This window comes from uncultured Thiothrix sp., from assembly GCF_937876535.1.
Taxonomy (GTDB): Bacteria; Pseudomonadota; Gammaproteobacteria; order Thiotrichales; family Thiotrichaceae; genus Thiolinea.
The window spans coordinates 1-57671 of sequence record NZ_CALFHZ010000026.1; the positions used below are offsets into that span (position 1 = coordinate 1).

51 protein-coding genes and 1 pseudogene (1 of these 52 running past the window's edge) are annotated in these 57671 nt (G+C 45.9%); 34 read left to right on the top strand and 18 right to left on the bottom strand.

From position 1 onward, the window contains the following. From Q0230_RS19715 to Q0230_RS18715, 7 genes and pseudogenes are all read left to right on the top strand, one after another. Window positions 1-167, top strand: a pseudogene (locus tag Q0230_RS19715) (methylmalonate-semialdehyde dehydrogenase (CoA acylating)); the annotation flags it as partial. Window positions 168-170: 3 nt separating this feature from the next. After that, window positions 171-1079 (top strand): LysR family transcriptional regulator, encoded by a 909-nt coding sequence (locus Q0230_RS18690; RefSeq protein ID WP_367274152.1) that lies wholly within the window; start codon window positions 171-173, stop codon window positions 1077-1079. Between the two features lie 97 nt (window positions 1080-1176). Then, on the top strand, window positions 1177-2031 hold the full coding sequence (locus Q0230_RS18695; RefSeq protein WP_298613027.1) for an SDR family oxidoreductase: 855 nt from the start codon (window positions 1177-1179) through the stop codon (window positions 2029-2031). Between the two features lie 3 nt (window positions 2032-2034). After that, a complete protein-coding gene (locus tag Q0230_RS18700; RefSeq protein ID WP_298613030.1) occupies window positions 2035-3171 on the top strand; it encodes a phytanoyl-CoA dioxygenase family protein in 1137 nt (378 codons plus the stop codon). Window positions 3172-3180: 9 nt separating this feature from the next. After that, window positions 3181-4347, top strand: a complete 1167-nt coding sequence (locus Q0230_RS18705) for a Gfo/Idh/MocA family oxidoreductase (protein WP_298613033.1) — start codon at window positions 3181-3183, stop codon at window positions 4345-4347. Between the two features lie 86 nt (window positions 4348-4433). Beyond that, window positions 4434-5291: a phosphotransferase gene (locus Q0230_RS18710; protein ID WP_298613036.1), complete on the top strand. Its 858-nt coding sequence runs from the start codon at window positions 4434-4436 to the stop codon at window positions 5289-5291. Window positions 5292-5365: 74 nt separating this feature from the next. After that, window positions 5366-6433 (top strand): hypothetical protein, encoded by a 1068-nt coding sequence (locus Q0230_RS18715; RefSeq protein WP_298613039.1) that lies wholly within the window; start codon window positions 5366-5368, stop codon window positions 6431-6433. Here Q0230_RS18715 and Q0230_RS18720 read toward each other — a convergent pair. Continuing rightward, window positions 6399-7484, bottom strand: a complete 1086-nt coding sequence (locus Q0230_RS18720; protein ID WP_298613042.1) for an AraC family transcriptional regulator — start codon at window positions 7482-7484, stop codon at window positions 6399-6401. The two genes, Q0230_RS18715 and Q0230_RS18720, sit on opposite strands and share 35 nt — an antisense overlap. Before the next feature lie 137 nt (window positions 7485-7621). Between Q0230_RS18720 and Q0230_RS18725 the strand changes: the two genes are divergently transcribed. Both Q0230_RS18725 and Q0230_RS18730 read left to right on the top strand, forming a co-directional pair. Next, window positions 7622-8200, top strand: a complete 579-nt coding sequence (locus tag Q0230_RS18725; protein ID WP_298613045.1) for a hypothetical protein — start codon at window positions 7622-7624, stop codon at window positions 8198-8200. A gap of 126 nt (window positions 8201-8326) precedes the next feature. Continuing rightward, complete coding sequence (locus Q0230_RS18730; RefSeq protein ID WP_298613048.1) at window positions 8327-9550, top strand: ATP-binding protein; 1224 nt, start codon at window positions 8327-8329, stop codon at window positions 9548-9550. Between the two features lie 393 nt (window positions 9551-9943). Here the strand turns inward: Q0230_RS18730 and urtE are convergent, their stop codons facing one another. The 6 genes from urtE to Q0230_RS18760 form a co-directional block, all read right to left on the bottom strand. Then, window positions 9944-10639 (bottom strand): urea ABC transporter ATP-binding subunit UrtE, encoded by a 696-nt coding sequence (gene urtE, locus Q0230_RS18735; protein WP_298613051.1) that lies wholly within the window; start codon window positions 10637-10639, stop codon window positions 9944-9946. Then, a complete protein-coding gene (urtD, locus tag Q0230_RS18740; protein ID WP_298613055.1) occupies window positions 10640-11431 on the bottom strand; it encodes an urea ABC transporter ATP-binding protein UrtD in 792 nt (263 codons plus the stop codon). Continuing rightward, window positions 11428-12540: an urea ABC transporter permease subunit UrtC gene (gene urtC / locus Q0230_RS18745; RefSeq protein WP_298613058.1), complete on the bottom strand. Its 1113-nt coding sequence runs from the start codon at window positions 12538-12540 to the stop codon at window positions 11428-11430. The genes urtD and urtC overlap by 4 nt, the downstream gene beginning before the upstream one ends. A 3-nt stretch (window positions 12541-12543) precedes the next feature. Continuing rightward, window positions 12544-14142, bottom strand: coding sequence for an urea ABC transporter permease subunit UrtB (gene urtB, locus Q0230_RS18750; RefSeq protein ID WP_298613062.1), 1599 nt, complete (start codon window positions 14140-14142; stop codon window positions 12544-12546). A gap of 99 nt (window positions 14143-14241) precedes the next feature. After that, window positions 14242-15552 carry an urea ABC transporter substrate-binding protein gene (gene urtA, locus Q0230_RS18755; RefSeq protein WP_298613066.1) on the bottom strand — a complete coding sequence of 437 codons (1311 nt, stop codon included), beginning with the start codon at window positions 15550-15552 and terminating at the stop codon, window positions 14242-14244. A 210-nt stretch (window positions 15553-15762) separates the two neighbouring features. Continuing rightward, the gene (locus tag Q0230_RS18760) at window positions 15763-16281 is read right to left on the bottom strand and encodes a hypothetical protein (RefSeq protein ID WP_298613069.1); all 519 of its coding nucleotides are present in this window, start codon (window positions 16279-16281) and stop codon (window positions 15763-15765) included. A gap of 105 nt (window positions 16282-16386) precedes the next feature. Here Q0230_RS18760 and Q0230_RS18765 point away from each other — a divergent pair, with 105 nt between their 5' ends. The 6 genes from Q0230_RS18765 to Q0230_RS18790 all read left to right on the top strand — a co-directional run bounded on the left by Q0230_RS18765 (window position 16387) and on the right by Q0230_RS18790 (window position 21735). Continuing rightward, window positions 16387-17394 (top strand): phosphotransferase, encoded by a 1008-nt coding sequence (locus tag Q0230_RS18765; RefSeq protein ID WP_298613072.1) that lies wholly within the window; start codon window positions 16387-16389, stop codon window positions 17392-17394. A gap of 13 nt (window positions 17395-17407) precedes the next feature. Then, window positions 17408-18103: an N-acetylmuramate alpha-1-phosphate uridylyltransferase MurU gene (gene murU, locus Q0230_RS18770; protein ID WP_298613232.1), complete on the top strand. Its 696-nt coding sequence runs from the start codon at window positions 17408-17410 to the stop codon at window positions 18101-18103. Between the two features lie 169 nt (window positions 18104-18272). Further along, window positions 18273-18689, top strand: coding sequence for a FixH family protein (locus tag Q0230_RS18775; protein WP_298613075.1), 417 nt, complete (start codon window positions 18273-18275; stop codon window positions 18687-18689). Then, window positions 18690-20051: a cytochrome c peroxidase gene (locus Q0230_RS18780; RefSeq protein WP_298613121.1), complete on the top strand. Its 1362-nt coding sequence runs from the start codon at window positions 18690-18692 to the stop codon at window positions 20049-20051. A gap of 4 nt (window positions 20052-20055) precedes the next feature. Next, window positions 20056-21135 (top strand): hypothetical protein, encoded by a 1080-nt coding sequence (locus Q0230_RS18785; RefSeq protein WP_298613125.1) that lies wholly within the window; start codon window positions 20056-20058, stop codon window positions 21133-21135. A 327-nt stretch (window positions 21136-21462) separates the two neighbouring features. After that, window positions 21463-21735: a hypothetical protein gene (locus Q0230_RS18790; RefSeq protein ID WP_298613128.1), complete on the top strand. Its 273-nt coding sequence runs from the start codon at window positions 21463-21465 to the stop codon at window positions 21733-21735. Here the strand turns inward: Q0230_RS18790 and Q0230_RS18795 are convergent. Beyond that, entirely contained in the window at window positions 21680-22858 is a 1179-nt protein-coding gene (locus Q0230_RS18795; protein ID WP_298613131.1) for a YbfB/YjiJ family MFS transporter, read from the bottom strand. The two genes, Q0230_RS18790 and Q0230_RS18795, sit on opposite strands and share 56 nt — an antisense overlap. Before the next feature lie 139 nt (window positions 22859-22997). Here Q0230_RS18795 and Q0230_RS18800 point away from each other — a divergent pair, with 139 nt between their 5' ends. Further along, the gene (locus Q0230_RS18800; RefSeq protein WP_298613134.1) at window positions 22998-23510 is read left to right on the top strand and encodes a DapH/DapD/GlmU-related protein; all 513 of its coding nucleotides are present in this window, start codon (window positions 22998-23000) and stop codon (window positions 23508-23510) included. Here the strand turns inward: Q0230_RS18800 and Q0230_RS18805 are convergent. Continuing rightward, window positions 23507-24649, bottom strand: a complete 1143-nt coding sequence (locus Q0230_RS18805; RefSeq protein WP_298613137.1) for an aspartyl protease family protein — start codon at window positions 24647-24649, stop codon at window positions 23507-23509. The two genes, Q0230_RS18800 and Q0230_RS18805, sit on opposite strands and share 4 nt — an antisense overlap. 327 nt (window positions 24650-24976) lie before the next feature. Between Q0230_RS18805 and Q0230_RS18810 the strand changes: the two genes are divergently transcribed. The 4 genes from Q0230_RS18810 to Q0230_RS18825 all read left to right on the top strand — a co-directional run bounded on the left by Q0230_RS18810 (window position 24977) and on the right by Q0230_RS18825 (window position 26644). Continuing rightward, window positions 24977-25387 carry a GFA family protein gene (locus tag Q0230_RS18810; RefSeq protein WP_298613140.1) on the top strand — a complete coding sequence of 137 codons (411 nt, stop codon included), beginning with the start codon at window positions 24977-24979 and terminating at the stop codon, window positions 25385-25387. A 48-nt stretch (window positions 25388-25435) separates the two neighbouring features. Continuing rightward, a complete protein-coding gene (locus tag Q0230_RS18815) occupies window positions 25436-25858 on the top strand; it encodes a thioesterase family protein (RefSeq protein WP_298613143.1) in 423 nt (140 codons plus the stop codon). A 149-nt stretch (window positions 25859-26007) separates the two neighbouring features. Next, entirely contained in the window at window positions 26008-26262 is a 255-nt protein-coding gene (locus Q0230_RS18820) for an AbrB/MazE/SpoVT family DNA-binding domain-containing protein (protein ID WP_298613145.1), read from the top strand. Then, window positions 26255-26644, top strand: a complete 390-nt coding sequence (locus Q0230_RS18825) for a type II toxin-antitoxin system VapC family toxin (RefSeq protein WP_298613148.1) — start codon at window positions 26255-26257, stop codon at window positions 26642-26644. The genes Q0230_RS18820 and Q0230_RS18825 overlap by 8 nt, the downstream gene beginning before the upstream one ends. A 13-nt stretch (window positions 26645-26657) precedes the next feature. Here the strand turns inward: Q0230_RS18825 and Q0230_RS18830 are convergent, their stop codons facing one another. Both Q0230_RS18830 and Q0230_RS18835 read right to left on the bottom strand, forming a co-directional pair. Beyond that, a complete protein-coding gene (locus Q0230_RS18830; RefSeq protein WP_298613151.1) occupies window positions 26658-27152 on the bottom strand; it encodes a hypothetical protein in 495 nt (164 codons plus the stop codon). Further along, window positions 27152-29962: an FAD-binding and (Fe-S)-binding domain-containing protein gene (locus Q0230_RS18835; protein ID WP_298613154.1), complete on the bottom strand. Its 2811-nt coding sequence runs from the start codon at window positions 29960-29962 to the stop codon at window positions 27152-27154. Before Q0230_RS18835 ends, Q0230_RS18830 begins: the two co-directional genes overlap by 1 nt. Before the next feature lie 191 nt (window positions 29963-30153). On the opposite strand from Q0230_RS18835, the gene lldP reads away from it, so the two are divergent. The 3 genes from lldP to Q0230_RS18850 are packed head-to-tail and all read left to right on the top strand — an operon-like array spanning window position 30154 to window position 33147. Next, window positions 30154-31806 carry an L-lactate permease gene (lldP, locus tag Q0230_RS18840; RefSeq protein ID WP_298613157.1) on the top strand — a complete coding sequence of 551 codons (1653 nt, stop codon included), beginning with the start codon at window positions 30154-30156 and terminating at the stop codon, window positions 31804-31806. A 60-nt stretch (window positions 31807-31866) separates the two neighbouring features. Next, window positions 31867-32607, top strand: coding sequence for an FCD domain-containing protein (locus Q0230_RS18845; RefSeq protein WP_298613160.1), 741 nt, complete (start codon window positions 31867-31869; stop codon window positions 32605-32607). 12 nt (window positions 32608-32619) lie between these two features. Beyond that, window positions 32620-33147 (top strand): thioesterase family protein, encoded by a 528-nt coding sequence (locus Q0230_RS18850; protein WP_298613163.1) that lies wholly within the window; start codon window positions 32620-32622, stop codon window positions 33145-33147. On the opposite strand, the gene Q0230_RS18855 is transcribed toward Q0230_RS18850, so the two are convergent. Next, window positions 33144-34061: a pseudouridine-5'-phosphate glycosidase gene (locus Q0230_RS18855; RefSeq protein WP_298613166.1), complete on the bottom strand. Its 918-nt coding sequence runs from the start codon at window positions 34059-34061 to the stop codon at window positions 33144-33146. The genes Q0230_RS18850 and Q0230_RS18855 overlap by 4 nt on opposite strands. Next, the gene (locus Q0230_RS18860; RefSeq protein ID WP_298613169.1) at window positions 34058-35002 is read right to left on the bottom strand and encodes a PfkB family carbohydrate kinase; all 945 of its coding nucleotides are present in this window, start codon (window positions 35000-35002) and stop codon (window positions 34058-34060) included. Before Q0230_RS18860 ends, Q0230_RS18855 begins: the two co-directional genes overlap by 4 nt. Before the next feature lie 271 nt (window positions 35003-35273). On the opposite strand from Q0230_RS18860, the gene Q0230_RS18865 reads away from it, so the two are divergent. From Q0230_RS18865 to Q0230_RS18875, 3 genes are read left to right on the top strand one after another with little or no spacing between them, the layout of a single operon-like run. Beyond that, window positions 35274-36137: a (Fe-S)-binding protein gene (locus Q0230_RS18865; RefSeq protein WP_298613172.1), complete on the top strand. Its 864-nt coding sequence runs from the start codon at window positions 35274-35276 to the stop codon at window positions 36135-36137. After that, on the top strand, window positions 36134-37549 hold the full coding sequence (locus Q0230_RS18870) for a LutB/LldF family L-lactate oxidation iron-sulfur protein (RefSeq protein ID WP_298613173.1): 1416 nt from the start codon (window positions 36134-36136) through the stop codon (window positions 37547-37549). The genes Q0230_RS18865 and Q0230_RS18870 overlap by 4 nt, the downstream gene beginning before the upstream one ends. Next, window positions 37542-38189 carry a lactate utilization protein gene (locus Q0230_RS18875; RefSeq protein WP_298613175.1) on the top strand — a complete coding sequence of 216 codons (648 nt, stop codon included), beginning with the start codon at window positions 37542-37544 and terminating at the stop codon, window positions 38187-38189. Before Q0230_RS18870 ends, Q0230_RS18875 begins: the two co-directional genes overlap by 8 nt. Here the strand turns inward: Q0230_RS18875 and Q0230_RS18880 are convergent. The 3 genes from Q0230_RS18880 to Q0230_RS18890 all read right to left on the bottom strand — a co-directional run bounded on the left by Q0230_RS18880 (window position 38181) and on the right by Q0230_RS18890 (window position 40773). Continuing rightward, the gene (locus Q0230_RS18880) at window positions 38181-39047 is read right to left on the bottom strand and encodes a GIY-YIG nuclease family protein (RefSeq protein WP_298613176.1); all 867 of its coding nucleotides are present in this window, start codon (window positions 39045-39047) and stop codon (window positions 38181-38183) included. The two genes, Q0230_RS18875 and Q0230_RS18880, sit on opposite strands and share 9 nt — an antisense overlap. 134 nt (window positions 39048-39181) lie before the next feature. Continuing rightward, the gene (locus Q0230_RS18885) at window positions 39182-39886 is read right to left on the bottom strand and encodes a DUF6174 domain-containing protein (protein ID WP_298613178.1); all 705 of its coding nucleotides are present in this window, start codon (window positions 39884-39886) and stop codon (window positions 39182-39184) included. Between the two features lie 68 nt (window positions 39887-39954). Then, window positions 39955-40773 (bottom strand): DUF6174 domain-containing protein, encoded by an 819-nt coding sequence (locus Q0230_RS18890; protein ID WP_298613180.1) that lies wholly within the window; start codon window positions 40771-40773, stop codon window positions 39955-39957. A gap of 273 nt (window positions 40774-41046) precedes the next feature. Here Q0230_RS18890 and Q0230_RS18895 point away from each other — a divergent pair, with 273 nt between their 5' ends. Further along, the gene (locus Q0230_RS18895) at window positions 41047-46989 is read left to right on the top strand and encodes a CHAT domain-containing protein (RefSeq protein ID WP_298613183.1); all 5943 of its coding nucleotides are present in this window, start codon (window positions 41047-41049) and stop codon (window positions 46987-46989) included. On the opposite strand, the gene Q0230_RS18900 is transcribed toward Q0230_RS18895, so the two are convergent. Next, on the bottom strand, window positions 46986-47762 hold the full coding sequence (locus Q0230_RS18900) for a methyltransferase domain-containing protein (RefSeq protein WP_298613186.1): 777 nt from the start codon (window positions 47760-47762) through the stop codon (window positions 46986-46988). The genes Q0230_RS18895 and Q0230_RS18900 overlap by 4 nt on opposite strands. 61 nt (window positions 47763-47823) lie before the next feature. Between Q0230_RS18900 and Q0230_RS18905 the strand changes: the two genes are divergently transcribed. Next, a complete protein-coding gene (locus Q0230_RS18905) occupies window positions 47824-49524 on the top strand; it encodes a hypothetical protein (protein ID WP_298613189.1) in 1701 nt (566 codons plus the stop codon). Here Q0230_RS18905 and Q0230_RS18910 read toward each other — a convergent pair. Next, window positions 49466-50794 carry an AI-2E family transporter gene (locus tag Q0230_RS18910; protein ID WP_298613192.1) on the bottom strand — a complete coding sequence of 443 codons (1329 nt, stop codon included), beginning with the start codon at window positions 50792-50794 and terminating at the stop codon, window positions 49466-49468. The two genes, Q0230_RS18905 and Q0230_RS18910, sit on opposite strands and share 59 nt — an antisense overlap. A 342-nt stretch (window positions 50795-51136) precedes the next feature. Here Q0230_RS18910 and Q0230_RS18915 point away from each other — a divergent pair, with 342 nt between their 5' ends. From Q0230_RS18915 to rssA, 6 genes are all read left to right on the top strand, one after another. After that, complete coding sequence (locus Q0230_RS18915; protein ID WP_298613195.1) at window positions 51137-51754, top strand: hypothetical protein; 618 nt, start codon at window positions 51137-51139, stop codon at window positions 51752-51754. Window positions 51755-51767: 13 nt separating this feature from the next. Then, window positions 51768-52928 (top strand): hypothetical protein, encoded by a 1161-nt coding sequence (locus Q0230_RS18920; RefSeq protein ID WP_298613198.1) that lies wholly within the window; start codon window positions 51768-51770, stop codon window positions 52926-52928. A gap of 42 nt (window positions 52929-52970) precedes the next feature. Continuing rightward, a complete protein-coding gene (locus tag Q0230_RS18925) occupies window positions 52971-55316 on the top strand; it encodes a hypothetical protein (protein WP_298613201.1) in 2346 nt (781 codons plus the stop codon). Between the two features lie 17 nt (window positions 55317-55333). Further along, window positions 55334-55864 carry a FixH family protein gene (locus Q0230_RS18930; RefSeq protein ID WP_298613204.1) on the top strand — a complete coding sequence of 177 codons (531 nt, stop codon included), beginning with the start codon at window positions 55334-55336 and terminating at the stop codon, window positions 55862-55864. Beyond that, window positions 55831-57051, top strand: coding sequence for a cytochrome c peroxidase (locus tag Q0230_RS18935; protein ID WP_298613207.1), 1221 nt, complete (start codon window positions 55831-55833; stop codon window positions 57049-57051). The genes Q0230_RS18930 and Q0230_RS18935 overlap by 34 nt, the downstream gene beginning before the upstream one ends. Window positions 57052-57115: 64 nt before the next feature. Beyond that, window positions 57116-57671: the 5' portion of a patatin-like phospholipase RssA gene (gene rssA, locus Q0230_RS18940; RefSeq protein WP_298613211.1), read on the top strand. It continues 401 nt past the right edge of the window; only the first 556 of its 957 coding nucleotides appear in the window; the start codon lies at window positions 57116-57118; its stop codon lies off the right edge, out of view.

A 57671-nucleotide genomic window follows, 5' to 3' on the forward strand; every position in this document is an offset into this window, starting at 1 on the left:
TACCGGTGTCCTACCACAGCTTTGGTGGTTGGAAGCGCTCCTTGTTTGGCGACCTATCGGCGTATGGTCCGGATAGTATACGCTTCTACACCCGTCGCAAGACCATTACTCAGCGCTGGCCGTCCTCCGCTGTGCGCGAAAAAGTTCAGTTCGCTTTCCCATCCTAAACTATGCTCAAAGGCCAGCTCAGTGATAGTAGTTTAAGGCTGTTGCGCATCTACAAAACCGTTGTCGAATGCGGCGGTTTTGCAGCAGCAGAGGCGGAATTAAATATCAGTCGCTCGGCGATTAGTTTGGCGATGTCTGATCTGGAACAGCGTTTAGGTTTGCGGCTTTGCCAGCGTGGACGTACTGGCTTTGCGCTCACCGATGAAGGCGCGAAAGTCTATGATTCGACTTTGCAGCTTTTGGGTTCGATGGAAACGTTTCGCACCCAAGTCAATGAACTGCATAATCATTTGCGTGGCGAGCTGAATATCGGTATCACCGACAACCTTGTCACTATCCCTTATATGCGGGTCACAGATGCTCTAAAAAGCCTGCACACGCTCGGCCCTTCCGTCAAGATCAATATCCGCATGATTCCACCCAAAGATATTGAATTGGAAGTCTTGGACGGTCGTTTGCATATTGGTGCAGTGCCTGAGCTACGCCCGCTGACGGGTCTAAACTATCTGCCTCTGTATGATGAATTATCTTGCTTATATTGCAGCACTGAGCACCCCCTGTTTGACTTCGATCAGCAGCAATTAGATCGCAAAATCCTCAGCCAACAAGCAGCTGTATTGCCTGCTTATGCGCAAACCGTAGCGGTCAAAGAGCTAATGCGCGATTTAAAACCGGCTGCCACTTCCACCGACCGCGAAGGGATTGCCTTCCTAATTCTCACCGGTCAGTACATTGGCTATTTACCCACCCATTATGCCCAGCGTTGGGTGAACGAAGGCCGGATGCGGGCACTGCTACCAGACGAACTGTATTACAGTACGGCTTATGCAATTATTACCCGCAAAGGTGCACGCTCGAATCTGGTGGTGAAGACCTTTATTGAGCAATTTCTAAAGACCTCTATTGCCTAAATGGAATATAAATTCCAATTTAAAATTTAATGTAAAAAATATTACAAATTCTTGCAACTAGCCTATACTGCCCTTATCAACGATGAGGAGCGTAGTCATGAGCACGACTGAATATGGCCTAGATTTCACACGCCAACTTTCCAGCAAAAACTTTCTAATCACGGGTGGAACCCAAGGCTTAGGCGAGACCACCGCACGTTTATTTATCCAACGTGGGGCAGCAGGATTAGCCTTAATTGGACGCAATGCCGAACGCGGACAAGCTTTAGCGAAAGAACTTTCCAGCACTACTTGTAAAGTGATTTTCGTCCAAGCGGATCTCACCCAACGCGCACAAGCCATTCAATGTGTAAACGACACGATTGCTGCATTTGGGCAATTGCATGGCGTAGTACATTGTGCAGGTTGCACAGATCGCGGATCGATTTTGAACACTGATTTTGCCACCTATGATCGTTTGTTTGCGGTGAATACCGAAGCGCCGTTTTTCATTATGCAAACCGCCGCACGGCATATGGTGGAGCATAAAATCGAGGGAACGCTAGTGAATGTCTGCACTATGTCATCCCACGGTGGGCAATCGTTCTTGACTGCTTACTCTTCCTCCAAAGCCGCTTTGGTTGCCATGACCAAAAACGTCGCCTTTTCCCTAATGCGCAATAAAATCCGTGCCAATGTATTGAATATTGGTTGGATGGATAGTCCCGGCGAACATGCGATTCAAAGTAATTTCCATCATGCCCCCGTCGATTGGTTGGATGCAGTTGAGGCTAAAGAGCCGAATGGACGTTTGATTAAACCGGAAGAAGTGGCGCGTGCCGCCGCATTTTTGGCCTCGGCTGAATCCGGTTTAATGACTGGTGCGGTGATTGATTTTGACCAAGGTGTACTCGGTTGTGGAGATGGGCGTACGCCACAACCGGATAAAGCTATGACTTGGCCTGAGGTATAAACCATGCAAGCCCCACTCTTAGAGCTTGGCGCTTTTGCCGAATTATGCAGCCAGACCTTAAAAGCCAGTGCTTATCCGCTCGCGCATCGAGTGGAAAAAAATGTGCTGCTTTACGATAGCGATGAAATCCGCTCTGGCCTCAGCTCGGCTAGCTTTCAACAGGCTTTAAAGCAGGAATTAGCTCATGTTTTGCAGCAGGGCTCAGGCGTGTTTGTGCTGCAAAATGCTTTTGCTGATCAGGCCGTGATTGCGCGCATGAATGAGGTATTTGAAGCGATTTTTGTGCAAGAAGCCGACAAAGCCTCGGGCGATCATTTCGCCAAAGCAGGCGCGAATGGGCGGATTTGGAATGCTTTGCAAAAATCTGCACTAATTGATCCCGCCGCCTTCGTTGAATACTACAAAAATCCGTTACTGCTCTTAGCATCGGAAGCGTGGCTTGGGCCACACTATCAAATGACTACCCAAGTAAACGTGGTGCGCCCAGGTGGACAGGCACAAGCGCCGCACCGTGATTATCATTTAGGCTTTCAGGAGCAAAATGAGTTAGCACGTTACCCACTACATACGCATCTAATGTCCACACAATTGACCTTGCAAGGCGCGGTGGCCCATACCGATATGCCGCTAGAGTCTGGCCCCACTTTATTGCTGCCCTTTTCTCAGCAATATGCCCTCGGTTATTTCGCGTGGCGCGACCCTGCTTTTAAGGCTTATTTTGATGAACACGCCATTCAATTAGCACTTAAACAAGGTGATGCGTTGTTTTTTAATCCCGCGTTATTTCATGCAGCAGGCAATAATTACACCCAAGATTTTCACCGTAGCGCAAATTTACTGCAAGTCTCCTCGGCCTTTGGTCGTTCGATGGAACAAATTGATCGCTATGCCATGACACATGCTTTGTATCCGGCTTTGCAGAAAGAGTGGGCGCATTTGAATGAATGGGAGCGTGATGCGGTTTTGTCGAGTGCCTGTGAGGGTTACTCCTTCCCGACTAATTTGGACAGCGACCCACCTTTGTCTGGCTTAGCCCCCCAAACCATGAAGCAACTAACAGCACAAGCTTTACAGGATGGCTTAGCGGTTGAAACGTTTAAGCAGCAATTACAACAACATGCGCAGCAGCGCCTAGCCTGAGGATAATTTATGTTTAATGAAGAACGCCATTTAGCAGCTCCGCTGCGCTGGGGTATGGTCGGTGGTGGACGTGGCAGCGAAATTGGTTATGCGCATCGCGCGAGTGCGGCACGCGACCGTTTTTTCCAACTCAAGGCAGGTGCGTTTGACATTGATGCCGCACGTGGGCGCGAATTTGGCAGCAATGTAGGTGTTGATCCTGAACGCTGTTATGCCGATTACCAAAGTTTGTTTGCAGGTGAAGCGCAACGCGCAGATGGCATTCAAGCCGTGAGTATTGCTACCCCGAATGGCACGCACTATGCCATTAGCAAGGCAGCTCTCGAAGCCGGTTTGCATGTGATTTGCGAAAAGCCACTTACCTTCACCAGCGCCGAAGCACAGGAACTGGCCGATTTAGCCAAAGCTAAGCGCAAGCTATTCGCGGTGATGTATGGCTATTCCGGCTATCCGATGCTGCATCAAGCCCGTGAAATGATTCGGCAAGGCGCACTTGGTGAGATTCGTATTGTCACCATGCAATTTGCCCACGGCTTTCATAACACCGCGATTGAGGAGCAAAGTGCAGGCGCGAAATGGCGCATGAATCCGGCTATTTCAGGGCCGACTTATGTGCTCGGTGATTTGGGCACACACACCTATTATTTAATGGAAATGTTGACTGGTCTTGAGGTCGACGAGCTATGTTGTATGCGCCAAAGCTTTATTCCAAGCCGTGCACCGCTCGAAGACAATGCGCATGTGATGTTCAAATTCAAAGGCGGCGCAGTCGGTACTTTGTGGGCAAGCTCAGTCAATGCAGGCTCGATGCACCAGCAAAAAATCCGCGTCGTCGGCTCTAAAGCCAGTGTGGAATGGTGGGACGAACACCCCAACCAACTGCGCTACGAAATTCAAGGCCAACCCGCGCAATTACTGGATCGCGGCATGAACTATTTAGGCCAAGCTGATGGCATTTGCTCACGTATTGGCGGCGGCCATCCCGAAGGCTTTTTTGAATCGTGGGCGAATCTATATCACCGTTTTGCATTGGCGATTGATGCACTTGAACGCAATGATCAGGCGTTTTTAGAGCAGCTTTGGTATCCCGATGTGCAGGCGGGGATTAGTGGTGTTAAGTGGTTAGAGGCTTGTGTGAAGTCGGCAGATAATGGGGCAAGTTGGGTGAAAACTTAAGCTAACTCATAAGTCTGAAGTTTAAAACCAATCTACTTGAGCTTTATGATGACGTGAATTTCAACTTAGCTTAATAACACACACCAATGCATCCACAACAACAAGCTGAAAACTGGCTCAGTCAACACGGTATTCATAATTCCATACTTACCCCACTGGCGGGTTACACTAATGCTGTCTTTCTGGTCGAATCCACAAGCTCTCCAAACCGCTCGATTATTCGCATCGCCAATCACGAGTTAGCGGCTGGACTTTGCCCACTCGCGCAACACCCTAAGCAGGTGATTCGCCTACATCAAGACGCGGTGGACTTAGGTTTAGCGCCGGAGCTATTAGGTTTTGATGATCAAATCGGGATTATGTGGCTAGCCTATGCGGGTCAACAGCGTCATTTGCAAACTACCGATTTTGCTGAGATACGCAACCTATTAGAGCGCTTGCACACCAGTCATTTGCATTGGCGCTCACCGGATCAAACCGATTTAGATGTGGCGAGTTTGCAATTATTGCAGCGCTTAGCAAGCTCCAGCCATGTGCAAGTCAGTTCAACGGCTGAAAAGTTACTCAAAATGGCGGCTGAGCGTGGTTATGCGCAATACGCGCTTAAGCCCGTGCACAGTGATCTGAATCCGGGTAATTGGTTGCATGATGGCACTCGTTGGTGGTTGATCGATTGGGATTATGCGCGCTTGATGGTAGCGGAATGGGATTATGCCAGCCTGATTGTGGAGCATGGTTGGGATAAAGATAAAGCTCAGTTACTTGCGCCACAAATTCCTTTACCTGATTTGGCGTGGTTTTGTGCAGCGTTTGCGCTCTTAAGTTGGGATTGGCATGTACAGCGCGGCACAGACCAAGTGGCAAAAAAGCAGGCAACAACAGCCTATTGGTTGAACTTGTCAAACAAGCTAGATTCTGTTTTAGCACTCACAAACACGACCTAAATCCTGTTCTAGGTCGCACACCGCTAATAATCAGGCTTATCGTGCAGCTACCTTAAACCACAACAGAGTAGCTCATGAACCTCTATTTCAAGATCCGTTTCCCTACACTAGGGCAAAACTTAGCATTCTCTATTTTATGCGCGACCAGCTCAACTTATGCAGCGGACATCGATTTACCTGCGTACAAAAGCCTTACCTTCTCCGCTACCCATCGCCCTAAGCCTATTAATGCTTCACTTTGGTATCCCGCAGCTGCTAAAACCTCCACAATGGTCATCGGTGAGAATGCGATTTTTTACGGCCGATCCGCGTATAAAGGAGCTGGTATAGCCGCTGGTAAGTATCCGCTGGTGATTATTTCGCACGGTTCGGGCGGCAATATGGATGGCTTAGCATGGTTATCTTCCGGTTTGGCGCAGGCAGGGGCGATAGTTTTACTGATGAATCATCAAGGCACCATGACGGGGGATAGTTCGCCACAGCGCACGATACTATTTGAAGAGCGGGTAGCGGATCTACGCGCAGCCTTAGATCAAATTCTCCAAAATCCACAGTTTGCGCCGCATATTGATACTCAACAGATTAGCGCTTTAGGTTTTTCTTTAGGTGGAGCGGCGGTGTTGCAACTGGCTGGTGTGAATTTTGATCGCAAGGCTTATGCCGACTATTGTGAGCGCTTAGGCAAAGCAGCGGTAGATTGCCTATTTTTAAGTAAAGGTGGAGTCGATGTTAGGAAACTACCAGACACTTGGGAGCAGAGTTTTCACGAACCGCGGATTGGTAAAATCATTGCCGTTGAACCCGGCTTTAGTTATGCCATGACGGAAAAAAGCTTAAAAAGCATTCAAAATCCTGTGCTACTCATTAGCTTGGGCAATGAAACCCAGCGCTGGAAAGCCGCTGACCTAAGCGAAACAGGCAGCAATATTATTAATCTGATCCCCCAATCTGAACACGCAACCTTTGCTCCCGCACACCACTTCACTTTTTTACCCGAATGCAAACCGAAGGGTGAGCAGATATTAGCGGAAGAGAATGACGATCCGATTTGCACCGATCCCGCCGGAACGAATCGTGCGCAAATTCACCAGCAAATTATTGCCAAAGTCAGTCAGTTCTTGGGCTTGCCAAAGCTGAACTGATTGCAAATGGCGTCTTCAATGCGCGCTTCCGCCACTCACTGGGATTCATTCCCGTGAGGCGGCGAAACTCGCGATTAAAATTCGATTTAGTCTGAAAGCCGCAGTTACCCATAATCTCGGTGATGGTCTGCTCACTTTGATCCAACTGCTGCGTAACACATTCGACACGATACGCATTAATCAACTGCGAGACATTGCAATTCAATATGCTATTCACGGCGGCTGAAACGTTGCGCGCTGGCGTGCCTAGTTTGCGGGCTAAGCGATTGAGGCTTAAATCGGGGTCGCAATAAAGCGTTTGGACGCGTAATAGTTGATCGAGCGCTTGGACTATCAGTTGATATTCAGCAGCTTGCTCTGGGTTATCGGTAGGATCGGTTTTGCTGGAAGTTTCTGGTGTTAGGCTTGACTCCTCAGGCAGAGGCGGCATAGTAGTTGCCTGACCCAGCCAAGCAATCAAACCACCGATGACTAAAATTAGTAAAGAGTGCAATACAGCCAACACCTGTGGCGCGTGTTGGCCTTGATACCAAACGAAATCAAAGGCCACCGCTGTATCCACCACGGCGGACACGACCAAGGCTACACCCACCCAAAAAGCTGTTTTTGCTAAAAAGCGCGTATCATCGAAACGCGAAAATACCCATTGATCGGGTGTTTTAAGGGCTAGTGCCATGAGAGCCGTGCCATAGGCCAAGTGAATGAGAACCAGAATTAGATCAATGCCATCGCGCCAAAAGAACAAGGCTAAGAAAACCAGCAAAGACGGTAGACTATGAACCCACCAACCAGTCTGATTGTGCTGCCGCAAAACACTGAAACAATACCAAGTCACACTTGGCAGCAAGGCTGCTAATAAGGGTTGGAGATAGCGCAATAACAGACTATCGGTGCTCCACCGCAAGCCCACTACTACACTCATCACTGCGCACAACAGCAGGAAGCTATAAAACGGCCAATAAAGGCGCTGCAGGCCATGTGTTTTGCCAAAACGCAGCAGCAGGATGATGAGCAAGCAGGTGACGATAAAGGGTAAAGGTAGGGCGGGCATCGTTATTTTAGTGTCTTGTTAGCTTCGCAAATAGTAACTGAAGACGGCACAGAGTGTTAGCCACTATTCCTGATTGTTTTGTTTAACCTGTTAGTTGGCTAAAATTAAAAGCATTTAGATTTAATAATTTCCAAAAAATGCTACGCCTACTCCTTGCTGTCTCCATCATGTTGGTCTTGCTCATCCCAATCACCTTTGGGGTACTCGCTTTAGGGCTGCCCCATTGGTTGAGCCTTAGTTTGCTTGCTGGCTTTTTTCTCTTACCTTTCTTATTGGATGGGAGCTTATTTAATCGCCGGAAAACGCTAGCTCAACAGTTAATTGAATTAGAAACAAAAGGTTTGCTAGAGCAAAAAAGATTTCAAATCAAACGAGTGTTTGGCATTCAAGCTGTGGAAAGAAAAGGTGCGCAGTATTATTTAGAATTAGAGGATGATCGGGTTTTATATTTGGCTGGAGCACTGCTTGATGCTTACGAACCAACCCATACTTTAAGACGACGCTTTCCTTGTAGCGAATTTATAGTTTATTACCACAAAATCGATCAGACGGTTTTATCTTTAGAGCCGCAAGGAACTGTGCTTGAGCCTGAGCTCTACTTACCACCACTGATGCTAATTTGTGAATACCCACCACCGCGTTTAAAGAGTGGTGCTATTTTGCAAAAAAGCTATGAGGTGATTAAACAGGAGCAAATTAAAAGAACTGGGGTTTAGGCTTAGTTTTTTAACCTTCCATGTGCACTGCCCATCAGTTATTACACCACTTAATTAATCTCAGTAACTAACAAAAACCTAAAAATTCGACTAAAATGGAATTCAACTCCTGATTAGTCAAAATTTATGTATCCACGTACCTTACAAACTACGATTCAACAAGCTTCCAAGGGATTTCCTGTGCTCTTATTGACTGGAGCGCGACAGGTTGGCAAAACTACTGTACTGGAAACTTGTGCGGAGCCAGAACGCCATTATGTCACCTTAGATGACCCTCAAGAAGCCGCTTTGGCGCGCAGTGATCCTGCTCTATTTTTCCAGCGCCACGCGCCTCCAGTTATTGTGGATGAAATTCAATATGCACCGGAATTATTCCGTACTATTAAACTCATCGTTGATCGTGAAAAAAAGGCTGGTTTATTCTGGCTGACTGGTTCGCAAAAATTTCATCTTATGCAAGGCATTACCGAAACCTTAGCAGGTCGAGTCGCAGTGTTGGATTTACTAGGTTTGTCGCAAGCAGAATTAAATCAACAGGCTAACGAAGCTCAGCCTTTCTTACCTACCACTGCTTGGATTGAGCATGCACGCTCCTTAGAACGCCCTGCTTTAAAATTAATGGATGTATATCAGCGTATTTGGCTAGGCTCTTTCCCGCGATTAGCCTTAGAACCTACTATGCCTCGCGATTTATTTTACAGCGCTTATTTGCAGACTTATTTACAACGTGATGTGCGTGATTTAACTCGTGTAGGCGATGAACGAAGTTTTCTACAATTTTTACGGGCTTGTGCCGCTCGCGTTGGGCAATTATTAAACTATGCTGATTTGGCACGCGATATAGATATTGATCCCAAAACGGTAAAAGCTTGGCTGTCGATTTTAGAGACATCCGGCATTATATATTTACTTCAGCCTTATCATAATAATGTCAGTAAGCGCCTATTAAAAACACCTAAGCTTTATTTTCTGGATACGGGTTTGTGTGCCTATCTCACCCAATGGTCATCGCCTGCTACTTTGGAGGCTGGCGCTATGGCTGGTGCTATTTTAGAGAATTGGATGCTGGTAGAAATTCTTAAAAGTTGGTGGCACAACGGCAAAACACCTTATGTGTATTTCTACCGCGACAAAGAACAGCGCGAAATAGATTTATTACTGGAGCAGGATAATACACTTTATCCGATTGAGTTTAAGAAAACGGCTAGTCCTAATTTGAGTATGGTTAAGCATTTCAAAGTTTTGGAGGCTTTGGATAAGCAGACTGGGCATGGTGCAATTGTATGCTTAAGAGAAAGTGATATTCCTTTATCAAAAGAGGTGGATGTGATTCCGGCAAGGTATATATAAAAAACTCAGATACCAACTCAACAAATCCATGCATACCCTATTCAACCAAAGTCCCATCCTCACTCTAGCAACTTACGCCTGAAAAAGACATTTAGTGAAAAAGAGCAAGACGATTTTCTAGAAGACTCGTTTGAATACATGATCAAATTCTTTGAAAACTCACTTCAAGAGCTTGAGAAAAGAAACAAAAACATTAACTGTAAACTTAGATGAATTGATACCAATCACTTCACAACTTTCATTTATGACAACGGTAAAAAGATTGCTGAATGCTAACGGCGCGGCTGAATATTATTGGGACATTCTTATCGGCAATCTACAATAAAATGAAATTGCAACCCTGCTAAAGTTTAAGTCAAAACAGGGTTATTAAAACGCTTTAAGAATGACACATCAAACCGTCAAATACCTCTGAATCAACTCCTCATCCAGTTTCCCCATCTCTCCCTGTGCCACCTGCCGCCCTCGGTCTAAAAGACAAAAACGATCGCCAACCCTTCGAGCAAAGGGTAATTTCTGCTCTACCAGCAAGACGGTTAAGCCAATCTCTTGATTGAGTTTGCGGATAATGTCGCCAATTTCTTGCACGATATTGGGTTGAATGCCTTCGGTGGGTTCATCAAGGATTAGAAGTTTTGGATCGAGTACCAACGCGCGCCCAATAGCTAATTGCTGTTGCTGACCACCGGATAAATTGCCACCCCGCCGCTTGAGCATTTGTTTCAATACGGGAAATAATTCAAAAATAAACGGGGGAATACTACGCACTTTGTCGCGGCGTGCAGGCAAGCCAATGAGCAGATTCTCTTCTACCGTCAGCAGCGGGAAAATCTGCCGACCCTGTGGTACATAACCAATGCCAAGATTAGCACGCTTTTCGGCATCGACATTAACTAGATTCTGATCTTGGTAAGCAATCGCACCGTCACGCACTTTGAGCAAACCCATAATACATTGCAGCAGAGTAGTTTTCCCCACACCATTCCGCCCCATGAGCACCGTGACTTGGCCTTCGGGCACATGCAAATTCAAATCCCAAAGCGTATGACTTTCGCCGTAAAACTGGTTGAGTTGATCGACCTTGAGCATTTATTCCCCCAAATACACTTCAACCACACGTGGGTTCTGTTGCACTTCATCCATTGAGCCTTCTGCCAGTACACTGCCTTGGTGTAGCACTGTCACCTTATTCGCAATCGAGCGCACAAATTCCATATCGTGCTCGACCACCACCACGGAATGCTTGCCTGCTAAGGACTTTAGTAGCTCCGCGGTGCGATCCATTTCTTGGTGGGTCATGCCTGCTACGGGTTCGTCGACCAGCAGCAAATAAGGTTTTTGCACTAAGAGCATACCGATTTCCAGCCACTGCTTTTGCCCATGCGACAAAGCACCCGCCTGTTTATGGTAATGCTCCGTTAAACCAATGGTTTGTAGGGTTTCATCAATTAGTGCTTGTTGCTCAGCATTCAATTTAGCCCGCAAACTAAACCACACGCGCTTATCGCCCTTCATCGCGAGTTCGAGATTTTCCGCGACACTATGCGATTCAAACACGGTAGGCTTTTGAAACTTGCGCCCAATGCCTGCATTCGCTATTTCGGGTTCGCTTAGCTTCAATAAATCAATGGTTTGACCAAAGAAAGCTTTGCCACTATCCGGTTTAGTTTTACCCGTGATAATGTCCATCATGGTGGTTTTGCCTGCACCATTCGGGCCAATAATGCAGCGCAATTCGCCCGCATCGATATACAAATTCAGATCATTAATCGCCTTAAAACCATCAAAGCTCACGTTTAAGCCTTCCAAATACAGAATGGCTTTGTGACTGGTATCTAATGCCCCTTCGCGATAAAAATGCGCGCCTTCGCCCTCACTCATGCTGCTACCTCGCGTTTACGCCCAAAACTTATTTTTAAGCCAGCCCATACACCCGCTAAACCGCGTGGTAAATACAAAGTCACTAACACAAATAAAGCTCCGAGCATAAAGAGCCATGACTCAGGCATTAGGCCGGTGAACAGCGTTTTGGCATAATTGACTAAAATCGCGCCCAAGACTGCACCATATAAGGTCGCACGCCCGCCCATCGCGACCCAAATCACAATTTCAATGGAGTTTAACGGTGAGAACTCGCTCGGATTAATAATCCCCACTTGCGGCACATACAGAGCACCTGCAACCCCCGCAAGCATGGCGGAAAAGGTGAATATCCAGACTTTATAGTTTTCGACTTTGTACCCGACAAAGCGGGTACGACTTTCGGCATCACGAATCGCGACGGTAATGCGCCCGAGTTTGGAGTTGATCACATAACGACAGAGCAAATAGCCGATAGCAAGCGCTAGGCCAGAACCGATAAATAAAGCCACACGCGTGTAATCGGACTGTAGGCTAAAGCCGAGTAGATCTTTGAAATCAGTCAGGCCATTATTGCCACCAAAACCCATTTCATTGCGCAAAAATGCCCACATCAGTGCATAAGTCATGGCTTGGGTCATAATGGATAAATACACGCCTGTAACCCGCGAACGGAAGGCTAACCAGCCGAAGACAAAGGCTAATAAGCCGGGTACAAATAGCACCATCAGCATGGCAAACCAGAACATATCAAAGCCCTGCCAAAACCACGGCAGTTCTTTCCAGTTGAGGAAAACCATGAAATCGGGTAATTCCGCATTCCCATACACGCCCCGATCCCCAATTTGGCGCATTAAATACATGCCCATTGCATAACCACCGAGTGCGAAAAATGCACCATGCCCAAGGCTCAAGATACCTAAATAGCCCCACACCAAATCGACCGCCACGGCTAATAAGGCATAGGTTAAATACTTGCCCATCAGAGTGACTAAATAGGTGGGTACATGGAGAGGGCTGGTATCAGCGACGGCTAAATTCAAAATCGGTACTACGATTAATACCGCAGCCAACACCGCTAGCATGATTTGCCCACCACGATCATTTTTCAGGATTTGACTCATCAACATGGCTTAATCTCCTGCAGCACGGCCTTTTTGCGGGAATAAACCGCGTGGGCGCTTTTGAATGAATAGAATAATGAACACCAGTACCAGAATTTTTGCCAGTACCGCGCCTGCCCAAGGTTCTAAGAATTTATTAATTACCCCAAGCGATAAGCCTGCGACCAAGGTTCCCCATAAATTGCCGACCCCACCGAACACCACTACCATGAAGGAGTCGATAATATAACTCTGGCCTAAATTAGGGCCGACATTGGTGAGCTGACTTAAAGCCACCCCTGCCACCCCTGCAATCCCTGAGCCTAAACCAAAGGTCAAAGCATCCACCCGCGCCGAACGTACACCCATTGCGCGTGCCATTGCACGGTTTTGCGACACTGCCCGTACTTGTAAACCGAGATTGGTGTTACGCAGCACAAAATACAAAATCGCAAACACTAATAAACTGAAGGCGAGAATATACAGGCGGTTATAGGTGAGTGAGAGCACACTATTAATCTCCAACGAACCTGACATCCAGCTAGGATTGGAAACTGGCACATTCTGCGGTGAAACCACCGTGCGCACCAGTTGCTGAAGAATCAAACTAATCCCGAAAGTTGCCAGCAGGGTTTCTAAAGGTCGCCCATAGAGATGCCGAATCACCGTGCGCTCAATCAAAATCCCTATTAAACCCGACACGATAAACGCGGCCGGAATCGCCAAAAATAGCGAGTAATCCAAGTAATTCGGCATCAGCTTTTGAATGAAATAAGTCGTATAAGCGCCGAGCATAATCAACTCGCCATGCGCCATATTAATCACGCCCATCACGCCAAAGGTAATCGCTAAACCAATCGCCGCAAGTACCAACACCGAGCCAAGACTTAGCCCGAAAAATAAGGTTTCCAATTGCCCATTTAAAGCCACTTGATTCTCAATATTACGCAAAGTGCTTTGCGCGGCTTTGGCAATTGTGGGGTCAGTATCAGTGCTTAAAGCGGTCAGTTTATTGCGCACCGCTGGATTGAGATTCCCGTCTAAGGCTGTGATTGCAGACAATTTAGCTGCTTTGTCACTGCTATTTAAGGAGGCTAATTGAATGGCTAACTGAAGTGCTGCTTTGACCTGCGGGTCGGTTTCTTTGCTGAGCAAGTCTTGTAGTTGTGGGAGTTGCTCGGGGGAAACGGTTTCAAGTAAACCAGTCGCTGAAGCTAAGCGCACTTTGGGATCATCACTCGATAAACTTAAGCCACCCAGTTTGCTGCGGAGATATTTGCGTAAAGTATTATTGACCGGAATTTTGCGGTAATCGTCTTTATTCACGGCACTCAAGGCTTGACCATTACTGGCATCCAAGGCAGCCGTGTCAGTGAGCACGGCTAAGCTATCGTTTTGTTTATGTTGGTAAAGTTGGCCTTCGAGTAAGGCTTTTAAGGCTACTGGGGCTTGCGGGTCGGAACTGGCGGAAAGCATATCGGCAGCTTCGCGGGTTTTATCGAAGCTGGCTTGTTTAAAAAGGCTGCTGGCTTGATTCCAAATAGGATTGGCTTCAGCCCACACAGCAGAGAGACTAAAAAATAAAAAAATTAAAGCAACACTGAGACGGGTGAGTGACTTAGCTAACATGCGCGTACCTTGCAGAAGAGAGGACGCCCGCGACCGCTAGAACCGATTTATGCGGACGCCCTCAGGTTGCGTGTGGATCAGGAAATTATTGTTGGTTCATTACTCATATTTCTGACCTGAACATTTTTTCGTTTCTGTATTGTAGTTACCGCAAGGCTTGCCGTCGGTTTCTTTACCAGTCCAGTCGGCTACGAGGGGCTTGGAGTCGGGTAAGAAATCCGACCACGCATCGCCTGCGACTTCTGGCGTTTTCGACACCACTTCAAACTGCCCGTTCTCTTGAATTTCGCCGATTAAGACGGGTTTAGTTAAATGGTGGTTGGGCAATACTTTGGCTGTACCGCCGGTGAGATTAGGAAACTCTAAACCAATCATGGCTTGTTCGACTTTATCGGTGTCGGTGCTACCCGCCTTTTCGACCGCTTTCACCCAGAGATTGAAGCCTAAATAATGCGCTTCCATCGGATCATTGGTAACGCGCTTATCACTCTTAATGAACTCATGCCATTTGGTGATGAACTCTTTATTCGCAGGGGTATCAACGCTCATAAAGTAGTTCCAAGCTGCCAAGTGACCGACTAAAGGCTTAGTATCAATGCCGGATAATTCTTCTTCGCCGACTGAAAACGCGACCACAGGGATAGACTCAGCGGTAATGCCTTGATTACCTAACTCTTTATAAAACGGCACATTCGCATCACCATTGATGGTGGAAACGACAGCAGTTTTCTTACCTTCTGAACCGAATTTTTTAATATCCGCGACAATCGACTGCCAATCCGAATGACCGAAAGGTGTGTAATTGATCATGATGTCTTTTTCATCGACACCTTTAGACTTCAAATACGCTTCAAGAATTTTATTAGTGGTGCGTGGATAAACATAATCTGTGCCCGCCAATACCCAGCGCTTTACTTCCAAATCCTTCATTAAATAATCGACCGCTGGAATCGCTTGCTGGTTCGGCGCTGCACCGGTGTAGAACACATTTTTAGATGACTCTTCGCCCTCGTATTGCACTGGATAAAACAGCAAACTGTTTTTCTCTTCAAACACCGGCAACACCGATTTACGTGACACCGAAGCCCAGCAACCGAAAGTCACCGCGACTTTATCTTTCTCGATTAAATCGCGCGCTTTCTCAGCGAATAACGGCCAGTTCGAGGCAGGATCAACGACAACGGCCTCGAGTTTTTTCCCCAAGACACCACCTTTTTTATTCTGCTCATCAATCAACATGAGCATGGTGTCTTTTAAGGTGGTTTCGCTGATCGCCATCGTGCCGGAGAGCGAGTGCAGGACACCAACTTTAATGGTGTCATCAGCGGCTAAGCTTAAACTACTCCACGCTAGGGCTGCTGCGGTACCTGCCGCTAATAAAGTCTTTTTCAGCTTATGGTTCAACAACATAGATAACAGGTCTCCTTGTAGATCAGGTCAGAGAGGAAAGGTCTATTATCTAATTAGCAATTCCTGTGCCAGTTGCTATTTAAGCTTGAAAACTATGGATTTGAAATTGATTGAGTGGTTAATAAGCTACCTGGAGCGCATTGGCGGGTCTTAAGCTCGAAGCACTAAGGTGCATACTGAACTGTTATAGTGCGCACTATTTTGCGCACTCTATTTCAAACGCTTAGGCTTGCTCTGCACTTGTTTGGGTTTAGGCAATTGCTCACTTGTGGGCACTGCAGCTAGTAAGCGCCCTGGTATATCTCCAAAAATTTCTGCTAACAAAGAGCTTGAAGTGGCGCGAATGGAGTCACGACTTAAAATACGGGGTGCAAACAAGACTTCTTGATTGAACGAACGATTACTATAAAGTACATGCTGCGGCTCTGGGTTAAAAGCTCTTAAACTAATCCGTGCAATATGCCCAAGATTGATGCCGCGCCCATCATCAAAGATCAGCATATGCGGACAAAGCTGCTTATAGGGATCAGGTCGTGGAAAATCGACGATGGCTAATAAAGTCAGCGGTGTACTAGACAATTTCACGCCCAGATTAATCGCTGTTATATTGATTTCTGCCAGATAGACTGGGGAGCCAATCGAGTTTTTTAAGCGCTCTAGAAACTGAAAATATTCAGGAGATGGCCACAAGCCCTCTATCGTTTCCACGAAATCTGCTGAATCAGTCACAGTGCGCTCCCAAAACTGTTGCTTAGTTATCATTCAATTTATAGAAAGCCTCTAGTGCTATGATAGTTTTTTCTATCCATAAGACAGGCAGTCAAAAGGTAAGTTATGACACAGGATGTACGGTTAGAGCAACTTACAGAATGGGTAAATACCCTTCCTGATTGGCAGGGCGCAAACCTTGCTCCTGCGTCTGCTGATGCTAGCTTTCGCCGTTATTTCCGGGTGAGTAAAGACGGTAAAACCGCCATTGCCATGGATGCCCCGCCCGATAAGGAAAACTGTGCGCCTTTCGTAGACATCACTGCGCGCTTACGTAATGCCGCTGTCGCCGCACCTGAGCTTTATGCGCAAAATCTATTAGATGGTTTTTTACTGCTAGAAGATTTCGGTAATGAGCCATTGTTAAAAGCTTTAGATCCCCTCAATGCTGATCCTTTATATGAGTCAGCGATGGATACTTTGCTACGGGTACAACAAGCTGATATTGAAGGTTTACCTGAATACAGTACTGAGTTTTTACGCCGTGAAGTCGATTTAATGCCCGAATGGTTTTTGCAAAAGCATTTAGGCTTAGCGCCTGAAGACATTCCCTTTAAGCTGATTGCAACCACCTTCAATAATCTAATTGCCGCAGTCCTAGAACAGCCAGTTGCCTTTGTGCATCGTGATTATCACTCACGCAATCTAATGCTCGTTCATGCTAATAAACTGGGCGTGATTGATTACCAGGATGCGGTTTGGGGGCCGATTACTTATGATCTGGTGTCCTTATTACGTGACTGTTATGTGGTATGGCCACAGCAGCGCGTGAAGCGTTGGGCACTGGCTTTCCACAAAGAGGCCATTGCTGATGGTGTGCTCCCACCCATTGATGAAATCACTTTCTTGCGCTGGTTTGATCTAATGGGTTTGCAACGCCATCTTAAAGTCTTGGGAATTTTCTCCCGCCTCAATCATCGTGATGGCAAATCGGGCTATTTAAAAGACCTGCCACTCACTTTAAGTTATGTGCTAACAGTGGGTTCACAACATCCTGAGACTTGTCGCTTAGTTGAATGGATGCGTCAAGCGCGCATTCCTGAGCGAATTGGTACTGTAGATATTCCGGCCTAAAGCGATGAAAGCGATGAAAGCGATGATACTCGCAGCGGGTTTAGGCACACGGATGCGCCCGCTCACTGACCATACACCCAAGCCTTTACTTAAAGCCGGTGGCAAACCGCTGATTGTCTGGCATTTGGAAAAATTAGCAGCCGCTGGCTTTAAAGACGTAGTAATCAACATTGCTTGGCTTGGCTGGCAAATTCCAGAAGCTTTAGGTGATGGTTCACAATGGGATTTAAAACTGCATTATTCCGATGAGCAAACCGAAACTGCTTTAGAAACGGCGGGTGGCATTATTAAGGCTTTGCCTTTACTCGGCTCAGAACCTTTTCTAGTGGTGAATGGCGATATCTGGTGTGATTATGCTTGTTTACCTCACACCCTTCCTCCAACTACCTTAGCACATCTGATTTTGGTGGATAACCCAGAGCATCATCCAGCAGGTGATTTTGCTTTAGAGGCTGGACGTGCACGCAATACTGGCGAGCACAAACTCACTTTTAGCGGTATTGGCTATTATCACCCTGAGCTATTCGCAGGCTTAGCTTATGGTAAACGCGCACTCGGGCCGGTATTACGTACAGTGATGGAACAAGACTTAGTGAGCGCTGAGCATTATCAAGGAAACTGGTTAGATATTGGTACGCCAGAACGTCTCGCCCAACTGGATCAACAGATTCAATATCGCCCCAAACTCTTCGACTACCATCCACACTGATACAAGCATCCAGAGCCAATTATCAGAAAATTGGCCTTAATACAGACTATCAACTAGCGCTCCCCATCCAAAGCTTCTATAACCTAACTACCATACTAAAAACAGCTAGGGTTAGTCTCTTGTTATTGATCTGGCTTTAGTTCGCTGCAATCGTCGAAAGGTTTGATTAATGCTTAAAAAACAACTTCTCATTTATTGCTTAGCCTTATTCTTCTTGCCTGTGCGAGTAATGGCCGCTGAGTGCAATGCTCCTACTTGCTACAGCCTCATATCTGCTAAAGATAATTATCATCTCGAAATCCAGACAACCCAAACGGTTCCAATAAATCAATTATTTAGTTTGGATATCATCATCACAAACTCTGAGGGCAAACCACTCACAAGCAAAATAGATTTAGACCTTGATGCCAGCATGCCACAGCACAATCATGGAATGAATGTGAAACCTGTGATCAAGAATCTTGGAGAAGGCAAGTTTCAAGTAGAAGGTATGTTGTTTCATATGTCCGGAGCTTGGACACTGTCCTTCACCATTACTAAAGGCATTACACGTGAAGCAGCACAATGGGTGGTTGAGGTCCAATAAGTGATTAGGCACCGGGGTATACTACTGCTAGTTATAGGTCTCGCTTTCAATGCCCACGCTGAGCTGAATCTACCCACCACAATACATGAAAATACAAAGCAAACAGGGTACGCTACTACGCAGCTAGCGACCGCCCCCCACCTAGAAGGTGTCAAACCCAGCCAAACCACCACAGAAACGCCAGTTCATTTCACAGTTCATGAACTGAGTCAAATCAAACACCTAACCCTCAGCCATCGTCTAGCTCCTCAAGATTTGAGTAATAAATATGCAACTCATCCCCTTGCCATTGCCTTGGGCAAAGTTTTATTTTTTGATACCCGCCTCTCCAGCGACCACCAAGTAGCTTGTGCAACCTGTCATAATCCTAAGCAAGGTTGGTCTACACCAGATCCACGTATTAGTTTACGAGGAGTAACCCTAAAGCGTCATACGCCCTCGCTCTGGAATACAGGTTATCAACGTTGGCAATTTTGGGATGGGCGTGCTGATAGCCTGTGGTTACAAGCCATAGAGTCCATGGAAAATGAAGCGGAAATGAAAGGAGATCGAGTTCATGCCGTGCGACTTATCTTGGCAGATGCAAATTTACAGACTAGTTACCGCTCAATATTTGGTGAATTACCACCTACTTTGAGTTTAACAGCCCTGCCCTTACGAGCTAAGCCGCGCCCTAAACAGGAGGGAATAACTGTTACAGACGAGACCATTCATCAAGCATGGGAGCAGCTTCCTGCTACGGTGCGCCAAGATATTAATCAAGTAACCACTCACCTGATGAAATCGATTGCAGCATTTGAAATGACCATTACCAGCCCACCTACTCGAGTTGACCAATTTATTGATCAATTAATTGTAGATCAAGGTCAAATAACAACTAACAACTCTTGGCTGAACTCTGAAGAACAGCAAGGACTCAAGCTTTTTGTGAGTAAAGCGCAATGTATTCAATGTCATTCAGGTTCTAATTTTAGTGATGGTGAATTTCATCGGATCTTTTTTGACAAAAGTCCTGACTGGGGACGAGCTATAGGTATCTCTTCTTTACTCAGCAATCCTTTTAATGGCAATAGTGTTTATGCGGATCAACACCCACTTCCCAATCGCCTTGAACTACTCAATGCTGTCAGCACCATCCCCTTTCGTGCTGCTTTTAAGACACCCAGCTTGCGTAACTTGAGTACCTCCGCCCCCTATATGCATGATGGTCGTTTTGCGAGCTTAGATGAGGTAATCAAACATTACAATGAAATCCAACCACGAGGTCATCATGCAGAAGCTGTATTAAAACCACTGGGACTCACCCCACAAGAACAAGAATATCTCGTCCAATTTCTACAGGTACTCAGTAGCCAACTCTAGTGTTATGAACTCATACTTATCTCAATATAAAATGCTCCTTATATGGGGGCTAGTATTCATTTTAACCCCCTTAAGTATCGATGACGCAGTAGCCCACGTTAAATGGTTTGTGGATGTTGATGTAGAAGATGCACTACAGCCATTAGGCTCACATCCAGCTCGCCAATATATGCCGATTTTATTCATCCTAGCCTCTTGTGGGACTATACTATTTGGGATATTTGACTATTTCTTCAGTCGACTTCTACCTGAGCAGTGGACACCTGAGAATTATTTTTTTGAAAAAAATACCAACACTCCGTTGACTATTGCACGTATTGGAACTGGTGTTTATTGCCTAGTTTTATGGTTAATGGGGGATAGTATCTTAACCCCCGAGCTTACCTATCAAAAGGCCGATTGGGTTGCTTACCTACAATTATTCATAGCATTTTCGGTACTATTCAAATTATCGCTGAGTTTCTCAGGATTTGGCCTAATCACTTTATATTTTTATGCTATTTATAAATATGGAATATTTCATTGCTTAGATTACTTTTTTGTATTTGGCTTAGGCATTTATTTAATTATTTCAGGTCTAGATATTAGACAAAAAATAATAGCTGATAAGCATTATGCTTTGTTGTATTTTTCCTTGGTATTCGCTTTTTTATGGTCAGCTATCGAGAAACTGGCTTATCCTGATGCTTTCTATCAATTTTTAGCAAAATATCCTCTTTTAATGATGGGTCTAGATCGTGACTTCTTCATTATCTCAGCAGCCTTTGTTGAGTTTAGTTTATTTTTTTTACTACTATTTAGCCACAAAGGAATTATTTTACTTGCTTTATTGGTCAATTTACTAATTAGTGCAGGTGGTTTATATTTCGGAAAAATGGATGCTATTGGACATTGGCCTGTCAACTTTATTCTGGCAATGATGTTTCTGAAGGGGCCTTTGCCTGTTAATAAATTTTTTTTCAACCAATGTCTACCTAAAAACTTTATCAACCTAAAAAATTTGATAACTCTGTACTGCACAATGGCCCTATTGGTAGTTTTTTATTATGGCCTACATGATGTGATGTACGGTGGCGTTATCTAATCATGGCTAGTTCACTACCTAGAGCATGATACCGTCATCAATCAACTAGCTACCCATTTTTGGTCTATACTTGGCGTGAAAAGCTAGTCAAAACAATACAACCACAGTAAGGAATTTAGCGTGAAACCAAGGTTTATGAACAATAGGATGTTTCTTTGGTTTGTTGACTTCCGTCATGCGATGGTCTGGTTATGAACTTGGTACTTGCGTAAAGTGTATGGAATGCAATTACACCCTAGTGTACGTATTTCTTTCAAATCGAATGTGGATAAAACCAGCCCCAAAGGCATTATTCCTTGATTGCGTTCAATGTGATCATTCTCGCGCATGATTGGGCGACGGAACGCTGGTGAGAACAAGCTAACTTTTAGCGGGATTGGTTATTATCACCCTAAGCTATTCGCAGGCTTAGCTTATGGTAAACGCGCACTAGGGCCGGTATTACGCACAGCGATGGAGCAAGACTTAGTGAGTGCTGAGCATTATCAAGGTATTTGGCTGGATATAGGCACACCAGAACGCTTAGCCCAGCTTGATCAAAGTCTTAACGCTGCTGCACCCGCCATGCTGTCCACATTAAAGCGCCACCCAGCAGAGTAAAGCCACAACCTAAAATCAGCGATAGGTTAAAGTTACCTTGCTGCTCAGCCATCCAACCGGCAAAAGCAGGGCCTAGGATTTGTGCGACACCAAAACAGGCAGTCAGAATACCCATTAATTGTGTTGGTTTCGAACCACCCAAGCGCCCGCCATAGACCAAAACCATCGAGACAATACCCATAAAAGTGCTACCAAACAGTAAAGCACCAATCAATGCAGCAGCAATGGAATCACTTAAAACCGGCAAAATAACCCCTACTGCTTGAAGCAAATAAGCGGCAATTAAAGCTGGAAATTCACCAATTTTCTGAGCAACTCGTGCCCAAACCCAACAGGAGGGAATAGCCGCTACCCCAACCACTACCCAAGCATAATCACCAAGATGCGGTAAGTCCGCGCTATGCTGGAGAATAGACACCAAAAAAGTTGCACTAATCACATAACCAATCCCTTCACAGAAATAAGCAAGGGCGACTAAGCTAAGCACAAGCTTAAAAGAATGTTGTGGAATAGCAGCAGCAATCGCCGCTTTTTTATGTGGGTTCAAATACCATTGATTGAAGAAGAGAGCAGGTAAACCCAACACTAGAATGACTAGACCACTACTAATCCATAACCCCTCCCAGCTTTGCCATTGCTTAAGGATTAATACCCATAAAGCCCCCAAAGCTAAGCCCAAACCCACCCCGGAGAAATGAATACCCAAGGCAGTCGCGGTATGTTTGGGTGAAATCGCGAGTATCATTAGCCCTGAACCCAACATCATCCCTCCAGCACTGGCTAAGCCACTGAAAAAGCGCAGCACCAGCCAAACAGCATCTTGTTGAATGAACCCCATACCAATATTGGTCAAGACAGCAAGGACAATACTCATTTTAAATAACAAGCGTTTAGTATCAATCGAGTGCACAAAGATTGCACCCAGCGCACCACAGAGATAACCGATATAATTTACAGAAGCCAACACGCCAGCCCAGTCATCGCCAAAACCTAAATCGGCCTGCATTAAAGGCAGCAAGGGGGTATAAATAAAACGAGGCATCCCAAAGGCGGTAATCAAACCCAAAATACCGACAGCAATAGACCAACGCTCCTGACGGCTTAACGGCTCAGTAGTTTGCATAGATAAATATCGAGATGAGAAAACCCTAGCCTAACACGCTGATCATTAAATTCCAGCCTATCAACACTCTGCTAATTTCTGGCCTATACTTTGCGCGAGAAGATACTAAGAACAAGGTTAAAAACCTAAGGATATGAATGTGAAACCACGGTTTATGAATAACAAGATGTTTCTCTGGTTTGTGGATTTTCGCCATGCGATGGTCTGGCTACGCACTTGGTATTTCCGCAAAGTGTATGGCATGCAATTACACCCTAGCGTGCGTATTTCTTTTAAATCGAATGTGGATAAGACTAACCCTAAAGGCATTATTATTGACCAAGATACGGTGATTGCGTTCAATGTGATTATCCTCGCACATGACTGGGCAACAGAGCGTTATGGTGCACACAATAATATTCAAACCAAAATTGGCAAAAACTGCTTTGTGGGTTGTGGCTCGATTATTATGCCGGGCGTGACGATTGGCGATGAAGTGGTAATTGCTTCAGGCAGTGTGGTAACTAAAGATATTCCTGCTCATTCTTTAGTCGGCGGTAATCCAGCACGGGTGATTCGCTCAGGGATTCGCACGAAGTCCTATGGACGTTTGTTACCCGAAAGCAAGCTCGCCGTGGACGCATCCAGCCCTGATCTAGCTAATGCCACCTAAAAAGGTGGCAAGAAATAAGAGCGTTCTAAATTCACTCCATAAATCGTCCCAGCCCGAGCCAATTTAAGTTCAGTCTGCGCTTGCTCGTCTAAAATCCGCCAAATACGGTGCGAGCTCGCATCACGGGTATTCTGTCCATTCACTTCTAAAATACTATCGCCTACTTGAATACCCATCCGTGCCGCTGGGCTATTGGGTAAAACCACCTCAATCACGTTATTTGCGGCCAGCAGAAAACCAAACTGACCGGGTAAAGCGTCCGAATCTTGGCTGGCACTCAGTAATAAATGTTGGCTAGGGAAATCAAAGGTAAGAGTTTGGCCGGTAAAAATCGCATTACCAATGCTGCCATCTAAATGCTGAAAACCTTGGGTATGCATTGGGAGCGAAACTGGCACTTGGCGGGTTTGCCAGGAGCCAATGTGTAAATCCGATAACAAAGCTAAACCGGTAGGCACGCGCCCACCTAAATCCTCAACCTCAATAAAAGCCAAAGACGCACCCGGGCGATACTCACGACGCGCATAGTTGGGAAACATCACCAAACCACCTGCATTGCCGGTATCTAAAATAAATTCGCCGGTGCGCCCGCCCACTACATTTAACGAAGCCACTGGCACCCCACCTACTAAACGGAAGGGGATCAGGCTATGTGGCTGCTGATAATTAGGCACATATTGAGAGAAAATTGCGGTATGCCGCCCAAAATCGAGGGAAACAATCAGGCGATTTAGCGCTGGCATACCGAGGACACCCTCAATCACCAAACCATCAGCAGCCGAAACTAAACCTAAATTCACCGCGGCTGCGCTTTGATTTTCTAGATCAACTGCGCCAATTTGCATCATCGGCAAACGGTAATAACCCGTGAGCTGTTTCCCAGCAATAGTGGAAACTTCGCTACTGGCAGCGGCAGATAAATGCAGCTCTCGCGCTAAACGCGGTGAAACCAAATTATGCGAAGAGCCCGTATCCACCAACCACCAAGTTTTCCGCCCTGCAATGATCACAGGTACAGCGGGCAGAACACCTAAATCACTGGTATATAAGAGCTGCATGGGCACTGCGCTGACATTTCCAGCTTGAAACTCAGGAATCTTGGGATTCGGTAAGCGACTGCAAGCGGCAAGTAGCAACACACAAATAGCCCCAGTCAACGCCCTCGAAAAGTAACCTATATTTATATTTTTCATGCCTGTCTGTTAAAACTTTCGCTAGCTTTTAGACAAAGCATCATAGCAAGCTGTTCTAAAATTTAAAATTAATGGGCTAGTTGAGAGATCAGCAAATTTAAATATAAACAACGCTCATTATATCTATTCCTCCATTTATTGGTCTAAGCCTGCAACAATGTTTGAAACAATTAACCATACACCCAACCTAGAAAACTCACACTCCACTTTGCCAAGCCTTAGTAAACATGCTATCTGTGACTCAAATCAATTACACAAAAAAGGAGAGTGGAAATGGTTCAAGGTAGCTGCCTATGCGGACAAATCGAATACGAGGTCGAGCTAATTCCCAATAAAATCTTTAATTGCCATTGCTCCTACTGCCGCAAGGCGCATGGGGCGGATTATGTGACAGTAGCACTGGCCAAAGGTGACACGCTAAAAATCACGAAGGGTGTAGAAAAGCTAAAGGAGTATCAGAATGAAATTGGTGGTTTTCGAGCTTTTTGCTCGAATTGCGGCACACGCCTGATGAACTATGCGCCGGATAAAACCTTATACCTCAGTGTATCGCTCTCAACTGTCGATACCCCAATAGATGCTAAGCCGATTGCGCATGTGAATGTGGAGTCTAAAGCGGCGTGGCACGAGCCTTATGCGGGAATTCCAAGCTTTCAGGCTTTGCCAGAAAATCTTTTGGATTAAACTGCGCTTAGTTTTACCCCATTACCCACGTCATCCCTTGGAGACATAATGAAAGATTCCCTCAAACCCGGCATTCAATACGAGCACAAATTCACTGTACCACAATCAAAAACCGTTCCGGCACTTTATCCCGAAGCTGAGGAGTTTGTTGTGATGCCAGAGGTGTTTGCGACCGGCTTTTTAGTTGGATTTTTGGAGTGGGCGTGCATTAAAGCCATCAATCCACATCTGGATTGGCCGAGCGAGCAAACGGTAGGGATGCATATTGACGTGAGCCATGAGGCTGCCACACCCGTAGGGCTTGAAGTGACCGCCAAGGTGGAATTGATTGCGGTTGAAGGCAAAAAACTAATCTTTAAGGTTGAAGCTCACGATGGGGTCGACCTGATTTCAAAAGGGCGGCATGAGCGCTTTGTGATTAATAAGGCAAAGTTTGATGCTAAGTTGGAGGCGAAGAAGACTGGTGCATAAATAAATTATACACACCTATAACTAATGGCATGAATGCATATATTGTAGATAAAAATCTAAAAACAACTTAAATGTCATTTTTTTAATAAATGGCATTTTAAACTGAGCAAGCTAAAATAAGTCATTAAATCTAATCAATGGCAATCAATGTGACTATCTTAACTGCTAGCGTTTCCCAAGGTGGGCGTATCGTTTTACCCCTAGAGATACGTCAGAAACTCGGTATTGAGGTGGGTGATGAAGTTCTTTTAGAGTGGCTTGAGGACAGCTCTGAGCTACGCTTGATGACTCACAAAATGCGCCTGCAAAAAGCCAAAAAACTAGTGCAGCAATACATAAAGCCAAAAGCATCGCTAGTGGATGAGCTAATCGCTGAGCGGCGTGAGGCGGCGAAACATGAGTAAAGTGGTGTTAGATACCTCAGCGATTTTGGCTTATTTGTTTGATGAAACAGGCGCGGAACAGGTTGAACCTATTTTGGAAGCCAATTTAGGTGTGATTAGTAGTGTGAATTATGCAGAGCTTGCCAGTAAATTAGTTGACAAGGGTATGCCGCTTGAGGCTGTTATTAGTGCCATTGAGAATCTTGAACTCACGTTTGCAGCGCAAGATCAGCAACAAGCACAAGTAAATGCTGAGTTACGTCCTTTGAGTAAAGCCTTTGGTTTATCGTTAGGTGATCGTGCTTGTTTGGCATTGGGATTAGTGCAGAATTTACCTGTGATGACGGCGGATAGGGTTTGGAAAGATGTGCCGAGCAAAGTTGTGGTACGGGTGATTCGTTGAAAGCAGACAACATCTAAATACCTAAGTGCAGTATGTAATACTTATCACCCTGTTCCTGGACTTGCTTAGCATAGTTAGACAAAGCCCTTAGATTAGTTACTAGCTCATCTCGATTGAAAATGAGCTTTTCGTAACCGCCACTATTAACAGCAATTACTTCAAAACCATCCTTGTTAGAATCATTTTCGACTTGATAACCATAATTGCCTGTAAGCTCTAACTCTGCGGGTTCACTACTCAATAAATCTGCCCAATAGCCTAAAGTTTTTGCCATAACTGGCGCACCGTCAACCTGAATCCAAGTTATCCCCCACCAACACAAACCTTGATGAGCTTGTTTAGTCGATGGATTATAGGTGGGTATCCATTGCAAAGTGTCGGCTATATATCTTAGAGCATCCACATGCAACTTAATGCCTTGGTTACTTTGGAAAAGCTTAAGCCAGCTTTTATGCCAGTGAGCCTGATCGTCAACCTTTAACAGAAAAAACTGATGACTGAGTGACATTAAACCACACACCGCTCCACCAAATAAGCCACCGAGCGATATTGCCGCCCACTATGCAAAGTTAAGCCAATCTCACAAGCGCGGCTATTACTCACACCTTCATGACAGCCTTCCGGCAATTGCTGTTTTAAACGTGCTAGTGCCGCTGCATTTAATTCGGGCGTCATAAAGCCTTTATCACCACCAAAGCCACAGCAACCCTCTTCTTCCGGTTCAATAACTTGCGGAGCACAACGCTTTACTAACTCGCGTAACACTTTATCTAAGCCCATTTTGCGCGCGCTACAGGTGATATGCAGGGCAATCGGTTCGGCTTGCGGTTTGAGAGTTAAATGGGGCAATAAGAACTCGTGGATAAAACCTGCGGTTTCGTAAAACTTCATAGGTTTTTTGGCAGACTCAATTAAGCGCAAGGTACAAGGGCTGGTATCGCAGACAATCGGGTATTTGCCCTGCTCGCTCGCCTCCCACAAGGCAGCTTCTAATTCATGCATCGAGGCGGCTGCATGGTCGGGTAAGCCTTTGCTAGCAAAGGGCAAGCCACAACATAAACCACTCACTGCTTTCGGGGTAATGATTGCAAAACCCGCTTTTTGCATCAGGCTTTGCATCACTTGGGGTAAATCGCGGGTTTCAGAATCACTCACTGCTGTACCCATGCTGCGTGTCACGCAAGCGGTAAAATAGACCGCTTTGCCATTAGCGCCTTGTGCCTGTGGGACTTCCGCTTTAGCACCGCGTGGCAGGGCATCGTGCCAAATCGGTGAGCGGTTGCCTGTAAGTTTACTAAAGCCTTGGGTAATGCTCGTGAAGTTTTGATGGCCTAATATCTTACCTTTGAACGCCGCTGCATTTAGGCCGAAGCGCGTCATTTTGGTAATTGGGGCAATATGGGTTTGCGCGTAACTAGCGATTTTCTTAGCGGTAGCACCGTGTTGCTCGGTTTTAATAGCACGGACTAATTCGCCGGTATTAATGCCCACCGGACAGCGCGTCGAGCACAATCCATCAATCGCGCAGGTCTCTAAACCTTGATAGGCAAAGGTTTTATCCCAAGCTTGCAAACCCGCTTCATCCTTACTGGTTTTGAGGCGTGCATGTTCGCGCCACGCAACAATGCGTTGGCGCGGGGTCAAGGTTAGATTGCGTGATGGGCAAACTGGCTCACAAAAACCGCATTCAATACAACGATCCACCAACTCATGGGTGGCAGGCATGGGTTTGAGATTTTTAATATGAATTGCTTGATCTTCATTCAAAACCACCCCCGGATTGAGTAAGTTTTCGGGGTCAAATAAGCGTTTGATTTTCCACATTAATTGATAAGCATCGCGCCCCCATTCCAGCTCAACAAAGGGCGCCATATTCCGCCCCGTGCCATGTTCCGCTTTGAGCGAACCACCGTATTTGACCGCGACCAATTGCGCCACATCGTCCATAAAGCCGGAATAACGATCGACTTCCGCTTGGGTACTGAAATCTTGGGTAAACACAAAGTGCAGATTGCCTTCCAAGGCATGGCCGAAAATCAGTGCTTCGCTGTAATGATATTTGGCAAAAATCGTCTGCAAATCGCGCACACCTGCCGCCAATTGCTCAATCGGGAAGGCCACATCCTCAATAATCACCGTGGTTCCGACCGGACGCACTGCACCGACCGCAGGGAATAAACCTTTACGCACCCCCCAGAATTGCGCATATTGCACCGGATCTTGAGTAAATTCGGCGGGGAATAACAGGGTTTGAGTGCTGAGAATAGTTTGCACTTCGGCAATTTTCGCGGCTAACTCCGCTGCATTCGGCGCACGCACATCAATCAATAAAGCCGCCGCATCCAAATCCAAGTCCGCTAACGTGGCAGGCATACCGGCTTTGCCCTGCACCGAGCGCAAACCCGCACCATCAATCAACTCCACCGCATCCACCGGAGCTGGTTTCAAGGCAGTCACTGCCAAACACGCTGCTTCCACATGCGGAAAAAATACTAACGAAGTCGCTTTGTACGGGTAATCCGGTACCGTGTGATATTGCACCGCCGAAATAAACCCGAGCGTGCCTTCCGATCCAATCATTAAATGCGTCAAGATTTCTAGCGGGTCGGTGTAATCCACCAAGGAATTGATGCTATAGCCGGTGGTATTTTTCAGGCGGTATTTATGGCGAATTTTGGCGGTGAGTTCGGGATTAGCTTGGACTTCAGCGGCGAGTTTACTGAGTTCATTTAAGAGTGGCTTTTGCGTATTCAAAGCGGTTTGCCGACCTTCAGCCGTGCGCGTATCAATCACTGAGCCATTCGCCAAAATCACCCGCATCCCGTTTAACGTGTGATAGCTATTCTGCGCTGTGCCACAACACATCCCCGAGGAATTATTCGCCGCAATTCCGCCAATCTTACAAGTATTTATGGTCGCTGGATCGGGGCCAATTTTGCGCCCAAACGGCAGGAGATATTGATTCGCCTGTGAACCAATAATGCCGGGTTGCAAACTGATCTTCGCACCCGCCTCCAAGACCTTAAATTCACGCCAGCTATTCAGCTCCAGCATCACTAACACCGAATCCGTGACCGCTTGCCCCGACAAACTCGTTCCTGCGGCGCGGAAGGTCACTGACACCTGATGCTCACGTGCCAAGCGCAAGACCAATTGCAGCTCATCCTCGTCTTTTACCTTCACCACCACCTCAGGAATCAGGCGGTAAAAACTCGCATCCGTACCGTAGGTCAGGCGATGAAACTCGTCTTGTAGCACACGTTCGGCTGGCAAGGTTTGCAGCAGGTTTTGGCAAAAGGCTTGATGGGCAAGGCTCATAAGTGAATCCCTAGCGATGGTCTTGATTTTTGGTAAGACCAATTATAGATAAATTTGCAAAATTAGCTATCGAATTGTTGCGAATTAGCAAAAATATCTCTATGATGCGCCGCAATTTGGTAAATTGGTATGACCAAAATCCAAATCAGTAAATCCCCACACCACAGTAGCACCGCTCTAGGAGGAGTCGCATGCAAACTTGGTCCCAAGTGTATGATCCGCTGGGTAATTTATGGCTGTCCGCCCTAATTGCTCTCATCCCTATCGCTTTTTTCTTCGTCGCCCTCGCGGTATTCCGCATGAAAGGCCATGTTGCGGGCACGATTACCTTAGGATTAGCGCTGTTAGTCGCGATTCTGCTGTATAAAATGCCAGTCACTATGGCGCTGGCCTCTGCCGCTTATGGCTTTATGTATGGCTTGTGGCCAATCGCGTGGATCATTATTACTGCCGTCTTCCTTTACAAAATCACCGTCAAAACCGGGCAATTCGATATTATCCGCAGCTCGGTGTTGTCTATCACTGAAGACCAACGCTTACAAATGTTGCTGGTGGGTTTTGCGTTTGGTGCTTTTTTAGAGGGTGCAGCGGGCTTTGGTGCACCAGTTGCTATCACTGCTGCTTTATTAGTCGGTTTAGGTTTCAATCCTTTATATGCAGCGGGCTTGTGTTTGATCGCCAATACTGCACCAGTCGCCTTCGGCGCTATGGGCATTCCGATTACGGTAGCGGGTCAAGTGACGGGTTTAGACCCCTTCCACATTGGACAAATGGCAGGCCGCCAATTACCACTTCTTTCCGTCATTGTACCCTTCTGGTTGATTATGATTATGGATGGCTGGCGCGGTGTGAAAGAAACCTATCCTGCCATTTTAGTAGCGGGCGTGTCTTTCGCAGTCACACAATTCTTCACCGCCAACTATATCGGCCCAGAACTACCGGATATTACCTCTGCACTCGTGAGTCTAGTGTGCTTAACTTTATTCCTGAAAAAATGGAAACCAAAGAATATCTTCCGTTTTGAAGGTCAAGAATTAAGCAAAATCCCTACGACTCAAACCCAAACCTATAACACTGGCACCATCATCAAAGCATGGTCACCCTTTATGATTTTAACCATCATGGTCACGATCTGGAGTTTAAAACCCTTCAAAGCGATGTTCAGCAAAGACGGTTTATTAGAAACTTGGGTGATTAAATTCTCCGTACCTTACTTGGATAAATTAGTCACCAAAATGCCGCCGATTGTGGCTGAAGCCAAACCTTATGAAGCAGTCTATAAATTTGACTGGTTTTCAGCCACCGGTACTGCGATTCTATTAGCCGCCATCATCACCATTTTCGTCTTGAAAATGCGCCCTGCCGAAGCCGTAAAAACCTTCTTTGAAACCGTCAGCGAACTCAAGCGGCCGATCTACTCCATCGGCATGGTGTTGGCCTTTGCCTTTGTCGCAAACTATTCTGGTCTATCCGCAACTTTGGCCTTATTACTAGCGGGTACAGGTGCAATGTTTACCTTCTTCTCACCGTTCTTGGGTTGGTTGGGTGTGTTCTTAACCGGATCGGATACTTCGTCCAATGCCCTGTTCTGTAGCTTGCAAGCCAATACCGCGCATCAAATCGGCGTGTCGGATACCTTATTGGTGGCAGCAAATACCACGGGTGGCGTAACGGGTAAAATGATCTCTCCGCAATCCATTGCCGTGGCGTGTGCAGCGGTTGGCTTGGTGGGCAAGGAAGCTGATTTATTCCGCTTTACCTTAAAGCACAGCCTGATCTTTGCCACGATTGTGGGTGTGATTACCACCCTGCAAGCCTATGTGTTTACGTGGATGATTCCTTGATTGGTGCGCTAAAAGCCCCTAAACTCGGTCTTATCAAAAAAATTGGTAAGACCAGAGTACATGAAGAGAATCCGCCTTTCTGATCAAATTGCTGAACAACTGGAAGCAATGATTGCCACCCAAGGCTTAAAAGCGGGTGATCGTTTGCCCGCCGAGCGCCCCTTAGCGGAACAGCTGGAAGTCTCGCGCCCTTCGTTGCGTGAAGCGATTCAGAAATTGATTAGTAAAGGCTTATTAGTCAGTCGGGCGGGCGGTGGCACGTATATTCAAGATCTCACCGCCGCCGGACAAACTGATCCGCTGGTTACCCTATTCCGTGAAAACCCCGAATACCGCTTTGATGTGTTAGAAATCCGCCATGCGATTGAAGGTAATGCCGCCTGGTATGCCGCCTTACGCGCTACCGATGAAGACAAAGCGCTGATTCGTGAGCGTTTTGAGGCAATGATTGCTGAACATGGCAGTGAAGACCCAATGGATGAAGCGCGCGCTGATGCGGCCTTTCACTTATCCATTGTTGAAGCTTCGCATAATCTAGTGTCTTTACACATTATGCGTAACCTGTTTGAACTACTGCAAAACAGCATCTCGCACAACCTCGATAAGCTCTATACTCAAGCGCGCGTATTCGACCCGCTAAGCCAGCAGCATCGTGAATTAATGGAGGCTGTGATTGCTGGAGAACCAGAACGCGCTCGCCAAGCAGCTGAACAGCATCTAGCGTTTGTGGAAGATTCTTTAAAAAGCATTGATGCTGATGAAGCACGTAAAGTGCGTTCCTTGCGGCATTTATCACGTTAGGAGGCTCAGGCCATGTTCCCCTTTTTCCGTTTATGGCTCGCCATCAAAAAGGCTAAACGCGCCCCTACTTTGAAGATTGATGAAACCAGCATTGTGCCAATGCGGGTCAGTTTAAGTGACTGTGATCTTTTTCTGGAAATGAACAATGGGCGGCATTTAACTTTGTTTGATATTGGCCGCTTTGTGTTTGCCGTGCGCACTGGTTTATGGCAGCAAGTGAAGCAACATAAATGGGGCTTTGTGGTCGCAGGGAGCAGTGTGCGCTATCGCAAACGCCTGAAGCCTTTCCAACGTTATGAACAGCATACGCGCGTATTGGGACATGATGAGAAATGGTTTTATTTTTTACAAACTCATCAAGTCGGTGAAGTATGGTATTCCGCCACACTGATTCGCGCTGCGGTAGTGGAGAAAGGCAAAATTATCCCCACTCAGACCATTTTAAATGTCATGCAGCAACCGGATTGGCAACCCGAATTACCCGACTGGGTAAAAGCATGGATTGGTGCTGAAGCCTTGCGCCCTTGGTCAGAGGCTTAGTGCGCTAACTCACCATAGGCTTTCGCAATCGCACTGGCAAGCCGCGCATTATTCAACACCAATTGAATATTTGAGGCCAGACTATCGCCGCCAGTGAGTTCACAAACCCGCGCTAATAAAAAGGGGGTCGCTTGCTTGCCGCCGATATGTTGTGCAGCAGCTTCTGCAAGCGCTTGTTCAATCGCACCATCAATCGCAGCACTCGGCATGGCATATGGCTCAGGGATGGGGTTAGCAATCACCATCCCACCCTTTAAATTCATCGCCCATTTGGCGTGCATCACTTGCGCAATGCTGGTCGCGTCATCCAAGCGATAATCAACTTTAAACTGGCTGCCACGGGTAAAAAAGGCGGGAAGCTGTTCGGTTTGATAACCTATCACTGGCACACCATGCGTCTCCAGATATTCGAGGGTCAAACCTAAATCCAAAATCGACTTCGCACCCGCACAAACTACCGCCACGGGTGTTTGCGCTAACTCTTGTAAATCGGCTGAAACATCAAATGAGGTCTCAGCACCACGATGCACCCCACCAATTCCACCGGTTGCAAACACCCGAATCCCTGCCATGGCGGCAATAATCATGGTCGAAGCTACGGTAGTCGCACCGGTTTTACCCTGCGCCACAATAAACGGTAAATCACGTCGACTCACTTTAGTAATATTGTGCCCACCTTTACCTAATTGCTCGATCTCACCCCTACTTAAACCCGCTTTAAGCCTGCCATTAATAATCGCAATCGTGGCCGGAATCGCACCATTAGCCCGTACTTCTGCTTCGACTTGAAGGGCGGTTTCGACGTTTTGTGGATAAGGCATACCGTGTGAAATAATGGTCGATTCGAGTGCGACCACAGCTTGCTTAGCTGCTAGGGTAGCAGCCACTTCGGGATGAATATCAAGGTAGTTCATAACAATCCTAATGAATGATTCGGGTCGTGTGTGCTGAGTAAGTGTATGACCGCAGCAAGCGATAAAGTCAGGCAATTGGCTTGCGCAACTTCAACTGTTAGCGCCGCACAAGCTTGGGCAAACCGCGCTGCTTTTAATAAAGAATAGCCACTTAAATAGCCATAAACCAGCCCTGACATTAAGGCATCACCCGCCCCCGAGGTATTACAGACCTTGACAGGCAAAGGTTTAGCCCAGCCTTGTTCCTGCTGACTCGCACAATACAAACCACGCTCCCCCAAGCTCAATACAATATTAGCCACGCCTTGCTGCAAAAACCAAGTTGCCACCGCAGGCACTGCTTCGTCATCAGCTAGCGACAATCCCGATAACTGTTCCGCTTCTAAACGATTAGGCTTGAGAGTGTGAATCTTGGCTAAGTGGTTGCGAATTTTTGGCGCTTTCTGCACGGAAACAGGATCAATGAAAACCGGAACTTGGCTAGCTTGCTCGAATAAAGCAGTTAAGCAGTCTTGGGAAAGATTCGTGTCTACCACGATTAAGCGAGCTTGCTTTAGTAAAGCCTGTTTTTCGCTGAGATAAGCGGCGGTCACATACTCCAACACGGCCATATCATTGACCGCAATACTCAAATCGCCTTGTGCATCATTCACTGAGACATACAGGCCAGTGTGTGCCTCAGCAACGTGCAAAACCTCAGCGATATTAACCCCAACACCTTCCGTATGCTGCAATAAAGCGAGGCCATTGGTATCGTTCCCTACTGCACTAAGCAAACAGCAATCCAAATTGAGTCGAGCAAGGTTTTCAGCAATATTCCGTGCTACGCCACCGAAATTAGTGCTAATCGTGCCCGGAATAGAATCACGCGCTAGCACTGCACCTCTGGGTTGAGCACTAATATCAAGATTAGCACCGCCGATAGCAACTACATAGCTCACGGCCTACGCTCCGCTTAAGTCATTAGTAAAACACGATACAGGAGAGCGTTAGCTAACTCAATTAATCAGCTATTTTACAAAATTGGTCTTACCAATATAAAAAATACTCAATTGCAAAGATTTTAAATCTATAATAAAACCTTCACTCCAATTGATAAATCCTTGTCAAAACCCTATTTCTCCATTACAGTAAACTGGTAATACCAATCCTTTGGTGCGTTGTAAGCGGTCAAAGGGTAGCCACTAAAGCTAGGAGTGAGAGCATTAGCCTATGAGCCAAACCACGCGCCCGCCTAAACCCGACACTATTTATTTCTTTGGCACTTGCCTGATTGATCTGATTTACCCGAAAGCGGGGGTTTCTGCTGTGCAATTGTTGCAGCGTGAAGGTGTAAAAGTGATTTATCCGCAAGGGCAAACGTGTTGCGGTCAACCTGCGTGGAATTCAGGCTATCGCGATGAAGCGCGTAAAGTGGCTCGCACACAGATTCAGCTCTTTCCGAAAACTATTCCGATAGTGATTCCGTCTGGCTCCTGTGCAGGGATGATGAAAACTCACTACCCTGAATTATTCAAAGCTGAAGCTGATGAGTCCGAAGCGTTGAAGGTGGCCAATCGAGTGTATGAACTGACTGAATTTCTAATCGATGTTTTGCAGGTGGATTTCACTGATTTGGGCGAGCCAATCGCAGTTGCGGTGCACACTTCATGCTCAGCGCGCCGCGAAATGGGAGTGGCGGATAAGATTGAACATTTGCTTGGGCAACTGGCGAATGTGGAGGTGAAACAACAAGCCTATAAAGCTGAATGCTGCGGCTTTGGTGGTACTTTTGCGGTGAAAGAACCAGAAATATCGGCGGCAATGGTCGCGGATAAAACTATGCATATTCGCGCCACGGGTGCGGCGCAGTTGGTGAGTCAGGACTGTGGTTGCTTGATGAATATTAGCGGTGCGTTTGCTTACCAAGCGCAGCATGAAGGTAAAGCCGCACCGAAAGCGCAACATATCGCTGAATTTTTATGGGAGCGCACCAACCCATCCCCAACCCTTCCCTTATCAAGGAAGGGAGATACTCCTCCCCTGACAAGGGGAGGCAGGGAGGGGTTAAATACTTCAGCGGAGGTTCAACCATGACCACCGAATTCCGTGTCGATGTAGCAAAAGCACTCGGCAAAACCGAGGTGCGCGCCCATTTCCGCAAGGCGATGGATACGTTAATGACTAATCGGCGCAATCAGTTTCCCGATGATGCAGCCCTGCAAGCCTTACGCACTCAAGCTCAAGCGATTCGCGCTAATGCCTTGAGCAAACTACCGGAATTATTGGAGCAACTTGAAACCAATCTGACCAAAAACGGCGTGCAAGTGCATTGGGCGGAAACGACTGATGAAGCCAATGAAATTGTGCTTGGGATTATGCAAAAACATAATGCTAAGTCGATTATTAAGGGCAAGTCGATGGTGTCAGAGGAAATGGGCTTAAACCATTTTCTGGAGGAACGTGGGATTGAAGCGCTCGAATCGGATTTGGGCGAATTCATTATTCAACTGGATGGCGAAACCCCGTCGCATATCATTATGCCCGCGATTCACAAGAGCAAAGAGCAGATTTCGACCTTGTTCCATGAGAAATTTCCCGATATTCCCTATACCGAGAATGTTGATGAATTGACAGTATCGGCGCGGCGGATTTTGCGCGATAAATTCTATGCCGCTCCGGTCGGTTTATCCGGTGTGAACTTCGCAGTTGCGGAAACTGGCACGCTATGTTTGGTGGAAAATGAAGGTAATGGGCGCATGTCGACCACGATTCCGCCCGTGCATATTGCGGTGACAGGGATTGAAAAAGTAGTGGAAAAACTCAGCGATATTCCGCCGCTTTTAAGTATTTTGCCACGCTCTGCCACCGGTCAGCCGATCACCACCTACTTCAATATGATCTCAAGGCCTCGCAAAGCCGATGAAAAAGATGGCCCCACCGAAGTGCATTTGGTGTTACTCGATAATGGCCGCTCGCGCATTTATTCCGACCCTGAACTGCTGGCAACCTTGCGTTGTATTCGTTGCGGCGCGTGTATTAATCATTGTCCGGTGTATGTGCGTATTGGCGGGCACAGTTATGGCACAGTCTATCCGGGGCCGATTGGCACAATTTTAGAGCCGCAAAAATCTGGTTTAAGCGTGCATGGTGAATTGATTCAAGCCTCATCTTTGTGTGGTGCCTGTGGTGAGGTCTGCCCAGTACGTATTCCTATCCCCAATATTATCAATCGTTTGCGCCATGACAGCGTGCGTAAAGACACCGACAACACGCCAACCCAAGACGCAGGCACACGCCGCAAACCCTTGGAAGCTGCTATTTGGCAAGCGTGGTCGTTTTCAGCGAGTCATCCGACTCTGTATAACTTCGGAGGCAAAACTGCCACTCAATTGCGCGGTTTAATTCCGCATAACTTAGGTGCATGGACCAGCGTGCGCAGCGCCCCCCAACTTGCCGAACAAACCTTGCACCAGCAACTCAAAGCCCTAGGAGTCGACCATGAGTAAGGCCCGCGCCGCTATTTTTCAGCGCCTCACTGCGGTTGAGCGCCCAACGGTCGATGCGAGTGCGCGTGACTCATTGAGTGTGTTTGCTTGGGATAAAGCCGAGCGTATTCAACGCTTTACCGAACGTATGCAAGCGGTACGTGCGGAAGTGCATGTTGCAGATCGTAATACTTGGCTGGATAAAGTGGCTGAGATTTGCCAAGCCAAAGGTTTGAATAACCTACTACTTTCGCCCAACACTGAATGGGGACAGGCGATTACCCAAAACGCTGAACGCTTCCCGACCTTAAAACATTACGAGCGCAACATTGAAGACTGGAAACAGGAATTGTTTTACGAGGTCGATGCGGGATTAACTTCAACTTTGGGCGGGATTGCTGAGACGGGCACTTTAATGCTCTGGTCTAGCGTCTCTGAACCACGCACCTTATCACTGGTGCCACCGATTCATATTGCGCTTTTGGATACCGATAAGCTGTATACGACCTTTGCCGAAGCGGTAAAAATCCAAGGTTGGCTGGAGCAAGGTTTACCCACCAATGCGCTATTGATTTCAGGCCCTTCACGCTCAGCAGATATTGCGCAGGTGTTGGCCTATGGGGTGCATGGGCCTAAGGAGTTGGTGGTGGTTTTAGTCTAACTCAGGCTCTTTTTCGATGACTTGAGACTGGCGTTTTACTTGATCCAGTGTACGCCCGTCCTTGTACTTCCATTCAATCCAACCATTCGCATTACGCCCTAAGACTATTGCAGCCGCACCACTAGGTGAAGCAAATACATAGTCCTTTTGGAAAATTAACAAATTGTCTTGTTGCTTTAATATCTCAGCATTCAAAAGCTCTGCACGTAAATTTATTACCCAAGAGCTAGCCGTCTTCGTTACTGCTAAATTACAAGTTGATTTTGCAAAAATAACTAAGCCCTCCTCTGTATACTCCCCCTCGGCCTGTGCATCTTTACCTTTACAAACAATAACCTCTTTTAGTTGTGGCTTTGTTATTATCTCGAAAATAGGATAACCAAAACTAGCTGCTAATATTTGCATCGTCTCAAAATTATCATACAAATCAGCTTCTACTGATTCCGAGACATGTAGCTTGGGTGGAGTCTTATAATTCTCGAGAGAATAGCGTCCTGCTTTTTTCGCTATATCACAACATAACCACTCCAAGAATTTAATATGTGTTTTTGTGAAATACTGCGTTTTGGAAATGAATACTAAAGCATAATCCCAAAATTCTTTGGCTTTATGATGTTGTTTAAGTCTATTTAAACTATTTTCGGCCTCTCCTATATAGGCATAAGGCCTACCATCTTGTTGGCCAAACAAGACATAAACACCAACTTGATTTAATTCATCTCGTTGTGCAGCCTCCTCTAACTTTGCACGCGGAATCAAGATAGCAGCCACAGTCCGACTGGTAATCTCAGCAATTTTAATGCTGCGTGGATTGCCATCTGGTAAGTAAATTTGAATTGTTTTGCCTGAGGGTTTCATTAAGAGCTAATTAGAAGCTTAAAAAATAGCTTTTATAGCATGTTCAACTGTAGTTAGTCAGCAAAGGAAAAAGACCAAACCACATCAATCAGGAAGTCTGTAGATTTAATGTGGTTTGGTTAAGCAGAGACCGGTTAAGCGTTGATGCTCACATTATTCAGAATATAAGTCGCATCATCCGCGCTAGTTTGTTCGTTGTGGCTGAGTAGGACAAACTCGGGAAAACCACGGTTCGGGTTGTAGAGGGCATCAGCACGTTCGTTCGCAGAGGTCGCTTGGCGAATGTTATCAAACATCTGCTCAATCGTTGGAATCGTGCTAAATACTGCTGCACTCACTGGCGTACCATCAGAATAGTTAGCACTGCTGACTTGCCCATTACTGACATTAACGTTAATCGGGTCAGAACGTTGACCACTATTATTTTGCTGTAAGGTAAATGAATAATCATTGCCTGCTAAATAATTTTCCCACTTTGCCAAATTCGCATTTAAGTTATTCAAGCTGACGCTCGTAGTGAGATTAATATTATTGTTGGCATTCTGGCTATTAGAGTTGCCATTAGTCGATGCGTTTTGGTTAATTTGATTAGTTAATTGCTGAGTTAAATAATTAATATTACTCGCAACCGGCGCATTAGATTGTGCAGCAGTAGTATTACTAGCTTCAAATTTACTAATTAACTGATCTAAAAAGCCCTTCTTAATAGAGGCAGTATTCGCTACCGTAGTGGCACTAGGGTTAGTCAGGTTGGCATTATTGCTTTGTACTGCAGCTGTATTTTGGTTTGCTAAGGCGGATAATGGTTGTAAAACAGGCTGCTGCGATACTACTACCATGGGCTAAGTCTCCTTTAAATCAATTAAACTTGATGAGTTCATCAAGTACTAACCCAATTAATCGTCCTTTATTTAGCTGAAACGGCTAAGTCTTTAATCGTATAGCTAAGTTCTTCATCTGCAATCATGAAGCTTTGATCCACATAAACGGAGCTGGGGTAACCTAAACGGGGGTCATAACTTACATCAATCCGATCCGCCCCACTTAGGTAAGCTTGTTCTAATTGGTCAAAGCGCTCATTCATGGTTAGTAAACCGTCGCGAATATAACTAGGTACTACTTCACCCGTATCCGCATAAGTCGCATCAATGATTTTGCCGTTCTGCTCAGTAATATTCATGGGGCGAGTATAATCCGGTGGGCAGAAACAGCTATTTTGTGCGGTGTAGGATACGCTTTGCGCATTGCTAGTGGCTGCATCCCATTTAGCGCGGCTATCAAGGAAATCTTGCGGGAGGGTAGTCTTACCATTCAGCTGATCAATATCTTTTTGCGTTAAGGTATGGCGGGTAATTTCCCCCCCAGTGATTCCACCTGAGACCACAACGACATCGCCAGCACTTAATGCTTTATCACGCTGCCTATCTAACACTTTTACACTCACCGCCTCATTGCTAAAACCTAACAGATTTTTCAGGCCAGCTTCTTGTTCGCTCGTTAGATTTAAAGTGGGTGTACGATCAGGTTTATGACCGCCGCCTTTTTGCAACATGCCCAGCAACTGTTGCACTAAACTCATAATACCATTGGTAACTTCTTTGGAGTCACTCAGCCCATTATTCAAAAATAAATTACTCTGGTTTTTAGTGGTTGCATCAGTAGCCACTGGACTAGTTTGAAATGCTGAGCTTGTGGTTAAACTACGGCTGTAATCATTATTAATCATTTCGGGTCTATCCTTGAGCTGGCACGCCTAATCTATTATTTATATTTTCTGAGCATGCTCCTAAGCCCTAGTACCTGCACATTACTTTCAGGATAAAAGCTACTTTTTCCGAGAATAGGGGTAGTGAGTGACCGTTTATACGCCTTAATGGTTCTTCTATGGTCTAGCTTTGTCGTTATATTAGTCACCTTAGAAGGTAAATAGGCTTAAGCCCATCCGCATAACAGCTATAATTAGGCTACTGAGTGTGCAGAAGTTATTAGGGAGTGCGGCATGACGGCTGATAAAAAACCGAGAAAAGCTAGTAAGCTGGCGTTTCTAATCCCTAGCAATCCGCCAACCCAGCGTGGTCTTGGTCACATAAGCCCGCCTACGTTGCCGCGTGCTTTAACCTCTACGACTCGCTCTCAACAGCAAAACCGCAATCTCTTTATGAGCGAAGCCGCAGTGACTGTCACTAAAAGCTTTGATCTACGCCAAGGGACACGCTCTACAGAACAATCCAGCGCAGATAGCTTTACCGCCGAAGAGTTGATGGTGTTAGAGGCACAGGATGGCAGCGTAGTGATTATGCGTGCCGATAAACTGCATGCCGAATTGCAACGACTTTACCCACAAGCACTAGATAACAATGGGCAAATTGATCTTAATATCCTCAAAGACCCGTATGGCAAAAGCCGTGGGTTAAGTAATTGGATTTGGTCAAAGCTTTCCATCCTCAATTTAAACCCCGATAGCTTTATTAGTGCCGCTCAAGAACAAGCTTTAGATTGGTTGGAAGATAAACTAGGTAAACGCTTCACTGATCTCGCCTATGCACAAGCTTCGTGGATAGGTGCTAAGGCTTTAATGCAAGCGATTGAATCCAAACTGGAAGGTGAGCCTGGGTTATATCCTTGGTCTGAGAAAGCGATTAAAACTGGAGATCGTGTTGCAGCTGATGCCAAAGAATTAGTCGAGGCGGCCAAGAATAAAGAACCACTACTGATTTTTATTCATGGCACCGGTACCAATACATTAGGCAGTTTTGGGGCTTTACGCAGTGAAGCTCAAGATATTCATTGGGATCAACTCACGCGCCCTTTCAGTAAACGTATCTATGCTTTTGAACATCGCACTCTCTCAGAAAGCCCATTGGAGAATGCTTTGCAACTTGCAAAAGCCTTACCCAAAGGCAGTCGTTTTTCACTGGTAACACATTCACGTGGGGGCTTAGTCGGCGATTTACTTTGCCTCAATGATTTCGATGCCAATCTGATTAAGCACTATCAACGCCGCCCAGCTGAGCAGGATGGTGAGCTAGAAACTGAAGAGCAATGCAAAATTCGCGAATTAGTTGTCGCCGAAGAACAGCAGCAACTCACCGAATTACGTGCCGTACTCTTAGAAAAACAATTCCAAATTGATCGCTATGTACGTGTTGCTTGTCCTGCAGGTGGCACTACCCTAATGGCGGATAATATTGACCTATTTTTGTCTGGCTTGTTATCGCTTTTGAGCTTTGGAGCAGGCTTTATTCCGGTGGTGGGTACCGTGAGTGCTTCGGTCTTAAATGCCTTCCGTCGCGTAGTCTTGGAGATTGCAGCCAAACGCATTGATCCGCGCTTTATACCAGGTTTAGAAGCGATGCTGCCTGATTCGCCAATTACGGGGTTCTTAGCAACGGCCTCACGCTCGGATAAAATTCAGGTAATGGCGATTACCGGCAATACCGATACTAATGAAGCTAGCATCCTCAAACGCATTGCCATTCTTTTCACTGACTGGGTGCTATTTGGCAAAGTTGATAATGATTTCGTGGTGGACACGCAATCGATGCGTGCAGGTCTTGCCAAGCGCAACCCTACTTATGAGTTCTATACTCAAGGTTCGCAAGTCAGTCATTTACATTATTTCAAACGTGCGGATACCTTACGCGCCCTCAATAATTGGCTAAATCATGAAAATCCTACCCAACTAGCCGGTTTTACCCGCATTCCGACTGACTGCGACATAAAACTAGATCCTAAAAAGCTCAACCCAATAACTGCTACACGCTCTGGTGCTGCACCAACGCGCCCAAAAAATGCGCCGATTGTATTTTATTTGCCAGGGATTATGGGCTCTCATTTAAGTATCCGCCCACAGGGACAAAATACCGGCGACCGGATTTGGTTTGATCCCTTTGATTTAGCCGCAGGTGGTATTTATAGCCTGAAAATAGATATGCCGAATATCTATGCGGATGGCTTAATTGAACATTATTACGGCGATTTGCAGCAATATTTAGCAACACAGTATGAAGTCATCCCCTTTCCTTATGACTGGCGCTTAAGCTTAGAAGACTTAGCACAAAAATTAGCCGATTTCATTGAGGAAAAGCTCAAGGCTCTAGACACACCACAGCAACAACGTCCGGTGAATATTCTTGCGCATAGTATGGGTGGGTTGGTCATGCGCATGTTGATTGCTAGCCCGAAACTGAACAAGCTTTGGGTGAATATTGCAAGCCGCCCGAATAGCCATTTCATTATGTTAGGCACTCCCAATCAAGGCTCCTATGCCGCAGTTGAAAGCTTATTAGGTAAAGGTCAAGGCGTGCGCTATTTAGCCAGTTTAGACTTCCATCACAATCTGCAAGAAGTTTTGGATGTGATGGGTGAATATGAAAGTGTGCTACAACTCTTACCCAACCCTGACTCACCAACCCTTGATTATTTTAAAGCAGATACTTGGGCACAGTTACAAAACATCAATCGAGATCGTTGGTTTGGTAGCGGTCAAGCTTTAGGCGCTTTACCGACTGAGGCAAGTTTAACCAACGCTAAAAAAATTGCTGAACGCCTTAAAACATCAATACCCTATGCTGAGCGTGTCGCTTATGTGTTCGGCGTCGACCAACATACACCGCTCAATGTGGAACTCACTGCTAATAAAATCACGCTCAAAGGTACGACTGAGGGCGATGGCACAGTCACTTGGGAAGCCGGACGCCTACCCGAATTACGCGCAGAACAATATTGGTATATGCCAGTTAGTCATGCGAATCTCACTAATACACCCCAATATTTCGCAGCGATTGCTGAGCTACTGCAAACCGGCACGAGTACCCAATTAGAACGCAATCCACCTCGCCAACGGGGCAGTATTAATCGCGATTATCCGTATGAAGCAGGCCCCGTATTACATGCCAGTGCAGAAGAAGTGGCTTTAGCTTTCTTTGGGGATCGCCCCCAACGCGAGCCACGCGAAGAGAATACCCAAGCCTTAAAAGTCGCCGTGCGAGCAATGGATTTGCGCTTTGTGCAACAGCCAATTATTTGTGGGCATTATCAAGCCGACTCGATTGCTAGCGCTGAGCGCATGATTGATAAGCATTTAGTGGATGGTGCTTTGAGCCAACGCGAGCGCTTAGGGATTTATGCAGGGCCAGTTAGCAGTAGCACGATTATCCTCCGTCCACGCAGCACCACCGATTTCAAGCGGAATATTTGTCGTGGGGCGATTATTGTTGGCTTAGGCGAATGGAATCTGATTACTGCGCAAAAAATTACCGATACGGTGCGTGATGGTGTTTTGAATTATTTACTCACCCTGCCACCGAATCCAAATCTTGAAAAAGATAAAATCGAAACCTTAGGTGTGAATAGCCTATTAATTGGCTATAACTCCACCACCCATATTACGGTCGAAGCCTCGATTGAAGCGATTGTACGGGGGATTTGTGAAGCGAATCAGCAATACCGTTATAACTGCGAAGATCAACAAAAACGTGCGATTACTCGCCTCGATTTTATTGAATTCTATTTAGATACCGCCATTACTGCCGCTTATATTGTGCGCGAATTGCCGAAGCGCCTAGAAACTGAATTAGAACGCCTCGAAGCACGGCTAGAACCCGCTAGTGAATTAATCGTGCCACGCTATCAAGGCATGCGCCATCGTTTAAGTGAGCGCAGTATTGGTGGAGGTTATTGGCCACGCTTAATGGTCACTAATGCCAAAGAAAAAGATCTGTATGAAAAAGATGAAAATAAGCCTGCGGAACTACTCAAATATATCTATCTCTCCGAGCGGGCGCGCGCTGAAACAGTGATTCAACAGCGCCAACCCGGTTTAATCGAGGCTTTAATTCGTGATGCGATTGTCAGTAATGAATATAAACCGGATATTAGCCGCACTTTATTCCAGTTGATGATCCCTTTTGATTTCAAATCAGCGGCGCGCCAAACCAGTCGCCTTTTGCTCATTCTAGATGAATACACCGCTAATCTACCTTGGGAAATGCTGCAAGCGGATGAAGAGCCTTTAGCTCTACAAGTGCAAATGGTCAGGCAATTCAGTTCCACTACTTTCCGGCGGCGAGTCACCACTACGATCAGTAAAACCGCTTGTGTGATTGCGAATCCTGCCACTAGCCAGTTTTTTATTCATTATCCTAGTTATGATCCTGAACCCAATAATAAAGATAGTGATAAAAGCTTGATCAGTTTAGAAGGTGCGACTCGTGAAGGTTTAGCCGTTGCCGACTTGTTAGAAAAGAATGACTATAAAGTTGAGCGCTGCCTGCCGACTGTAGCGGAGGAGGTACCCAGTCAGACCGCGCTCGATGTGTTCAATATCTTATTTAAAAAGCCTTATCGGATTTTAATGATCGCTGCACATGGCGATGTCGGCTTAAAAGGCAAAGATAATAAAGAGCGCACCGGGGTCATTCTTTCTGATGGCAGCTTATTGACTGCTGCAGAAATCAGTCAGATGGAAGAAATCCCAGATTTAGTGTTTTTAAACTGCTGTCATCTAGGCGATATGTCGGTCTCTAAACAGCCTAGACCTAAGCGTGCTCCGAGCTTTAATAAATTAGCGTATAGCTTAGCGCGTGAGCTGATTGAAATGGGGGTACGCTGTGTGATTGCCGCCGGTTGGGCAGTAGATGATGCAGCCGCTTGCACTTTCTCCACTACTTTCTTTGAAGGGTTTATTGAAAAGAACCAAGCCTTTGGGCAAGCCGTTTATGAGGCGCGGCGGCAAACTCGTTTACTACATGAAGATTTAAACACTTGGGGGGCTTATCAAGCTTATGGTGATCCGAGTTTTGTTTTAGATCCTTTAACCGAGAAAAAGCGTGCGATTCCTTGCCAGCAACAAGTCTCTGCCTATGAATTGCAAGACTATCTCACCAGCATTGATGTCGATATGCATCAAAAAGCACGCAAATATGAGTTCGATAGCCTCCACACAGAGCTAGAACAAGTTGCTGAGAATCTGAGTAACCCCGATTGGTTAAAAGCACCAGAGATTCAATATCAATTGGCAGGCTTGTATGGAAATGTACTACCTAAAGGTTTTGAGGCAGCACGTAGTGCTTACCAGATTGCCATTGCCGAAGAAGATCGTAATGGCAAAGTACCAATTACCGCGCTCGAACTATTAGCCAATTTAGAATCCCGTCAAGCAGAAACCTTAGCTTTCCAAGCTACTGAGTTAAAAGAGGATGATCCTGAACGCCTTGAGCTATTTGTTAGAGCAAAAGACCTAGCAAATACTGCGATTGAGCGTTTGGATGGTTTATTAAAAATCACCAAATACGTGCAAACCGCCGCTATTGATAGCCCAATTGGTTTAAATAGCAATGCTGAACGCTTTGCTTTATTGGGTAGCGCGTATAAACGCCTGGCGATTATTTTACTGCAGGCAGATGCTAAAACTTGGGATAAAGTTGAAGCTGTGCTCAAGCAAAGTATTGAAGCTTATAAACGTAGTGAAGCTCGCGAATTGGGTGCCAGACTAAAAGCCTATCCCTTAATTAATCGTTTACAACTTGCTGCTATTTTGCAGGGTTTTAACCAACAAACTGAGGATGAAAACTACTTAGAGCTGTTGGATCAAGCTTCTAACACCGTGCGTCTGCAATTTGCAGAATCGAATGAGTTTTTCGATGCAGTGATGAGTGCAGACATTGAGATAGCACGCTTTTTATTAGATCAACAGCCTATTAAAGCTGAGGATAAACCGACAAAAGCAACCCACTTTGTACAAGTGTATAAAGAAGTTACCCAAGAAGTTCCTAGTACTTTACGCGTATTTAATTCGGTAGTGCAGCAATTGAAAAATTTAGCACAATTATTAAACACTGCAGCTCAGCAGCTACAAGCAAATAAACCTGAGCTTGCCGCACTTTATGAGATAAAAGCTAATATTTTGGTGGAAGTTGCCACTGGCTTAGAAAAACTCTAAGCCCTTTTACGACAGAAGAAATGCTGATAGCGTGCTAAGGAACGCCAAGGTTCGCGCTGTGAATAGCTGCGTTCTAGGACTAAAAGCTCATCTAAAGGCATTCGCTTACGAATATCCACGTAAGCATAATCATAAAAGCAACGCACACCTGACCAAGTGATAAGCTCTAAATTCAACTCGGGCAACCAAGCCAGCACCGTTTCCGGTGGTAACGGTGAAATCGGCGCTAAGCCTTCATTACCATCGCTAGCAATGCGTTGCTCACGGAGTGCTTTAAAATTCCCACCCAGCAGATAACGCATTTCGCGCGCATACTGATTGAAAAACATTAACGACAGCCATCCCTGCGGTTTGAGTAAGCTCAAAAGCTGTTCTAAAGTTGCGCGGGGTTCAGCCAGCCATTCTAAAACTGCATGTAAAACAATACCATCGAAGCGCTCTGGCTCACTTTCCTCAACAAGTCTTTGAATAGCTACATTTTGTAATTGAATAACCTCCGTTTGTCCGGCAGCTATAATATTTTGATGAGCCTCTACTAGCATTTCAGCTGAGGGTTCAGCTAAAAGTACAGAATGACCTTGGGTAGCCAGCCAAATTGACATTTGTCCTAAGCCTCCACCAGCGTCCAAGATAAACTGGGGTTTAGTATTTAACTGCTGCTGACACAAGTCATCTTGCACAATATGAAGGCGGATTTTACCCCGAGGGTCGTCACCATAAATTTTCTTTTGAAAACTCCGCGTTAAACCGTCGAAGACACGATCTTTTTTCATACATTGCAAGCTTCTGGTTGGAGTAGATGGGAATAGGAACTTAAAGTGAGCAATTCAGCCTATGGATAGGGTTACGCAACGGCGCAAGCAAGGCAATCGACTGATTGGTCAACGCTATTTAGTCCAAACGGAATTGATAAACAATAGCACAGGTACCTTATATCAAGCTCGCGATATGCGCGCCAGTGATACTGAAACCACTCCCGTTTTAATCCATATTTTTCCCACTAAAGCTCTGCCTTCTACTCCACTTAAGCTTATGACTGAGCGTTTACAAGCGCTGAGTGCACAAACCGATGCTGCCGTTTTAAAAGTGCTAGATAGTGGTTGGATTAATGCTGAAGCCTATTTTGTACTAACAAGCCCGCCTAGTTGGAGTTTATCAGCCCTACCACCGATGTTGGGTAACCCTACCCGTATGCATGAGCAAGCCTTGCGCTTAAATCAACGTCTAAGTGAACAGGGTTTACTATCGGGCTATTTGCCCACTTCCTTATTTTTAGTCACGGCTCACGGTGAGGTTTATTTACCCAGTACAGCGCTAGTCCCGAATTTATTGAGTTTAACCGAATCACCTGAACTGTTATTACATGCACATCTATTGCCAAAGCGCACTTCTATCAGCGCACTACCTTGGCTAGGTTTAGGGTTTATTAGTGTAGTTGCTGCCAGTGGGGCTGGTTTGTACTATCAAAACTATGTAATGACTTCTAATGAAATGCTGCGGGCGAGTCATGCCACCCTCATTAGCCCGAATCAGTTGCTAGAATCTGTTTTAGCGACTGAAACACCACCCACTGATAAGTTCAATAATGCAGCTAGCTTAGCGGATAAACCTTCAATAGAACTTGCAACCGCGAAAAGTAAAACACCCCCAGAAACTACGCCCCCTGCACAGTTAGAGCCATTTCCCCTTCCAGTAACAGCTAACGCTCAACCCACCTTGGCTACTACAAACAGCCTACCCGCATTATCTGATCCAGAGCCAGGTGATATGCGTGTAGCTTTAGCCAGTGAACCCAAACTTAAAACCAGCCCAGAAGCTGCTCAACTTGAAGCCATTAGCTCAAAGACCATGCCGGATAAAAACACTCAACTAGCCCTTACCGCTCAAGAACCGACTAAAACTAAGCCTACATCCGAGAAGAAAGCTGAGTCTAAACCTGAGTCCCAAGCAGAGTTCGTCGAAGAAACTGATCCAGCAGTTAACTTGCCCTCACCGCGTAATCCATTAATTCAGGCAACTAAAGAACAGCCAGCGCCTAATGCTCAATTTACTGCTCCCCCTGCTAGACCGGCTGCGGTTCAACTCGTACCTGCTCCTCAGCCACAACCCTTAACAGCAAACTCACCCCTATTAGGTGCAGTCAATCCAGTAAGCGCTACGTCTGCTGTACGTATTCAAGCACCTACTCAAGAACGTGACCCAGAAACTGTGACGGCAAATGGCCTAACTAACGAAGAATTAGTCAAAAAGGCTTATCAAGCTTTACAAGCAGGGCATTTAGACGAACAAGCTAATAGGGGTGCAGTGTATTTTATTCGTTTATTAGATCGGATTGATCATGGCAATCCGCAAATTCTGCGCTTAGCCCGTGAAACCAGCTATCAATTGCATCAGCAAGCTCGAACCGCCCTGCTTCAAGGCGATTCAGAACAAGCTTCCCAAAAATTATGGCGCGCGGGACGCATTATTAAGGAATTCAACCTCGTGCAGTTGAATCCGGCGCAGGAGTTACTGGAGCATAAGTTGGCTGAGTAAGACGCTTGCGGGCATGTCTACGGCGTAAACGCGGTGGTAATGCATTATTATCGTAGCGAATCGCATAGCCAAAAATATAGGTGCTCACAGGCACACCTAAGATCAAACCCCAAATATGGAAGAGTTTCCCGCCAACGGTGAGAATAATCAGCACAATCACAGGGTTAATCCGTAAGCGTGCGCCATAAATCAGTGGATTAAGCAGATAGCCCTCCACAAAATGAATAAAAATAATCATCAAAATTGATAATAACACTAAGTGTACACCACCAGTATTCAGGGCAATTAAGCAGATGGGAACTGAACTAATAAATACGCCAGCTACTGGGATGAAGCTACAAACAAATACAATCACAGATAAGAAAGCCATCTGCTCACTCATCCCCAAAATGGATAAGCCGACTGCAGTGAGTACCGTATTCACACAAGCAATAAAAAATTGGGCTTGCATGGTTTGCCCGAGTACTCGTCCAAATTGCTTAATATTGTCCGCGACTTCCACATAGATAAACCGTAAGCGAGTATTTTCTAGATCACGCACACTCGCTACCAAATGCGGCATATCCAGCACGATCAAAAAAGAAAACAGGAAAGCGAGCAAGAAAGTGGTAAGCATGGTAATCGCTTGGCGACTAATATTGGCTAATTGATCTAAGACCACCCCCGCTAATTCACGCCCATCAGCTGCATTGCCAGTTCCTGCAATCATCCCCAGAATGACACCAGAGGGAGTATCTTTAAAAGCCTTAGGCGGCGCTGGTGGCCCTACTGTTTCAGCCGGTAAACCTTCACCCTCTAAAGGTGAAACTGGATGTTCTTGCTGGGCAGCCGAACCTAAAACCTCAGGTAAGGCTTCTTGGAGCACCGGATAGCGCGCAGCGATATTTAAGATTTCTTTATCAATCCGCTGCATATAAACCGAGAAACCTTGGGCAAAGCCAGCCGCTTGTTGATAGACCTTGGGTGCAATAAACACCCCTAGTGCAATCACAATACTTAAAAATAAGCTGCTAACTAAAATAACCAGCGAAGTACGCCGTTTAGGCGCATAGCGCAGCAGCCAATCCACAATACTCGATTGCAGATAGGTAAAGACAAAGGTCAGAAAGAGTAAGGTGAAAAAGGAGCTTAATAAGGCTAATAACCCAAACAGCAAGCCCCAGACAGCAATCCGCGTTAAGGTAGGTAAAAAGCGTTGCCAGCTAAACACTGGTTTGCGGGGGCGATAAGGAAAGCGCTCTCTATACAGCTGATCAGAGCTATTAACCATTAACAATCATCCTCAATTCCTCTAGTGCAGTGCAGTATAGCACTAGCTCAATACTGCTGAGCTACTTACACACAAAAACCTGTGTCTATTTAGCTTGTTTGTTTTTCTAGCGACCGTTTATCGTTATTATTTATTCTTTAATTAAATTAAATTATCACTCATCCACTCATCCTGTCCGCTGAAGCAGCTCTAGATAGCGAGTAACTACACTCCCACCCTACAGTAAACGCATAGATTGAGTGCAATCCTAGCTAAATGACTCCTGTTTTTATGTAGGGCATAAGACAAATCATGTTAAATAAATCGGTAAAAATAACGCTATCTGCGTTGTGCTGGGCTTTTTTGTCCCAAAATATTTTCGCCAAAGATTTAGATCCGCTCAGCCCCGCAGAGCTATCTCAAGCTGTCAGCCTCGCTGCACCCGAGCAAACTACACAATTGGCTGCACGTAGTGCGGCTCAAGCTCCGGCCGTCGCTCATGAACTGGAGTTATTATTGGTTGAACGTCGTCCTGTGGATAAAGAACAACCCGGCAAACGCTTAGCCGACGTGTATAGCTATGACTATCGTAACGATGAAACGATCCATAGCATTGTGGATTTAAACACACAAGAACGCTTAGAGACCGAGCGTGTGCAGAATCTGCAATTACCACTGACTGCGAATGAACTCGCTCGTGCGTCTAAATTGATCTTCAACGATGCGGAGCAACTCAGTCAAATCCAAACTGAATACAAACGTATTACGGGGCAGACCCTGCTAAAACCTGAGCAATTAGAAGTGAAAGCCTTTGTGTTCACCACTGATACTTTGCCTGAAGGCTTAAATGCAGCTTCGCAACATTGTGGCATTCAACGCTGCGCCCAAGTGCTGTTGTATACCCATGATTCTGTGGTATTTGAAATTAGCCCAATCGTGAATTTATCAGCGGGTTTAGTCACCCAGAACATTAGTTTCTAGTTTGGAGCCTACCATGAAAGCTTTACTTCCTAGCTTAAGTTTAATCAGTTTACTCGCTTGGCAAGCTCCTGCAGTGGCAGCACCGACCAGTGACTGCCAAGGCGAGCAAATCAATAAAACTTTTGCTTCAGGTGCGGTGTGGGATTTTTGCTGGACGATTAAAGATCAGGAAGGCTTAGTGCTCTCACAAGTGCATTATCAAGCCCCTGGTACAGCTTATCGGCGTGTCTTGGGAGAAGCTTCCTTATCACAAATCGAAGCCGAGTTTGATGATGGCGCAGTTGATCCTAAATTTGTCACCACTCAATTAGGTTTAGGTGGAGCTAATATGCTTACCCAAACTGCCCAAAATTGCCCAAGTGGTGAATTGCATGCGTGGGATGGACGCAATGTCTTGTGTGCGAACACTTATAAAGCCGGTTATTTGTATAAATACAATACTCAACGCCAAACCGAGCGCTTTGAGATTAGCACTAGCTCACAAATTGGCCCACGTAACTATACTTTGCGCTGGTCATTTTATGAGAATGGCACGATTGAACCTGCGATTGGCTTAAGTGGAATTCTGCCTGCAGTGGGCGAAAGTGCTGCACAATATGGTTGGCCAGTTGGAGCCAATGGCGAAATTGGCAGTAGCTTCATGGATCACTATTTATGGCGCTTAGATTTCGACCTAGACGATACGGCGAATGATGACGTAGTGGAAGAAATTAGTAGCGTACCCACCCCTGATCGTTTGCGTAAAACCAAGACTTTGGAGGTACTGAATACCGAAACCGCGCGTAGTTTAAATCCTGAAACGAAACGCTTCTGGCGGATTCGCGACAGTGCGACCCGCAATGTTGCGGGTAACTTCATTTCCTATGAATTAGTCCCCTCTAATTACGACCAAAGCCGAGCAAATAGTCGCAATGAAGCTTGGTTACAAAATGATGTGTATTTCACTGCTTACCATGCTTGTGAGCGCTTTGCAGCGAATAATCCAACGACTAGTTGTGGTGAAAATATGGCGCAATTTGTCTCCGGGCAAAATATCAATCGCCAAGATGTCGTGCTGTGGTACAAGCAAAATAACCACTACTTACCCCGTAGTGAAGATAGCAATCGTATGGGCACACGTTGGTCGAGCTTTAAGCTTTTACCTCGTGATTGGAATGCGCAAAACCCCTTCTAAGCTTTCTCCCTAAATACCTAAAACAATCAATAGGAATCAGCGATGCGAACCGTACAACTTGGCGTATTTGGCTTATTATGTTTTGCAGTATTAATGACTTGGCAGCGTCACGCCCACGCTGCTGAATTTTGCTCAGACACTTACTACATTGATGTGAAGCTTCCTAATCAAGCCCGTTGGGATATGTGTTGGGAGCATCGCACCCGTGAAGGGATTGTGCTATCCAAAATTCATTACACCCCACGTAATGGACAACGGCGTTTAGTGTTAAATCAAGCGGGCTTAGCGCAAATCCATGTGCCTTATGATGATAATGGTGCACGCTATCACGATATTTCTGACTATGGTTTAGGGGGTAATTATATGGCTGCCTTAAACTCTACGGATTGCCCCGGTGGTAAACTACTTAATTTCGGCACGAAATCAGTGATTTGCCAACAAAATGAAGCACGTGGCTCAGCCTTCAGTACTCAAACCGAAAACCTCCAAGGTAATAGTTTCAGCTTGTTTAGTGTATCCAAAATTGGTGCATACAATTACATTCCGATTTGGCGCTTTCTAGAGGATGGTTCGATTGAACCAGGGGTGGGTGCTACAGGTGCTTTGCAACGCTTTGGGGATCGTAACGTAGAGCAACAAGGCTGGTTAGTAGCTGAAAATAAAGTGGGTATTGCGCATTTGCATAACTTCTTCTGGCGGCTCGATTTTGATCTCAATGGCAGTAGCACTGATGACTATGTAGAAGAATTAAACTTCAGCACCCTAGCTGGCAAAACCAGCTTAGCCAAAACTCGCTTCACTAACGAAGTTGCCCGCTCAGTTGACCCTACTAGCTCACGCTTATGGCGCGTTGTCGATGGCACTGCTAACAATGCCAAAGGCTTACCGATCTCTTATGAAATTCGCCTACCGCAATCTGAGCAGCAAGATGTGGGTCCAGCGAGTGAAGCGTTTACCCAGAATGATTTGTATGTGACTCGGCATAAGAGCTGTGAATTATTTGCCTCACATAATCCGACTTTAAATAACTGTGCAAATAATTTGGCTGACTTTGTAGATGGCGAAAGCTTAAATGGCGCGGATTTAGTCGTATGGCCTAGCACTACTTTCTATCACATGCCACGAGCAGAAGACGCACCGCACATGGATGCCCATTGGTCTTATATCCAGCTAGTACCTCGTGATTGGCATGCAACTAATCCTTTAAGCTCCGCAGCAGATACCTCAGGCTCAACAGGCACAGGGGGAGGAATAACCGGGGGGAGCGGTAATCCTAGTACCCCAGAAATTCTCTTCGCTGATGATTTTGAAGGGGCTAATCAATGGACACGTAATGCCTATCACACTGACACTGCAAGCGCAGGCTTATGGGAACTAGGACGCATTGAGACCACGGATTATCAAGGTGTTGCCACTCAACGGATGACCACCAGCGGTAACTCTGCGCTCGCGACGGGTGTGCAAGCCGGCTCTATGATTGGTGCTTATGATTTAGATGGTGGTTTAAGCTCTATGCGCTCACCAGAAATCAATTTGCCAAGTAGTACGCTTTATAAACTGGAACTCAGCTATTATTTTGGACACCTTTGGAATGCAACTGCGAGTGACTTTTTGCGGATTAGCGTGGTTGAAGGCAATCAACGCCATGTGCTCTTGCAACAAAATGGTAACTCCACTAATCGTTCAGCACAGTGGACAAATTTCAGTGTCAGTTTAGCGGCTTATGCTGGCAAAAAGATTTATCTACTCATCGAAGCTGCTGATGCTGATACCGGCAGTATTGTCGAAGCGGGGATTGATAATCTAAAAATCAGTAAACAAGCCAGTACCGGCAGTACTACAAACTTAGTGTATAGCGAAGATTTTGAAACTACTCCAACTTGGAGTTTCAATGCCAACGGCAGTGACACGGCTACCGCTGGCCAATGGCAGGTGGGTAAACCGCAAGGCACTAGCTATCAAACCTTACCTTTACAATTGAATGCCGCCTCTAGTGGTCAGCAAGCTTTAGTAACGGGTTATGCTGCTGGGACTAGTATCGGTGCTTATGATCTGGATGGCGGTTTGAGTTCAGCGCGCTCACCGGCGATTAACTTAGTGGCTAATACGCAGTATCGCTTACAACTCGACTATTATTTTGCGCATCTGTGGAATACAACTAATGCTGACTTTCTACGCATTAGCGCGGAAAATAGCCAAGGCCAGAAGCAAATTTTGCTAGAACAGCGTGGGACTGCCGCTAATCGTGCTGCTGTTTGGACGAGTTTAACAGCTGATCTGAGTAGTTTTGCCGGTAGTTCAGTTCGCCTGTTGGTCGAAGCCGCTGATAATGGCTCGGGTAGCATGATTGAAGCGGCTGTAGATAATTTAAGAATTACTCAATATTAAAAATAGGCGTCAGTGCTTTGCGTTCGGGCAAAGTACTGGCGCGTAGTAAGGGCATTATGAATCAATTTATGCTGAAAACTATCTTGATCCTAAGTGGTTGCTTAAGCGGTTTAGTCGCTTGTCAAAAAGATCAAGCACCGATGGCCACCGAAAAACATCAAGCCGCTTGGGAACTCACTCAAACCAGCAGCCAAGGCTTATTTACAGCTCAACTAATGTGTAAGCATTTGCCGTCGGTTGGGCCCTTTCAAGATTGCCAATTGACTTTAGCAAATGGACAAGGCCAAGCTATTAATGATGCTAAAATTAGTATAGAGGGTGGGATGCCCAGTCATGGACATGGCCTACCTACTGCACCGGTAGTAAGCCTGTTAGATAGTCAGGGTCATTATCGAATTGATGGTTTGCAATATAATATGCCCGGCTCTTGGCTACTCGGCTTCATGATTCAGACCACAGCGGGTCAGGATAAGGTAGTTTTCAGTTTTGAGATTTCGAATATAGAAAAAGCCGCATGCGCAAAGCCGCCGCACTTACCTGCTTCTTAATATTGGCTTTAAGCAGTTGTGCCGAACAAGATAAGCCTGTTACTAATCCTTGGACCCCCAACGAATGGAGTCTGATTCAGTCTTTATCCCTCGACAACTTGCCACCGCTTACTGATCCAAGTAATCGTTATTTAGGTAATCCACAAGCGATTCAATTAGGCTCAGAGCTGTTCTTCGATAAGCGTTTAAGTGCGAATGGACAGGTAAGCTGTGCCAGTTGCCATCAACCTGAAAAGTTTTTCAGTGATGGCCTGACTACCGCCCAAGCGATTGGCACAGGTACACGCAATACACCTTCGATTTTAGGGGTTGCGTGGAATCAGTGGTTTTTCTGGGATGGGCGTAAAGATAGTTTATGGTCGCAAGCACTCGGCCCTCTAGAAGATCCTAAAGAACATAATTTTGCCCGCACGGATTTAGCTAAATTAGTCCTCACTGATGCGAATTATCAGCAAAAATATCAAACCTTATTTGGCAGCTTACCCAGCGCTGGCGAAATTAAAGCTTGGCCACTCGATGCCCGTCCCTCCGGCAGCATTGAGCAAATCAAGACTTGGAAAGCACTAAGTGATCAAGAGCGCAAAACTATTGATACGACCTTTGCTAATCTGGGTAAAAGCATTGCCGCTTATGTAAGTACGTTGAAGCCGGTTGAGACGCGCTTTGATCAGTATGTGGCCGATCTCAAAGCCGGCAAGGCAGCTAAGCAACTGAATGACACTGAACTGGCTGGCCTACGCTTATTCATTGACCCTAAACAACAATGCTTAAATTGCCATTCAGGGCCACTATTCACTAATCAATCCTTCCATAGTATTGGTACAGGTGAAATGGGCAAAGATACAGGGCGAGCTGCTATTATTGATCAGGTACGGTTTGATCGCTTTAATTGCTTAGGTGAATTTAGTGATGCCCCTAAAGACACTTGTACTAAACTGCAGTATATGCAGCGGAATCGTCATCAATTGATTGGTGCTTATAAAACGCCTTCTTTGCGGAATGTAGGCCATACAGCGCCTTATTTTCATAATGGCAGCAAACCAAGCCTTGCTGATGTGCTTGATCATTATATTAACTCGAAAGACATCCAAGCAGGGCGGGCTGATTTAAAGGCAATAAGTTTAACGGAGAGTGAAAAAACAGCTTTATTAGCTTTTTTGCAAACTTTGAATGCCGCCAAGCCTTAGCCGTGAATTCTTCCCTTAGACCCGCTATAGTGCAGACCTCAGTCAACAGTAAAAAAACAGATGCATGGCAGACACAAACACCACTAAACATAAACCACGAATTGGTATAGCGCTTGGCAGTGGCTCAGCGCGAGGTTGGGCACATATCGGAGTTTTGCGCGCTCTAGCCGAATTAGGTATTCAGCCAGAAATTATCGCCGGCTGCTCGATTGGTTCAATCGTTGGTGCAGCTTATGCGGCAGGTAATTTAGATCTCTTAGAAAAAGAGGTCTTAAGTTTTAATAAATTGGATTTAGTACGCTTTTTCGATTTGAATCCCTCCTTTAATGGTTTTGTCCATCGGGAACGCTTACAACAATTTTTCAATGATTATGTCTGCCCTACTGAACAAACTTTTGCGCAACTACCGAATAAATTTGCAACGGTTGCCACTTATTTAGGTTCAGGGCGGGAGATGTGGTTTACTGAAGGTAAAGTGGCGGATGGTATTATGGCATCCATTTCTTTGCCCGGTTTATTCGCGCCTTTTTCTTATCAAGATCAGTGGTTAGTGGATGGAGGGTTAGTCAATCCAGTACCAGTTTCCTTATGTCGGGCTTTAGGGGCTGATATTGTGATTG

What these genes read in the sequence shown, in the direction of transcription:
- Q0230_RS18690 (WP_367274152.1), top strand. Translation starts at nt 171, where the DNA reads ATGCTCAAAGGCCAGCTCAGTGATAGTAGTTTAAGGCTGTTGCGCATC.
- Q0230_RS18695 (WP_298613027.1), top strand. Translation starts at nt 1,177, where the DNA reads ATGAGCACGACTGAATATGGCCTAGATTTCACACGCCAACTTTCCAGC.
- Q0230_RS18700 (WP_298613030.1), top strand. Translation starts at nt 2,035, where the DNA reads ATGCAAGCCCCACTCTTAGAGCTTGGCGCTTTTGCCGAATTATGCAGC.
- Q0230_RS18705 (WP_298613033.1), top strand. Translation starts at nt 3,181, where the DNA reads ATGTTTAATGAAGAACGCCATTTAGCAGCTCCGCTGCGCTGGGGTATG.
- Q0230_RS18710 (WP_298613036.1), top strand. Translation starts at nt 4,434, where the DNA reads ATGCATCCACAACAACAAGCTGAAAACTGGCTCAGTCAACACGGTATT.
- Q0230_RS18715 (WP_298613039.1), top strand. Translation starts at nt 5,366, where the DNA reads ATGAACCTCTATTTCAAGATCCGTTTCCCTACACTAGGGCAAAACTTA.
- Q0230_RS18720 (WP_298613042.1), bottom strand. Translation starts at nt 7,484, where the DNA reads ATGCCCGCCCTACCTTTACCCTTTATCGTCACCTGCTTGCTCATCATC.
- Q0230_RS18725 (WP_298613045.1), top strand. Translation starts at nt 7,622, where the DNA reads ATGCTACGCCTACTCCTTGCTGTCTCCATCATGTTGGTCTTGCTCATC.
- Q0230_RS18730 (WP_298613048.1), top strand. Translation starts at nt 8,327, where the DNA reads ATGTATCCACGTACCTTACAAACTACGATTCAACAAGCTTCCAAGGGA.
- urtE (WP_298613051.1), bottom strand. Translation starts at nt 10,639, where the DNA reads ATGCTCAAGGTCGATCAACTCAACCAGTTTTACGGCGAAAGTCATACG.
- urtD (WP_298613055.1), bottom strand. Translation starts at nt 11,431, where the DNA reads ATGAGTGAGGGCGAAGGCGCGCATTTTTATCGCGAAGGGGCATTAGAT.
- urtC (WP_298613058.1), bottom strand. Translation starts at nt 12,540, where the DNA reads ATGTTGATGAGTCAAATCCTGAAAAATGATCGTGGTGGGCAAATCATG.
- urtB (WP_298613062.1), bottom strand. Translation starts at nt 14,142, where the DNA reads ATGTTAGCTAAGTCACTCACCCGTCTCAGTGTTGCTTTAATTTTTTTA.
- urtA (WP_298613066.1), bottom strand. Translation starts at nt 15,552, where the DNA reads ATGTTGTTGAACCATAAGCTGAAAAAGACTTTATTAGCGGCAGGTACC.
- Q0230_RS18765 (WP_298613072.1), top strand. Translation starts at nt 16,387, where the DNA reads ATGACACAGGATGTACGGTTAGAGCAACTTACAGAATGGGTAAATACC.
- murU (WP_298613232.1), top strand. Translation starts at nt 17,408, where the DNA reads ATGAAAGCGATGATACTCGCAGCGGGTTTAGGCACACGGATGCGCCCG.
- Q0230_RS18775 (WP_298613075.1), top strand. Translation starts at nt 18,273, where the DNA reads ATGCTTAAAAAACAACTTCTCATTTATTGCTTAGCCTTATTCTTCTTG.
- Q0230_RS18785 (WP_298613125.1), top strand. Translation starts at nt 20,056, where the DNA reads ATGAACTCATACTTATCTCAATATAAAATGCTCCTTATATGGGGGCTA.
- Q0230_RS18790 (WP_298613128.1), top strand. Translation starts at nt 21,463, where the DNA reads ATGATTGGGCGACGGAACGCTGGTGAGAACAAGCTAACTTTTAGCGGG.
- Q0230_RS18795 (WP_298613131.1), bottom strand. Translation starts at nt 22,858, where the DNA reads ATGCAAACTACTGAGCCGTTAAGCCGTCAGGAGCGTTGGTCTATTGCT.
- Q0230_RS18810 (WP_298613140.1), top strand. Translation starts at nt 24,977, where the DNA reads ATGGTTCAAGGTAGCTGCCTATGCGGACAAATCGAATACGAGGTCGAG.
- Q0230_RS18815 (WP_298613143.1), top strand. Translation starts at nt 25,436, where the DNA reads ATGAAAGATTCCCTCAAACCCGGCATTCAATACGAGCACAAATTCACT.
- Q0230_RS18825 (WP_298613148.1), top strand. Translation starts at nt 26,255, where the DNA reads ATGAGTAAAGTGGTGTTAGATACCTCAGCGATTTTGGCTTATTTGTTT.
- Q0230_RS18830 (WP_298613151.1), bottom strand. Translation starts at nt 27,152, where the DNA reads ATGTCACTCAGTCATCAGTTTTTTCTGTTAAAGGTTGACGATCAGGCT.
- Q0230_RS18835 (WP_298613154.1), bottom strand. Translation starts at nt 29,962, where the DNA reads ATGAGCCTTGCCCATCAAGCCTTTTGCCAAAACCTGCTGCAAACCTTG.
- lldP (WP_298613157.1), top strand. Translation starts at nt 30,154, where the DNA reads ATGCAAACTTGGTCCCAAGTGTATGATCCGCTGGGTAATTTATGGCTG.
- Q0230_RS18845 (WP_298613160.1), top strand. Translation starts at nt 31,867, where the DNA reads ATGAAGAGAATCCGCCTTTCTGATCAAATTGCTGAACAACTGGAAGCA.
- Q0230_RS18850 (WP_298613163.1), top strand. Translation starts at nt 32,620, where the DNA reads ATGTTCCCCTTTTTCCGTTTATGGCTCGCCATCAAAAAGGCTAAACGC.
- Q0230_RS18855 (WP_298613166.1), bottom strand. Translation starts at nt 34,061, where the DNA reads ATGAACTACCTTGATATTCATCCCGAAGTGGCTGCTACCCTAGCAGCT.
- Q0230_RS18865 (WP_298613172.1), top strand. Translation starts at nt 35,274, where the DNA reads ATGAGCCAAACCACGCGCCCGCCTAAACCCGACACTATTTATTTCTTT.
- Q0230_RS18870 (WP_298613173.1), top strand. Translation starts at nt 36,134, where the DNA reads ATGACCACCGAATTCCGTGTCGATGTAGCAAAAGCACTCGGCAAAACC.
- Q0230_RS18875 (WP_298613175.1), top strand. Translation starts at nt 37,542, where the DNA reads ATGAGTAAGGCCCGCGCCGCTATTTTTCAGCGCCTCACTGCGGTTGAG.
- Q0230_RS18880 (WP_298613176.1), bottom strand. Translation starts at nt 39,047, where the DNA reads ATGAAACCCTCAGGCAAAACAATTCAAATTTACTTACCAGATGGCAAT.
- Q0230_RS18885 (WP_298613178.1), bottom strand. Translation starts at nt 39,886, where the DNA reads ATGGTAGTAGTATCGCAGCAGCCTGTTTTACAACCATTATCCGCCTTA.
- Q0230_RS18890 (WP_298613180.1), bottom strand. Translation starts at nt 40,773, where the DNA reads ATGATTAATAATGATTACAGCCGTAGTTTAACCACAAGCTCAGCATTT.
- Q0230_RS18895 (WP_298613183.1), top strand. Translation starts at nt 41,047, where the DNA reads ATGACGGCTGATAAAAAACCGAGAAAAGCTAGTAAGCTGGCGTTTCTA.
- Q0230_RS18900 (WP_298613186.1), bottom strand. Translation starts at nt 47,762, where the DNA reads ATGAAAAAAGATCGTGTCTTCGACGGTTTAACGCGGAGTTTTCAAAAG.
- Q0230_RS18905 (WP_298613189.1), top strand. Translation starts at nt 47,824, where the DNA reads ATGGATAGGGTTACGCAACGGCGCAAGCAAGGCAATCGACTGATTGGT.
- Q0230_RS18910 (WP_298613192.1), bottom strand. Translation starts at nt 50,794, where the DNA reads ATGGTTAATAGCTCTGATCAGCTGTATAGAGAGCGCTTTCCTTATCGC.
- Q0230_RS18920 (WP_298613198.1), top strand. Translation starts at nt 51,768, where the DNA reads ATGAAAGCTTTACTTCCTAGCTTAAGTTTAATCAGTTTACTCGCTTGG.
- Q0230_RS18925 (WP_298613201.1), top strand. Translation starts at nt 52,971, where the DNA reads ATGCGAACCGTACAACTTGGCGTATTTGGCTTATTATGTTTTGCAGTA.
- Q0230_RS18935 (WP_298613207.1), top strand. Translation starts at nt 55,831, where the DNA reads ATGCGCAAAGCCGCCGCACTTACCTGCTTCTTAATATTGGCTTTAAGC.